Raw genomic sequence first — 57,671 nt, forward strand, 5'->3', positions numbered from 1 at the left:
GTTTACGGTTGCCAAGGATGTAAAACTACAACTGGAGTTTAACCCCGCCAAAGTGCAGGCTTACCGCCTGATAGGTTATGAAAACCGAATGCTGAACAAAGAAGATTTTAATAACGACAAGAAGGATGCCGGCGATATGGGCAGCGGCCATACCGTTACCGCTTTGTATGAGATTGTACCGGTAGGTGTAAAGGATGATTACTCCGGCTCGGTTGACCCTTTGAAATACCAGAAACCAGCTGCTCCCAAAGGAATGATCAATATCGGCAGCGGCGAAATGCTGACCATTAAGTTCAGGTACAAACAACCTAATTCGGGTAAAAGCGCCTTGAGCCAGGCTGTGGTGAATGATGTTCCTGTGGAGTTTGCCAAAACCAGTATTGATATGAAGTTTGCCAGCGCCGTTGCCGAATTTGGTATGCTGCTGCGCGATTCGCCTTATAAGCAACAGGCCAGCTATGCGCACGCTATAAAAACCGCCCGTGCCGGTAAAGGGAATGATGATGAGGGATACCGTGCCGAGTTTATAAAGCTGGCCGAAAGCGCTCGCCTGTTAGCCAAAGAAGAACAGGTTGCAGACGCTAAATAGCACCTTACCTAAACCTGATAGATCCCCGGACGGAATTAGAATGCTTCGAGGGCGCTCTTTACATCCTGCATCAGCCACATAGGGGTTGATGTAGCCCCGGCGATGCCCACCGTGTCGCCGGGCGCGAAGAGTGCTTTATCCAGTTCCTCAACCGAAGAGATGAAATACGTGTCGGGATTATGCCTTTTGCAAACTTCGAACAGCACCTTGCCGTTTGATGATTTTTTGCCCGATACAAATACCACCTTGTTAAACTTCACCGCAAATTCAGGCAGGTCCTTATCCCGGTTTGATACCTGGCGGCAAATGGTGTCATTGGCTTTAACTTCGTAACCACGGTTAAGCAGTTCCTCTTTAATGGCGTAAAATTTATCGGTGCTTTTAGTGGTTTGGCTGTACAGCGTAAATTTGTCGGGCAGTTGGGCATTGTCCAGCTCGGCAATATCCTGAAATACCAATGCTTCGTTATTGGTTTGCCCTTGCAAACCGATCACTTCGGCATGACCATGTTTACCGAATATCAGTATTTGCTCCTTGTTATCAAATGATGTTTTAATGCGGTTTTGCAGCTTTAACACAACCGGGCATGAGGCATCGATCAGGGTGATATTATTTTCCAGGGCGGTGCGATAAGTTTCAGGAGCCTCGCCATGCGCGCGGATCAGCACCTTCTCGTTATGCAGGTCTTTCAGATCGACATGATCTATAATGCGCAGGCCTTTGGCTTTAAGGCGGGCAACTTCCTCGTCGTTATGCACAATATCGCCGAGGCAATACAGGTAGCCATCCTGCTCCAGTATCTCCTCGGCCATATCAATAGCGAAAACCACCCCGAAGCAAAAACCCGAATCCTGGTCAATGGTCACCTTTAAATTATACTCACCCATGATGATACAAATTTACGCTAAATTATATTATAAATAACGATGCCCGGCTGCCCGCGGTTTTCATTCTATAAAGGATAAATATTCAATGCGGCGAAGAATACCATTTGGGTTATCAGCAATGTAGGGCCTACCCAGCATTGCTTTTTAAAACCAAAGTTTTCAAATACCAAAAGCATGAACATGCTCACAAAAAACCAGCATACATAATTGTAAACCGGTATGGCATCAAAACGCCAGTGCCAGTAATCAAATTGTATGGCAACAGGTTCAATCAGTATATCGAGCGCTACCATCAGCAATGCGCCGTACACTATGCGCAGCCACCGGTTTTTCAACCCGGCGCGATGCATCAGCACCCCGGTTGAATACACTAATAAAAACCAGTTAACGCCGATCATCAGCGGTATATTCAGCACTTTTATACCCAGGGTACTGCCGTAAGCATAATAACCAAACAATGCGCCGGTGTGCACGCCTATCCACTCGGCAATATAGCCTGCAAAATATATAATAAGGTAAAAACTCCAGAAGCGGTTATCAACTTCATGGTGGCTAACCACAATAATGCCCAGCATCAGCAACAGGTGAAAGGGTACAATAGCTTCAAACAGGTCACGCGTGGCAGGCAGCGCGAAGCCCACGTAACCAACTATATGAAAAAGTACAATAACAAAAATCAGCAACCTGGGCTTCCTTAAAAACGGGATCATACCTGGCGGCCTTTCCATACGGTATTTTTGGTAAGGTGTTGCTGTACCGCGAAAAAAGCGATCAGCACCATACTTGCCATTTGTAGCGGATGTAAGATTACGTTGAGCAGCGGGTTTTGCCCGGCTGAAAAGGAGATCATAATGCGTGTTAGAATGATGAGGCCAACCATCAGCGCGATAAGCGGCAGGTTCAGGGTAGTAATTACCAGCATAGGCCCGCCGATGAGCAGGGTAATGTAAACGAGGAAACCCGGCACGCTATAATTAAATATAGCCAGAAAGTTCTTGCTGAACCCTTGAATAGCCTCGTTATAACCGGTATACATACGGCAATAAATTAAATCGTTAGCCAGTAATCCCTCGCCGCGATAGCGGGCAGCCTTTACCAGTTTCATGATCTCCACATCCTCCACCACCTTATCGCGTACCTGCTTGTGCCATTGGTTGGCATGGTAGGTCTCGGCATCAAAAAACATAAATTGACCGCTGGCGGCGGCAACAGCGTAATGCCGGGTAAGGTATATAAGCCGTATGGGTAAAAGATTTAATAACAAAAAATGCATTAATGGTACTACCACTTTTTCGCCGAGGGTTACCATACGCTGGTTGGTAAATAAGCTGAGCAAAGCCACTTGCCGCAGGTGCATGCGGTGCACGGCGCTGTTAATCAACCCTCGTTCTATTTCCTCATCAGCATCAACAAACATTAAATAGCGGCCCTTAGCCTGTTTGGCCAGTTGGTGGCAGGCATAATTTTTACCCAGCCAGTCGGAAGGCAGGTTGTCACCTTGTATTACCCTGAAATTGGCATGTGCGGCTGCATATTGCCGGCAAATGGCGTAAGTGTTATCGGTTGAGTTATCGTCAAGGATGATGACTTCGTAATGCTGATAATCCTGACGGCTTATAGAGCGTAACAGGTTTTCAATATTCTGTTCCTCGTTGCGGGCAGGTATCAGGATAGATACCATATCATTGTAAGATTTGCCCACACGCTGCAGCTTAGGGTTCGACATAAAGTTGAACAGCGTAACCACAAAACGCAGCACAATAAAAAACAAGGTTACCGATATGGCAATGATCACTGTTATATAACTATTTGTGTTTGCTGCTGCCTTGCCGCCTCGTAATGCTGTTGGTAGGCCTCAGTTAATTGATGTATATTATTAAAGCTGTTAACAGCGCTTTTGTTTACATAAACGTTGACGCCCGGCTTTTTATGTTCAAAGTATTCAATAAAAGTAGCGGAAAAGATTAGTTGCGTTTTTTGTTGCGTTTTATCTATCACCCGTAATATGCCCTTGTCAAAATCAACCTGCTGCACAAAGTTTGAGTATAGCTTCCCTTGTGGAAATATTACCACCAGGTTTTGCGGGTCATTTAATAACTCAGCCGCGTAGTTGAGCGACTCAATCAGCCCCTTTGAGTTTTTACTGATAGAGAACGCGCCCATGTATTTTAAAAAGAAAACCTTGCTTACGGTTTCTTCGAGTATCATGATGTGGAAGCGTTTTTTAAACAGTTTATAATTAAGGTAGTATAGTATAAAGCCATCCCACCAGCTGAAATGGTTGGGGATTAACAGTACCGACTTGTCCGCATCTACCGCGATATTATTATAATTAAACGAGCGGAAGTTTTTATCGATCAGCCGCAAAATATACCGGTGGAAGAACCAGTGGATGATTTTATTATTTTTCGGGGTGATCATTTCTTTATGTTTAATAATAATTAATGGTCGACATGGATCTGATTGGCCAAAGCCTGCTTGTGGTGAGCATTAATATTTTTTACCAATTGTTCGAAAGGCAATTCGCCGGCCACGCCACAATCAAACAAATGGATAAAGGCCGATGGCTTCAGGCTTTCAAAATAGTCTATCAGTACGCAGGAGTATACAACCTGGCAGGGGCCTTTAATATTTTTTATCAACCGTTCAATACCAATTCCAATCTCAATTTCGGTAGCATGGTTTGATATCAGTTCGCCTTGCGGAAAAACCACCACCAAATTGTCGGGGTCGTTTAGTAAACCTGCCGCGTATTGTAATGATTTGATCATCTCGCGCGAGCCTTTTTCGATGGAGAAGCCGCCGAATAGGTTAAACAACATCCGCTTACGCAGGTGGTCTTCCTGCATCATGATGAATAACTTGCGTTTAAGGTGCCAGTAAGCCAGGTAATTACCAAAAAAACCATCCCACCAGCTAAAATGGTTACACAGCAGCAGTACCGAGTGGCCGGGTTTGGGCTTGAAAGGCATAACAACCACGCGGTTAAAGGCCTTGTGTATGCGGTAGCGCATGTACCGGGCAAACCAGTTGCTGAAAAGGCTTACTCTGCGGGCGGGTATCATACTTTAAATTTAACTAAATATTTATCCAGATCGGCAGTTACCAGCCAGTGCCCAAGGTCAACCTCATGCACCTCGGGGTTATTTAAGGTGTTGATAAAGGGTTGAGCCTCCCGCTTAGGGAACAAGTTATCATGCCTGCCAAAAATTAAACGGCATTTAATATTATGCTGATTAATAAGTTGTGCCACCTTTTGTGTATCGGGTTTTAAGCGTTTTATCAGGTTGAGGGTATAATATACATCAAGGCGTTTTTGTTCGGTATCCATTTCGCTCCAGGCAATTTTATACAGGCTTTCATCAATAAAACCCACGCGTTTAAGTGTTTTTAATAATGATGGCGCTATCCATTTGCTCTTGGTAACGGTACGGAAAAGGTAGCGGCCCAGTGTTTTATGCGTTAATATATGGAAACCCTTATACACAAACAGCCCGTCAGGTGCCATCAATATCACTTCGTCTATCAGGTCAGCATACTCCTCAACCAGTATCAGCGCCAGGTTAGCACCGATGGAGTAGCCCAGTACCGAAAAGCGTTGCCTGCCATGCAGTTTAAACCACTCCTCTACGTAATTGCGCACCAGCGCTTTGGGCATACCCTGAATGATCTGCTGCTCGCTCCAGTCCTTTAGCGCGCTGCCGCCATGAAAAAAATGATCAAAACCGTAAACATGATATTCGGGCAGTACCGATTGCTCCAGCACGTGAAACTGTTTACCCGTCATGCCGTAGCCATGAAAAGCCAGCAGCGGCTTGCTACCCGTACCGTATTCGTGATAGTGTACCTGCCCTAACTGCGGGATGTGTAAATAACCCATTGCGGCAATATTAACAAATACCTGCTAAAAAGTTTGCTGCAGTGTGTAATTGCGTGTGATAGTAAACATGATACTGATCATTATTTTGTAATATATACCCCTCAGTTTAGCAGTGTACAAGGTATTTATAGTATTTTTGAAGCCTCAAAATATTATGGCAAAAAAGGGAATATTATTAGTGAATTTAGGTACGCCTGATAGTCCGTCAACCGCAGATGTGCGCCGCTATCTGGATGAATTTTTGATGGACGCGCGGGTGATAGATGTAAATGCTGCCTTACGTACCTTTTTGGTGAAGGGAGTGATTGTACCGTTCAGGGCGCCTAAATCAGCTAAGTTATATAAGGAGATATGGGACGATAAAACCGGATCGCCATTAAAATACTACAGCATTTTACAGCGCGATGCCTTGCAGCAGCGCCTGGGCGACGGGTATATGGTCGAGCTGGCCATGCGCTACCAAAACCCATCTATTGAATTAGCTCTTGAAAACCTGAAAAATGCCCTTGTTGACAGCGTTCAGGTGATCCCGCTGTTCCCGCAATATGCCTCGGCAAGTACCGGTTCGGTTTACGAAAAGGTAATGCGCCTGATGAAGGATTGGCCTACGCCGCCGCCGGTATCATTCATCAACTCGTTTTATGATGACGATTTGGTGATCAAAACCTTTGCCGATAATGCCCGCAAATACAACCCGGCATCGTACGACCATATCCTGTTCAGCTTTCATGGCCTGCCGCAGCGTCAGTTAATTAAAGCCGATCATACCCACAGCCATTGCCTGAAGGTGAACGATTGCTGCCAGACTATTAACGATAAAAATAAATTTTGCTATTCGGCACAATCATACCACACCGCTAAGTTGATAGCCGCCGAGCTGAATATCGCTAAGGAAGATTATACCGTTTGCTTTCAATCGCGCCTGGGTAATGATCCATGGGTGCAGCCGTACACCAGCGAGATTATCCACAAACTGGCCAAAGAAGGCAAAAAACGTCTGCTGGTTTTTTGCCCGGCTTTTGTTGCTGATTGCCTGGAAACTGTTTACGAAGTTACCGAAGAATACGGCGCCGAGTTTAAAGCCCTTGGCGGCCAGGAAGTACAGCTGGTTGAAAGCCTGAACGATTCGCCGGTGTTTATTGACGCGCTGGAGCGTATGGTGCGCAATAACTAATCAGGCGGTTGCTGAATTTCTAATAAAGCTCACTATCTTTTCGGTAGCGCCTTTTTGTGTATCTACGTATTGTTTTGCCTGTTGGCTGCTTGCGGTATAATATGCTATATCAGTTGTCAGCTTTTCAACAATCGCCCTTAGCTCTGCCTCATTACTGATGCTGAAACCGGCCTCAAGTGATATCAGTGCTTTGGCTTCATTAAACTTATGGTAGTTTGGTCCGAATATTACCGGGATGCCAAAAGCCGCAGCCTCCAGCGTATTGTGTATGCCCACGCCAAAGCCGCCGCCAATATAAGCCATATACCCGTATTTGTATAGCGATGATAGCATACCCATATTATCAATAATCAGGCATTGACGATTATTATCGCCTTCGGTTATTGGTAGCGCCGAATATTTTATGCAACTATCGGGCGGCAATAAATCAGCTAAGTGGTTTATTTTCTCCATACTCAGCTCATGAGGGGCGAAAATAAATTTCCACTCCGGGTATTCACTCACTAATTCAGCAAGCAATTTTTCATCATCGGGCCAGGTGCTGCCACAGATCATGGTTTTGTGACTGCCGATGAATTGCTCAATTTCCGGTAATTGTTTGGGGTTGGAGGCATTAGTCCACACGCGATCTAACCTTGTATCGCCGCTAACGGTAGTATTGTTTATGTTGATGCCTGCCAGTAATTGTCTGGAATGCTCATCCTGCAAAAAGAAATGGCGTACGCATTTTAACATTTTGCGGTGCATGCCGCCATACCACTTAAAAAACACCTGCCCATCCCTGAATATGCCCGATATTATATATAACGGTACCCTGCGCTTATATAGCTGCGCAAAAAAATGGTACCAATACTCGTATTTGGTAAATATAACGATGGATGGGTTGATGGTATTAATAAAGCGCGCCGCGTTACCACGGGTATCCAGCGGCAGGTAGTATACCGCATCGGCCAGGGGCGTATTTTTACGTACCTCGTAACCTGATGGTGAAAAAAAAGTGATCACGATAGGCCGGTCAGGATAAGTTAGCTTCATTTGTTCAAGCACCGGGCGGCCCTGCTCAAACTCACCTAATGATGCAAAATGAAACCAAATACTGTTGTGATAACGTACAAATGATTGCTGCCTGCGCCCTTTTATCCAAAGCTTTGCCTTTGGGTTAAAAAACGAAGCCAGCCAGATTATCAAATAGTATAAACGTATTCCAATATTATAAAGCGCAAACATTTTGGGCGATGAATGTTTATATTCGTCGGGGTTAAAAGTACAAATACTAACGCATCAATTTCAAATAACATACAGGCATGGCAAGAAAGCGCATACTTATTACCGGGGCCGCGGGCTTTTTAGGCTCGCACCTTTGCGACAGGTTTATTAAAGAGGATTACCACGTTATCGGCATGGATAACCTGATCACCGGCGACCTGCGTAACATTGAGCATTTGTTTAAGCTGGAGAACTTCGAGTTCTATCATCATGACGTTTCAAACTTTGTGCACGTACCCGGCGATCTGCATTACATCCTGCATTTCGCTTCTCCTGCCAGCCCGATAGATTATTTGAAGATTCCTATCCAAACGCTTAAGGTAGGCTCATTAGGTACGCATAACCTCTTGGGTTTGGCCAAGGCTAAAGGCGCGCGTATGCTGATTGCCTCCACATCCGAAGTATATGGCGATCCGAACATTAACCCGCAGCCCGAGGAGTATTGGGGTAATGTAAACCCGGTTGGTCCGCGTGGTGTGTATGACGAGGCCAAGCGTTTTCAGGAAGCCATGACCATGGCTTACCATACCTTTCACGGTGTGGAAACCCGCATTGTGCGCATATTTAACACTTATGGTCCGCGTATGCGCCTGAATGATGGGAGGGTATTGCCGGCTTTTATTGGCCAGGCCTTGAGGGGAGAATCGCTAACCATGTTTGGTGATGGTTCGCAAACCCGCTCGTTTTGTTATGTTGACGATTTGATTGAAGGTATTTACCGCCTGCTGTTCAGTGATTACGCGCAGCCGGTTAACATTGGTAACCCTGACGAGATTACGATACGCGAGTTTGGCGAAGAAATAATAAAACTTACCGGAACCGACCAAAAATTAATAAGTTTGCCGCTCCCGGTTGACGACCCTAAACAACGCCGCCCGGATATTACAAAGGCTAAAGAGCTGTTAGGATGGGAGCCTAAAGTATCGCGCAGCGAGGGTTTGAAAATTACGTATGATTATTTCAAATCGTTGCCGGAACATGAGATACAGCACAAGGATTTTTCAAACTACAATAAATAAACCTCTTAACTAATGGCAAAAATATTAGTAACCGGCGGCCTGGGTTATATCGGCTCGCATACGGTTGTTGAACTAGTAAACTCGGGTTACGAACCGATAATAGTTGATGATCTTTCAAACTCTCAGCCTAAGATACTCGATCAGCTTACCAAGATCATCGGCTACAAACCGGTATTTCACCAGGTTGACCTTTGCGATGAAAAGGCCGTGGCTAATCTGGTAGCTACCGAGAATGATATTGCGGGCATCATCCACTTTGCGGCATTTAAAGCCGTAGGGGAGTCGGTTGCACATCCCTTAAAATACTACCGCAATAACTTTTACTCGCTGATAAACCTGCTCAACGGTTACTATGGCAAACCTTTAAACTTTGTATTCTCATCAAGCTGTACCGTATATGGCCAGCCGGAGAAGCTGCCCGTTACCGAGGACGCGCCTATACAACCAGCGCAATCCCCTTATGGTAATACCAAACAGGTGGCTGAAGAAATATTAAAGGACATGGTAGCATCAGGTACTCCTTACAAGGTAATATCCTTGCGCTACTTTAATCCCGTTGGCGCGCACGAAACCGCACTGATAGGCGAGCTGCCGATAGGCGTGCCGCAAAACCTGGTGCCGTTCATTACACAAACCGCCATTGGCAAACGCGAAAAGATCACTGTGTTTGGCGATACCTACAATACGCCTGATGGCAGCTGTATCCGCGACTATATACACGTGGTTGACCTGGCCAAAGCGCACGTATCTGCCTTAAAGCTTGCCGAGCAGGAAAGCTTTAGCGGTTACGACGTATTTAACCTGGGTACAGGCACGGGCAGCTCGGTACTAGAGGTAATCGCCGCGTTTGAGAAAGCTACAGGAGTTAAATTAAACTACCAGATAGGCGCCCCGCGCCCCGGCGATGTTGAGCAGGTATGGGGAGATGTGAGCAAATCAACCGAAAAACTGGGATGGAAAACCGAGCTTGGCTTAGATGAAATGATGTCATCAGCCTGGGCATGGGAAAAATATATCGCCCAAAACCCTATAGGATAAGCAGTCAAACCGCTTTTAATAAACAAGCCCCGGCAGATATAATTATCCACCGGGGCTTTTGTTTTATTGTGATGGCTGGTTCTATTCGTATCGTAATGCCTCAACCGGATCGAGCTTGGATGCTTTTTTTGCCGGGTAATAGCCGGATGTAAGGCCGATGAATGTACAAACAACCAGCGAGACAATCAGCCAGAACCACGGCACAGCAAATGATCCGCTGATGTTAACAGCTATCAGGTTGCCAATGGCCATTCCTAAAACTATGCCGCCTACGCCGCCTATAAGGCAAATTACAATGGCCTCAAGCAAAAATTGCTTCCGGATAACTGATGGCGTTGCGCCTATTGATTTACGCAACCCGATCTCTCGGGTACGTTCTGTTACCGATACCAGCATAATATTCATCAAACCGATAGCTGCACCTAAAAGAGTGATAACACTTACTACCAGGCCTGCCGCGGTAAGCGCAGCCATCTGGCCATTCAGTTGTTCTTGTATGGCATCGCTGCGGTCAACGTCAAAATTCTGAGGTTGGCCAACGCTTAACCCGCGTATGTTACGGAACAGGGCGGTAGCCTCGTCAACCGTGGCATTCAGTGCTTCCGCGCTTTTTACGGCTACGGTTATTTCAAAGGATGGGTTTTTGGTGATGATGATCTGCTTTGCTTTAAATACCGGGATAAGGCAAAATTTATCGCCGCCAAATTGCGAGCCTGAGCCCTTTGAGGCCAGCACTCCAATTATGCGGAACTGATTGCTACCGATAAATACGGATTTATTAAGCGGGTCGTTATTTTTAAAGAGCGTCTTTTTTATTTCGTCCCCAATTATCACCACGTTATCGCCATGTTCAAGTTCTGAGGTAGAGAAGTTGCGGCCGGCCGCCAGCTTATACCCGCTGTTTTGAATATAGTTTTCGTTAGTGCCTGTTACCGATATATTAGGGTTGGTTTTTTCGTTACCATATTTAGCAATTGCCGATCCGCTTACCGATAGATTGATGGAGATAGATGATGGCAAATTAAAGTTACGGCGAAAGCGTTCAGCCTGGTCGTAGCGAATAGAGGGATATGCCTTGCGTGCGCCGCCGGGGCCAAAGTTGAGGTCTTGCCCCATGTTACGTATGGTAAAGGAGTTTGCCCCAAGCCCGGCAAAGGCATCATTAGTAAATTGCTTTATGCCCTCAATAGCGGTAAGTATGCCTACCAATGCCATTATACCTATTGATATAATAAGCGCTGTAAGGGATGTACGCAGTTTATTGCCGCTGATAGACTGCAAGGCAATAGCCAGATTTTCGCGAAGGGTAGTTTTTACCGCCATAATTAAAACTTGGGGTTAAGACTATGCGCCTGCCCGGTTTGTTACATTTGTATAATAATAAATAAGCGAGGCATAAAAAAAGCAGCCTTGCGGGCTGCTTTCATTCTATTAAATATCTTGTTAAACCGAAAATGATGTTCCGCAGCCACAGGTGCTGGCAGCATTAGGGTTGTTAAAGGTAAAGCCACGAGCATTCAAGCCATCCTGAAAATCAATTTGCATACCTGCCAGGTATAGGCCGTGCGCTTTGTGCATAAATACCTTTATGCCGTCAATATAATATTCCTGGTCGCCGTCTTTCTTTTGGTCAAAGCCCAAAACGTAGTTCATGCCCGAGCAGCCGCCACCTTCAACGCCAACGCGTAAGCCAAAATCATCCCCAATCTCCTGCTGATCTTTTAGTTTTAACAGTTCCTTTACAGCGCCCGGTGTAAAGCTTACCGGAGCGGTCTCAACAGCTATACTCATCTTATTTAATTGTTAATTCACAAATATAATGTAAAATACACATTTTTGTTGGCCCCGCCAAGTTTATGACGGGCGCATAACATTTACCGTCTCATGAATTTATATCCCCTGCTTATTGATGTTTTAAAAACTACCCTTGCCGGTGTTGGCATTGTGTGGGTGGCCTTTTATTTATTAAAGCCTTACCTGGACAGGCTTGAACGCAAATTAATTGCGCAGCACGCCAAGCCGGCGGTTGATCCATCGTTGATGCTGAAGTTGCAGGCTTACGAGCGTGTAGTTTTATTTATTGACCGTATTAATCCGTCAAACCTGTTTGTACGCATTGGCGCTGCAACGTTCCAGGCTGATGAACTGCACCGTTTGGTAATAACCGAAATACGCAACGAGTATCAGCATAACATTACGCAGCAGGTGTACGTGAGTGAGCAGGCCTGGGAGATTATGACCAAGCTAAAGGATGATACCATTAATATATTAAACGAGGCGGCGCGCCTGCAAGCTGCAGAGGCCAGGGGCGTTGAACTGGCCAAGATCATCCTGCAGCAATTAAGCCTTATGCAGCCTGACCCCTATACAACCGCCGCTGCAATAATTCGTACCGAAGCCCATAAATTAATGAGTTGATTTTATATCTTTGCCGCCCCGAATTTTTGAACAAAAACCAAGGCTTACGCCGAAAGTTTTCAACGATTAATTGGGGTAGTTCAAGGTTATTTATTGGAGTTCAGTCGTTTATGGAAAATGTTAAAAAAGTCGCTTTTTCCACAAACAAATACTTCAAAAAAGCCTTTTAAAATGAACATCAAAACGATCCGGATTCCCGGATTTTTAAATATTGAAATAGTTAAATATTTAACTTAAAGCTAAATAATTCACTTTGTTAAAATCGCAACGATTTTGTGTGGATAATTACGAATTTTTCAACATTTTGAAGCTAAAATTTCAAAAAGAATAAAATTTAAAAAGATAAAATTTAATTTTTTAATCGGCTTTTTTTTTCAATATTCGATGTTCCGTACTACCCCGGCAGGTTGTTTTGTTCGGGGATTGTAAATCAACAAATTACTGAAATTCTATATATGGAAAAAACTTGTATCAACGTTTGGAATAGCTGTCTTCAGATAATTAAGGACAACATACCAGCCCAAAGTTTCAAAACTTGGTTTGAGCCAATTAAAGCTTTGCGCATGGAAGGCAGTGTTCTGACAATACAGGTGCCCAGCTTATTTTTTTACGAGTGGCTCGAAGAACACTACGTAGGTTTGTTACGTAAAACCATTAAGAAGCAATTGGGCGATGAAGGCCGCCTGGAGTACAACATTGTGGTTGAGCAATCGTCATCAAGCAAGCCTTATACTACCAATATGCCATCAAACGGTAATGGTGCCGAGGCCAAAAACCAATCAATGCCTATTCCTATCGCAATTAATAAGGATATTAAAAACCCTTTTGTGATACCGGGATTGAAAAAGTTGAATGTTGACCCGCAGCTTAACCGCAATTATACCTTTGAAAATTTTGTTGAGGGCGATTGTAACCGCCTTGCCCGTTCGGCAGGCTACGCGGTAGCGGCAAAACCGGGTGGTACCTCATTTAACCCGCTGATGCTTTACGGCGGTGTTGGTTTAGGTAAAACCCACCTGGCGCAGGCCATTGGCAACGAGATCAAAAAATCACTGCCCGATAAGCTGGTGCTTTATGTATCGTGCGAAAAGTTTACCCAACAATTTGTTGACGCGCTTAAGCATAACAACATTAATGATTTTGTGAATTTTTACCAGGCCATTGATGTACTCATTATGGATGATGTGCACAACTTTGCCGGTAAAGAAAAAACACAGGATTTCTTCTTCCACATATTTAACCACCTGCATCAGTCGGGTAAGCAGCTGATCATTACATCAGATAAAGCACCAAAGGATTTGGCAGGTTTAGAAGAGCGTTTGCTGTCGCGTTTTAAATGGGGCCTTTCAGCCGATTTGCAGGTGCCTGACCTGGAAACCCGTATGGCCATCCTTAAAAACAAGATCTACCAGGATGGTATCGATATATCAAACGAGGTACTGGAGTATGTGGCCCATAATATTGATAACAACGTGCGCGAACTGGAAGGCGCCATGGTATCATTACTGGCGCAATCAACGCTTAACCGTAAGGAGATAGACCTGAACCTGGCTAAGCAAATGCTGAAAAACTTTGTGAAGAACTCCTCTAAAGAAATTTCGATGGAGTATATACAAAGCCTGGTTTGCGAGTATTTTGAAGTGCCTATCGAGATGGTGAAATCACAAACCCGTAAGCGCGAAATTGTACAGGCCCGCCAGATATCCATGTACCTGGCTAAAGCACACACCAAAAGTTCATTAAAATCTATCGGCCACTTTTTTGGCGGCCGGGATCACTCAACCGTAATCTACGCATGTCAAACCGTTGAAGACCTTATCGACACCGACAAAAAATTTAAAGGCTACGTTGCCGACATCCAAAAGAAACTTAAAATGAGCTAACCTCTCGTTTCAACAATATAAAAAGGCCGCGTGTAAAACATGCGGCCATTTTTTTAGCGTAATAAATTGGTTAATAAAATGATATATTTACAAAAACCTTTATCTATGTCAATTAAACCAATTAAAGCCTGCCTTGTAGCAATATCTCTTTTTCTGTTTTCTATACCGGTTAAAGCGCAGGTAGCAAAACCGTTCACTTATAGTTACACCAATAATTTCAGCGGCACATTTAATGGCAGCGAAACGCTGGTATATCATTTTACGCCGCTCAGTAAAAATGCTGACGGAAGTACGGTTTATGATTGCCGGCTCGTCGGTGTAAAAAAGCGGGACGAAGGAAATCGCTTTAATTTAAATACGGATAAGATCAGAGAAACAGACTTCAGTAACTCAGGCGTGGTTGAAAAATTGGCGCTGCTAAATACTCCGTTTAAGGTAACGGTGGATAAAAAGGGTATAATAGGAGATATTAACGGTCTTGACGAAATTGCTACAGCGGCCAAAAACAAATGGGTTTTAAAGGAAGGTATCTATAATCAATTTGTAGATAATTATAAGGCCTTGAAAAACGATATACAAATGTTGTTTTTGAAGTTGCCTGATAAAAAAATAACCTATGGATCGGAGTGGATCGTTGGAGATAACCGGTATAAAGTAGTGGCCATAAAAGGCGCTTTGCTGGATATTGTGGTATCGCCGGTTAATACACAGCAACATAAAAGATATAGTCACCAACTTGTATATAACGATGTTACCGGATTGATACAAAAGTCGACGGAAAGTTATTTGTATATCGATTCAAACGCGCGGCCAATATATAAAAATGATGGCGATCGCACCTGTCAAATAACCTACAATACTCAAATTCCGGCATTAGATACCGCCTGGATAAATATGGCGGTACGAATGAGCTATTGGAGCGAAGCTTTAAAAAAAGGTACACGAAATGATTCGGCAAAAACATTTGCCTTATTTAAGATTTATGACCCGTTATTTAAAAATGACGCGTATTACTGTAATGCTAAATTGAGCGCGATACAAAAGCTTGATTTAGAGGAAAGCTATGAGCTTTATGAAAGCGTGCTCATGCGAAGCCCTAATCATCTTATTGACCCGATGGGTGTTCATTTTTATAACAAACTGGGGAATTCTTTAAAGCAATCGCCTGATTCAACTTATGATATCATCAAATACTTTCATGTTAATCCATCGTTTAGTAGTTGGATACAACAATCATTGGCACAAAGCTATCTTGACGATTTTTCGGAAGAGGATTTTCGAAAAGTTATGCGCGAACGTAAGGTAAGTGATGCCGAAACAGCAGAAGCGATCTCTGATCATAAAAAGAAAGTTATAAATGCCCTGCAACTGATCGAAATGATGAACGCCTCGAAGCTTGCCGGCGTTAGCCAAAAAAGCAAGGGACTGTATATTTGGGTTAAAGCGAAAGCTCAGCCGAATAATAAAAAGCAGTTATTGGATGCCACTCGCGCACTTGAAAATATGGATGATGCCACAAGTAAAGCAACCAATAGCGGCAGGTATGCCATGCTTGTTTATAACATGTTATATGCGGGAGGTGAAAAAGGGGCAGCGAATAATTTGCTTAATAAAACCATCACCAAACTTGAAAAATATACGGCTGATACGCTTAACAGCGACAGGTATGCACATCAAAATTTGCTTGCCCATGCATACTACCTGAAATACACGGCAGCCAAACCTGCCGACTCGGTTAAGGCTTTACAATACCTGGCAAAGGCGGCGCAGTACTCGCCAAAAAGTAATAAGGAAAAGGCCTATACCAGTTTTTACGATAGGGTATTCCTTAAATCGCAGGAGAGCTACCGCGAGGAATTTATTGACCGCTTATTTAAAACAGGCGATGAACAACAAGCGCTCGCCATTTTTGCAGAACACGTAAATGTAAACCCGGAGCGATTGGATGAAATGGAGAAGATATATACCGCTAAATTCCCGGATAAGGCATTTAAAACATTTTTTGTAAGCAACGTTGTAAGCTCGTGGCAGCAAGCGCCTGATTTTGTATTGAAGGATATTGAAGGTAAAGAGCATAAACTAAATACCTATCGCGACAAATGGCTGGTACTTGATTTTTGGGGAACCTGGTGCGGCCCGTGTCGCGAAGAGATGCCAAGAGTAAATAAGTTTAATGAGGATATAACAAAAGGCGAGTATGCCGGAGTTAACTTTTTAAGTATAGCTTGTAATGACACGCAGGACAAAGTGAAAGCTTATTTGGCTGAAAATAAATTCACCATTCCGGTACTGATGTCAGATCGGGAAGTGGAGAAAACATACAAGATCAGGGGTTATCCTTCAAAGATATTGATATCGCCGGATGGCAAAATGATTAACATTAATTTCGGGGCCGACTGGCTTGCAATTTTGAAGAAGTTTAACCAGCTTTATGCATCAAACTAATTATATGCGTAAATTTTTTACACTGTGTCTGCTTGTTATTTCGGCAGGCCAGGCTTTTAGTCAGCAGGCAGAAAACGAAGCGGTTAAGAAAACCATTAACACTTTATTCGCCGCTATGAAAAAAGGCGACAGCACGCTGTTGCGCACCGTTTTTCATAAAGATATGGTATTGCAAACGGTAGCCAATAAAAGGGATGGCAGCAAAGTGCTGATGACCGAAAAACCGGCTGAATTTTTAAAGGCCGTAGGTACACCGCATACGGATGTTTGGGACGAGCGCATCACATTTGGCGACATTAAGATTGACGATAACCTGGCCAGCGTATGGACACCGTATAAATTCTATGTGAGCGATAAATTCAGCCATTGCGGTGTTAACTTTTTCCAGTTGATGAAAACCGCTGATGGCTGGAAGGTGATCTATATTGTTGATACCCGCCGCAAGGATAACTGCCCGGAGTAGTTTACTTCAACTCTCCGAGTTTCATTAAGGCGTAAAACAGGGCTGTACAGTGCAGCGCCTGTGTTATTTTACCATCGGCCAATAGTTGTTTAACTTCTGCTATGGTATGCTCGGTAACCACGAGTTGTTCATGCTCGTCCAGATGTTGCTCCTGCACTTTTTTACCGCCACGTGCCAGGTAACAAAACGTTCGATTATTTGATGTGGCCGGGTTAGGGTAGGTGGTGGTTACCAGCTCAATATCATCAAACCGGTAGCCGGTTTCTTCCAGCAATTCGCGGCGCATACCTTCGATCGGCTCCTCGCCCTCGTCAATAACGCCGCCCGGTATTTCCAGCGATACTACGTTGGCTGCATGACGGTATTGTGTCACCAAAAGTACTTTATTATCTTCGGTTATGGCTACGGCATTCGCCCAATCGGGGTATTCAAGCACATAATACTGTTCAACCACGCGGCCATCAGGCATTTCACATTTGTCGCTGCGCAGGGTAGCCCAGGGGCCTTTATGCAAATAGGTTGATTCGCAAACTTTCCAGTTAAGATTGTTCATGTACAAATGATTTTTTTAAGCATTTATCTAATAATGCAGCAAAAGCTATTTGCCATATCGGGAAAATAATGAATATGGCAAGAAAAAATATTTCATAGTGAGTTATCTTAAGCAAATAATAACATATCGCCGAAGGGATACTTGCGCTCAAGCCTAATAGCATCATACACAAGAGTGTTCTTTTGAAATGATAACTGCGGTTTATAATAAAATAATAGGATAAAAAAAGTAACATAGATCCTATTGAGCTTGCTAACATCAACCTTAAAATAAACCAAAGCGAGTCATCTTTTAAGTTTAACATAAAGAAGCAACCAGTATAGATGATTGTAGATGCCCAAATAATTAATCCAGGAGAGCGTATGCTTTTTTCATTTAAGCTCAATACAATGCCATAGCAAAAGCCCGGCATCAAAGCCGCAAAGACTAAAAGTACACTTGCTGCCTTAATAAAAAACAATAATATGCTAATTACAAAAAGAAATAATCCGGAAAAAAGGGAATTCTTGATCAGATCAACTTTTAATAAATACATTGATTATTACAGTAGTGACTAAATGGCTAAAGGTTAAACGATTAGGCTTAATTTATTTTACCAGCTGCCGCTGCTGCCGCCACCGCCAAAACTACCGCCGCCAAAGCCACCGAAACCGCCGCCGCCGGAGCCACCTCCGCCACCTGAAAAACCACCCCAGCCACCGCCGCCACGACCACTGTTACCCAACATATTGCCAGCCAGGAACCACCAAAACGGATCGGCTCCGCCTCGACGATCGATAATACGTCCACCGCCGCCGCCGCCACGCCTGCTGATGATTATTACGATGATAACGGTTACGATTATGCCAATCAAAACACCGGCTCCCGAACCACCTTTATCTCTCTTTTTAGGCTTTGCTTCGGCTTTGTATTCGCCCTTGGTGTACTTGATGATCTGGTCGACACCGGCATTTAAACCGCCATAAAAATCGCCTTCGCGAAAGCGCGGGTTAATATCGTTCTCGCGTATTTGGCGCGTAACGGCATCGGGCAAAGCGCCCTCAACACCGTAACCGGTTTGTATGGTAAGCTTACGGTCTTCTTTGGCAACCAATATTAATACACCGTTGTTTTTGCCCTGGCGGCCAATGCCCCAGGCCCTGCCAAGCTTTATGGCGTATTCCCCGATGTCATATTCGCCAACTGAACGCATGATAACGATGGCGATCTGTGTAGAGGTGGAATCATCAAAGGCTACCAGTTTATCCTCAAGCCGTTGCTTATCACCGGCGCTCAACGTATTGGTATAATCGGTAACTAATGTTGTCGACTTGGGTGGTATTTCCTGTCCGAAACCGGCCATTGCGGCCAGGCTTAAGCAAAAAAGTAATATATATCTTTTAAACATCTTGATAGTTTAATCGCCGTTCATTTGAACAATATCATCAGGCAGTTCGTTATTGTCGCCATCCGTAAACGGAAAGAATTTTTTTAGCTGCTGCCCCGCCATGCTGATGCCGGTAATTATACCCTCGGCAAGGTTACCGTATTTAAATTCGGCCAGCATTTTTTCTTTGGTCGAATCCCAAAAATCAGCCGGAACAACCCGGTTTATACCCGCATCACCAATAATGGCAAACTTACGGTCAACCGTGGCCAGGTAAATAAGCACACCGTTACGCAGCTTGGTTTTATCCATGTTAAGCTGGTAAAAGTATTTGGCGGCACGATCCAGCACATCTTCGCTGCATTTTTTTTCGATACAGATGCGTATCTCGCCAGAGGTTGACCGCTCGGCTTCCTCAATAGCTTTTTGTATGCGCTGCTGTTCCTCGTCGTTAAATAAATTCATTGTTGTGTGATTTCACCGATATGTTAAGATTTTACCGATTAATAAGATTGGATTTCACGGATTGTTATTTATGTGATTTCACCGATTGAGTATGAAAAGAAAAATTCGCTTAATCATATCCTTATATCAGTGAAATCACTCAATAATCAGTGTAATTCTTATATTAAAATTCAACCTTTGGCGCTTTTTCGGCACCGGCTTCGGCAGTAAAGTAGCCTTTTTCGCTAAAGCCAAACATTTTGGCTGTCAGGTTAGCCGGAAAAGCCCTGATTTTACTGTTGTAATCCTGTACAGCCTGGTTAAAGTCTAACCGGGCAACATTGATACGGTTCTCGGTACCTTCTAACTGAGCCGACAGATCTCTGAAGTTTTCATTCGCCTTCAGGTCCGGGTAGTTTTCAGTTACCGAAAGTAAACGGCCTAACGCGGCGCTCAACTCGCCTTGCGCGGCTTGGTATGATTTTATCGATTCGGGGGTGAGTTTAGTAGGGTCTACCTGTACAGATGTTGCTTTGGCGCGTGCTTCGGTAACAGCGGTAAGCGTACCTTTTTCAAAGTTGGCAGCGCCTTTAACGGTATTTACCAGGTTAGGTATCAAATCGGCACGGCGCTGATACTGGCTTTGTACCGCACCCCATTTGCTTTTAACGTTTTCATCCAGTTTAACCATGCTGTTATAGCTGCATGAGCTTAACGACATGGCCGCTACTAAAATAAGTATGGCAGAAAATAGCTTTTTCATTGTGTAGTTTTTGTTGTGAATTTACAAATTAGATAACAAATGGCATACCGATGTTACAAAAGCGCATTTTAATGACAGTTTGGCAAAAAATGCGCTGATATGGCTCCACTGTTTATTAAAGTTGCATATTTTACGTTACATTAGCCAAATATTAGGACAACCTCGATTTAAATGAAAAAACGATTTACCATATTGCTGATGTCGCTATCCCTCGGCGCATTCGCACAAAAAAAAGATGCTTCTTTGGTGCAATACGTTAAGCCCATTATCGGCACCCAACGTATGGGCCATACCTACCCGGGAGCTACCGTGCCGTTTGGCATGGTGCAGCTAAGCCCCGAAACAGATACAGTAAGCTACGAACTGAACGGGAAATATAACCCCGACGTTTATAAATATTGCGCCGGTTACCAGTATGATGATAAAACCATTGTAGGCTTTAGCCATACCCATTTTAGCGGTACCGGCCACTCAGACCTTGGCGACTTTTTAATTATGCCTACAGTTGGCCAGTTAAAATTGAATCCGGGCACGGCTGATAAACCGGGCAGCGGTTATCGCTCAGCATTCTCGCATCAAAATGAAACCGCCGAGGCCAACTACTATAAGGTTAAGCTGGATGCCAGCAATATTACCGCCGAGATGACCACCAGTACACGTGTGGGCTTTCATCAGTACACTTTTCCTAAGTCTGATCAATCGCACATTATACTTGATTTGATGGCAGGCATATACAATTATCCTGATAAGCCGGTATGGACGTACGTTAAGGTGATTAACGATAGCCTGATAGTAGGTTACCGCCAAACCAATGGCTGGGCGCGTACCCGTACGCTGTACTTTGCCATGGCTTTTTCAAAACCGTTTAAACAACATGGCTTTAAAAAGTACGATGCACGCCAGGTATACGGCGGTTTTTGGGGCAAGTTCAATCAAAGCAAAAACTTCCCGGAGATAGCGGGCAAACAAATACGTGCTTATTTCGACTTTGATACCCAGGAGGGCGAAAAGATCAAGATCAAATTCGCATTATCACCGGTGAGCATGGACGGCGCTTTAAACAACATGAAAGCCGAAGTACCGGGCTGGGATTTTGATAAAGTGAAAAAGGATGGCCAGAAACAATGGGAAGATGAGTTGCACCGCATTACCATTGATGGCGACCTGACCACCAAGCAAAACTTTTATACCTCGATGTACCACACCATGATCAACCCGACCATTTATATGGATGCAGATGGCCAGTATAAAGGTTTAGATCAGAATGTGCACAAGGCCGAGGGCTTTACAAATTATACCACCTTCTCGTTGTGGGATACCTACCGGGCACTGCACCCGCTGTTCAATATTATTCACCCGGAACGTAATGCCGATATGGTAAAATCAATGCTGGCCCATTTTGATCAAAGCCCGGAGCGCATGTTGCCGGTATGGTCAAACTCTGCAAACGAGAACTGGTGTATGAGTGGCTACCATTCCGTATCAGTAATTGCTGATGCCGTTGTAAAAGGTAACGCGCCGTTTGATGCTAACAAGGCGCTTGATGCCTGCGTGGCCACCGCCCGCAAACGGAGCTATGAGGGTATTGGCGAGTATATCGATCATGGTTACATCCCTAACGAGCGTTCGGGTATATCGGTTTCATCAACCGTGGAATACGCTTATGATGACTGGGCGATAGCGCAGATGGCGAAAAAGTTAGGCCGTAATGATATTTACGAGGAGTTCATCAAACGCTCGCAAAACTATAAGAATGTGTATGATGCCAGCATTGGTTTTATGCGCCCGAAAAACCTGGACGGAACTTTCCGCAAAGAGTTTGACCCGCTAAGTACGCATAACGCCGGTTTTATTGAGGGTAACTCTTGGAACTACAGCTTATTTGCTCCGCAGGACCCGGAAGGTTTGATAAAACTGATGGGCGGCGAAACCCGTTTTGTGCGCTACCTTGATTCATTATTTACCATGCACCTGCCTGATAAATACTTTGCCGAAACAGAGGATATTACCCGCGACGGTATTATCGGTAATTATGTGCACGGTAACGAGCCATCGCACCACGTAGCTTACCTGTATAACTGGACAAGCAAGCCATGGAAAACCCAGGAACGCGTACGCATGATATTGCCGCTGATGTATAAACCAACGCCTGATGGTTTGGGCGGCAATGATGATACCGGCCAGATGAGCGCCTGGTACATATTTACTACTTTAGGTTTTTACCCGGTTGCGCCGGGTAGCGATCAGTTCTCTATCGGTAGCCCGGCAGTAAATGGCGCTGAAGTGAAAGTGGGAAAAGGCAAAACTTTTAAGATAACAGTAAAAAATCAGGGGCCTAAAAATGTTTATGTGCAAAAAATAGAGCTGAACGGCAAGCCTTACAATAGCCTTTCGCTCTCAAATGCTGATATTATGAATGGTGGAAACATCACCTTTTACATGAGCAGCAAACACAAATAGTAACAAAACGCAGAGGTTTGTGATTATCCTCTGTTAATTGTAACAACAAATTGAACAGCATTGCCGGTGCAGCTTTAGCTTGCAAGGCAATGCTGTTCTGCTTTTGTAAGCAGGTTAATCCTGTTTTTCAATATAGTACGGGCTCGATGCAGTGTAGTGCGTGATAGTAGTTCGCTTACGCCAAGGGTATTGCTTATCTCCTGATGCGAGTAACCTTCAATTGCGTACATGTTAAAAACGGAGCGATAGGTTGCCGGCAGCTCCTGTATCATGTTCATCAGCTCAGCAGTTTCAAGGCGGTTGCTGTTGTAGCTGCTGCCGGTTTTGTAAGCGTCGGTAGCGCTAAAATCATCCACCAAAACAATAGACTTCAGTTTACGGTAGCGCGATATAGCGGCATGTACCATAATGCGGCGGATCCAGCCTTCCAGGCTGCCCTCGCCCCTAAAGTTGTGCATATTTTTAAACAGCTTTATAAAGCCTTCCTGTAAAATATCCTGGGCCTCATCTTTATCCTGCGCGTAGCGCATACATACACTCAGCATTTTAGGGGCCATTAATTTATATAATAGTTCTTGCTCGCGGCGGTTGTTGTTCAGGCATCCATCCCATATCTGGGTTAAGCGATTTTCGGCGGTTTTCATTGTGATCTGTATTTGAACCGTCTATGCCAAAACAGATGCCTTTTTTATAAGTGTCTGTTAGTCAGTGTTTTTATTTTATATTGATTAGTGTTACCGTTCGATAACGGACGTTCGATGTACCCCACCGTACGCTTTTTAATGCCGATTAATTAACTTTGCATCATCCGGGATAAAAACCCGGCATAAAACATGGTGAAAGAAGTTGAAATTGTATGCCCTCCCGGGCAGCATGAGGATGAAACAGTTATAAAAGAGCTGGCATCCGCATCCCTAAAAATTCCTGTTAAAAAAATAAACGGCGTAAAAATAGTTAAGCGTTCTATTGATGCACGCGGCCGGCGTGTGGTTTACCGTATGCAGGTGCAGGTGTTTGTTGATGAGCCTTACCAGGCCGATCATTATACCATTAAATACCCTGATGTAAGTAACGCCAAGCCGGTTATCATTGTAGGTGCTGGCCCGGCGGGATTGTTCGCCGCCTTGCAATGTATAGAATCGGGACTAAAGCCGATCATCATCGAGCGCGGTAAGGATGTAAAGCAGCGCCGCCGCGATCTGGCCAACATCAACAAACAGGGTTTAGTTAACACCGAATCAAACTATTGTTTTGGCGAGGGCGGGGCAGGCACCTATTCCGATGGTAAGCTGTACACCCGCAGTACCAAGCGGGGTAATGTTAACCAGGTACTTAAAGCCTTTGTGGCACACGGGGCCGATGAAGATATTTTGGTAGATGCGCGTCCGCACATCGGTACCAACAAGCTGCCGCAGATCATCACCGCCATGCGCGAAACCATTTTGAACGCCGGCGGCGAGGTGCATTTTAATAAAAAGGTAACCTCGTTATTGGTATCCTTTGGTAAAATAAACGGTGTTGAGTTGGAAAGCGGGGAGAAGATAGAAGCTAAGGCGGTGATACTGGCCACAGGCCACTCGGCACGAGATATTTTTGAGATGCTGCACCGGCAGAACATACTGATTGAGGCCAAGCCTTTTGCGCTGGGCGTACGCATTGAGCATCCGCAGGAAATAATTGACCGGGCGCAATACCACTGCGATAGTCGCGGGCCGTACCTGCCGCCATCATACTACAGTTTGGTTGAGCAGGTGGATAGCCGGGGAGTGTTTTCGTTTTGCATGTGTCCGGGCGGCATTATTGCACCATGCTCAACCGATGTGGACGAGATTGTGGTTAACGGCTGGAGCCCGTCAAAGCGTAATAACCCTTATGCCAACTCGGGCACGGTAGTACAAATAAATCTGCAGGATGTGCAGGGCAGCGATGCCGATCCTTTTAAAATGCTGCGATTTCAGCAGCAGGTGGAGCAGGCGGCATTTCGTGCTGGTGGCGGTAAACTGGTAGCCCCGGCACAGCGCATGGTCGATTTTTTTGAAGGACGCTTATCTGCCGATCTGCCGCAAAACTCCTACCTGCCCGGTACCAAGAGCGTACAGCTGAATGAAGTTTTACCCGGATGGATAAGCGAGCGGCTGCGAAAAGCCATGCCTGTGTTCGGTAAAAAGATGAAGGGCTATTATACTAATGAGGCTATTTTGGTGGGTGTTGAATCGCGCACCTCGTCGCCTGTTAAAATACCGCGGGATAAGGAAACCTTGCAGCACCCGCAGATAGCCGGATTATACCCTTGCGGCGAAGGTGCCGGTTACGCGGGCGGCATTATTTCTGCTGCTATTGATGGCATCAACTGCGCATTGGCGGCAGCGAAAACATTGTAATTATATCAACCTATTTGCCCGTTAACGGTTAAATAGGTATGATCATATCCGAAAAACTTTCGCAGGAACTGGAGAAAATATTGTCGGGCGATGCTTGGTACGGCCCGGCGGTTCACGAAACAATTGACAAGATCAGTTTTGAGATCGCTTATGAGCGGCCTGGAAATGGGGCGCACAGCATAGCTGAAATTGTATTGCACATGCTTGGCTGGACCATAGAGGTTTCTGAACGGTTGAACGACAAAACAGCAACCCTACCCGCCGGTGGCGACTGGCCAGATGCCGGTACGCCCGATGAAGAACGTTGGAAAACGATGGTGAACGATCTGAAACTGGCCAACGTAAACCTCATCGGCCTTATCGAAAAATTTCCGGAATCAAAATGGGGTGAGCTTACTAATGATGACCGTAATGAGCCGGGCTTAGGCGCCGGCGTAAATTATGAGCAATTAATAAACGGCTTAATACAGCATCATGTCTATCACGCAGGGCAGATAGGTATTTTAAACCGGATGCTGGGCGGCGTTGTTTAATATTCGGCTAACTCCCGGCAATTTACCCCTGCTGAGTGCAGCAGGTTTTCAATATATCGTGGCGAAATATTGGTAGATACCACCCGTAAAATATTATCACATTCGTCCAGGTCAAAGTTCCAGTCAATAATGGTTGTTAAATTGGCGAGCAGGTTTTGTACCCGGCTCACTTGCACCTTGCTGGTAACGTTAGTTGCAAATACAAGCACTTCCATATAATTGCAGGGGTTAAAATTAAACAGATGGTGTGTCGGCCTGTGGCGAAGTTCTTTCGGTATTAGTTTTAAACCTATCGTCAAAATTGCTGTCCCGCCTGCCAAACGGGCGCTTTCCCCAGCCGCACATGCGGTTCTCCAGCTCGGTACGGAATTTTTCGCGCTCCTCGGGGCTCATGTTTTTGCAGCGCTCCATCATGCGGCGGCGTGCCCAGGGCGCGTTGCCCGGTCCGCTCTTGCCGCCAAAGCCAAACAGTATCTTGCATAAAATAAATATGCCCATGGCCTGCCAAAAGTTAATGGTGGTAACGTGCAAAATATCCGGCAGCAGGTGGTTCCATAACTGCATCACCACAAAACTTACGGCAGATATGCAGGCTGCAAAAGCAAGCGGAATAAATATAAACCTGCCTTTAAAAAAAAACTGTTTCATTGTTGTATGTCTTTAATATTGTGTAATCTCTTTATATAATTGTTGCAGGCGTTTGCGCAGGTGCAGTACGGCATACCGCTTACGCGATACCAGCGTTTGTTCTTTTTCGCCGGTCATTTCAACTATTTCTGCAAAGGGTATTCCGTCCAGTTCATGCCAGGTAAATACCTGCCGCTGTTCTTCGGGCAGTTCATTAAGCGCTATAAAAAGCTCATCCCAAAAAAGGCCGCGTATGTATTCGCTCTCCGGCGTTTTAGTCTCGGTTAGCAGCAAGTCCTTAAAATAACCCATGTCGTCGGCATCGTCGTCATTACCGGGGGCCAAATCATCAAGCAGGCTCTCTGATTTCTTTTTATGCTTATCGATGATCTTGTTGCGGGCCACCCTGAAAAGCCATGCCCCGGTTTGTTCAATGGGTTCGGCATTAACTACTGCGCTAAGCTGATACCAAACATCCTGCAGTATGTCTTCAGCATCCGCCTCGTTTTTTACCCGCTTACGAATAAAGCCAAACAGCTTGCTGCCATACGACGCCATGGTTTGTATGATGCTGTTCTGTTTTTCGTGGGGCATTATGGTTGTAGCGAGCGTATTCATTATATAATAGTGAAGACGAAGCTGCCTTCAAAACATTTTAAACTTTTTCAATTTTTTCATTTAGATGCGAAGTACCCGCTGTTGTAACATCGCGTTAAATAAAGAAATAAGGTAATATTAATCGCACAAAAAATGCCGGTGTTCAGGCGAACGCCGGCATTATATATATCCTGATTTAACTTTTAAAAGCCTTTTAGCTTGGTATTAGCTTGGCTTAATACTTCTTTCAATTTTTTCAGATCAGATTTCCCTAAGTATGCTTTAGAACGGCTTTCGCCCGATTGCAGTTGCAGCGTAAGAAAGCAATCTACCTTATCGCTTAAAAATTCATTCGTATAACCGGTGGTTACGGTAAAGCCACCTTCAGCCGAAAAGCAGCACACCTTCGGGTCATTAGTTGAGCGTTTATATTGATCTGAAATCAAGTTATCTACCACTTCTTGCAAGCGCACCAGTTCATCCTGGCTGAGTGTAGCGCTATATAGCCGCCTCGAACTGCCGGAGCCTAACCGCGCGGATATGCTGACCGTGTTACCCTCCGCCCCGTTCGACTGCACTATGGCAACAGATAATCCGCGTACTTTGTCGACGTCGTATTTCGTACGTTTTATCTCCACTGACGATGACTCCGCAGGATAAATGTTGCTTACAAGCTGAAAAGTATCGCTTTGTGCAATAGCATTATGTGTAATGAACAGGATTAAGGCGGTATAAAAGGCTTTTCTCATAGTGATAGGCTTCTGATTATCACAAACATAGAATTAACTTTTGGCATTTGAAAGCTTATTAGTTAAATATTTTACAATTGGTTAAATTTTTGATTGGTTGAATGTGACTATGTCTATCGAAACAATACGGCACCGAAGCCCGTTAAATTTAAGTTATGGCAAATAAGAAGACATTGATATTAGGCGCTACCCCCGATCCGGGGCGATACGCTTACCTGGCTGCGAACCGGTTAGTAAGCCACGGGCACAGCATTGTAAATGTGGGATCAAAGCGTGGCGAGGTTGCCGGTGTAGCTATTGAAAAGCCGGAGCAGATTCACCATGATATTGATACCATTACCTTATATGTAGGTACTAATAACCTGCCGCCGTTATATGATTATATATTGGAGACCCATCCGCAGCGCATAATATTTAATCCGGGTACCGAGAATGGCGAGTTGCGTCGCAAAGCTGAAGCGCAGGGTATTGAAACCATATACGCCTGTACGCTGGTGATGTTATCTACAGGACAGTATTAATCCAATTTATTTACTTCATCCATCAGCAATTCAGCTACACATCTAACCGTCTGATGAATAATATCTTCGGCGGTGCCTTTAAATTCCCTGCGATAAGGGATGTGTTTATCCTGTATGATCATATGTACAAATATCGTCCCTACAGGTTTGTCCTGAGTCTCGCTGCCCCCCGCTGTGGTAAGGCCGGTAACGCCTATATGAATATCGGCTTTAATAAGCGCTTTCAGCTTCTCTGCAATTTCACTGGTCACCTCAGCCGACTCGGGCGTATATTTTTTAATAAGGTCCTTCGGCACCTTTAACAGGTACTCTTTTATAGCAGCATCATAACAAACAACACCACCTTTAAGTATTTTGCCTGAATCCGGCGCGAGGGCAAACTCTGAACATAGCCACCCGGCAGTTGCACTTTCGGCAAAAGCGATGGTCAATCCTTTCTCGGCAAGCAGCTTTCCGCATTCGGTAATTTTTGTTTCAGCCATAGTAATAATTTATTTGCCCGTTTCCATGTGGGGGGCATCCACCGGTTTTGATTCCGGCGAGCCCTTTTGTCGTAAAAAAATGGTGAGTATAACTATTGATGCCACCGATAAAAACTCGCTCTGCCAGTTTTGAAAAGTTTCAAACCAAAAAAGCGGCTCGGTAACAAACTGGCCTAAACTTTCAGTTGGTAAACCTTTTAATATCTGCTGTTCATTATTATCCTGCCAGCTACCATACAAATGCAACCCCCAGCTTATAAAAAACAACGTAAAAAAGGCTATGGATAAAGAATGGCTATACAGTCTGAGTATAAAACCACCCTTATTAACGGGTCCGGGCGCGTCGGGCCCCGGCACCGGCTCGCGGTCAACCTCTTCCGGCTCATCAATCTTTTTTGATTCCGCTGATCCACGTTGGCGAAGGCCTACGGTGAGCAATACATAAAGTGCCATCTGTAAAAATTCACTCTGAAAGTTTTCAAAGGTGGCGGATATGAAATGGCCTGATTGCAGGTATTCCGTAAAGGTTTCCGGCTGCCCGCCATCTTCCATTATTTCTTTATTATTTTCTTTCCAGCCGGTAAAGGCTTGTGCTATCAGTGTAAATAAAAATAGCGAAACAAAAACTATGCTCAGGCTATTACGATAAAAAAAGCTGCGCTTTTTCATTACTTAACGGTTATGTGGAATGATAACCGTCTAATTCCTGAAATGTTTAAGTGTGTTTTCTTTCTAAGAAAATATTATCATCTGATTTTAAACCGGCTGTGCCGATAAAATCCTCAACTCTTTAGGGTAATAATTATTTACGCGGTTCGGAAGCAGCTTTGCCCAGCCCAGGGCCAAGCCTTCATAGGTCATCAGGCTCCAGCCTTTTTCGGTTGTGTTTAAAACCAAATTATCTTTACGCAGATAAGCAATTGCTTTATCATAATTAAGTGGTGTTTGCAAAACGGCATCTTTATTAATAATAGTGCTTAGCGCAAGCTCATGGTCAGGCACCAGGTCCCGACCGGCAATTTTGCCAATGCGCACACCGGATTTTTTTATGTACAGATGCTTGTGCAGTATATTCAGGCTTTCGTGATGATGCTTATCAATGGCCAGCCAATCATCAGCAACCTTTAAATAATAGTAATTGTCGGCATCATTAATGTATGCCTTAACCAGCTCAATTTCTTTAGCGGATAATTTTTGTTGGCCGCTATTTTTATGGGCTGAAAGTTCGCCGCTGTCTTTAGTTTTTTTAAGGCATGCTGCAAAAAGGCCTTCACCTAATATTTTACCCGGATAAAAACGATATCCATACGCAGCCTTTTCTTTAGACCGGCTTACGGTGATGTTCCAATCCGGCTGTACAGGAATGTTGATGCTTTCCATTTCAAATTCAGTACAAAGCCAGTCGACCACGTCTTCATTTTCCTGATGCGAGTAAGAGCAGGTAGAATATATTAGGTAACCATCTTCTTTTAATGCAGGGTATATGTCGGCCAATATACGCTGCTGCCGCTGATGGCAAAGTACTACGTTGGCCTGACTCCACTCATCCATTGCCGCCGCATCCTTACGAAACATACCCGAGCCCGAGCAGGGGGCATCAACCAAAATAACATCAAAAAAACCCTTCAGTCTGGTAAAGTCGCGCGGATCGTTATTAGTAACTATGCTGTTTGCCGTTCCCCAGCGGGTAAGGTTATCGGCCAATATAGGTACGCGCGTTTTGATGATCTCGTTAGCAACCAATAAGTCGGTGTTACTAAGGAGCGAATTAAGCAAAGTGCTTTTACCACCCGGCGCTGCGCACAAGTCGAGCACTTTTACAGGTTCGCCATCCGGCTTTATATAATTAAATATATGCCCGATGAACATTGATGATGCCTCCTGAACATAATAAGCGCCGGCATGAAACAGCGGGTCAAATGTGAAAGACGGGCGTTTCTCCAGGTGAAAACCCTCTTTATACCATGGAACCTGAGCTCCTTTTTTAATATCTGATGGTTTAAAAGGGTTCAATCTGATAGACACAGACGCTTCATTTTCGTGAGCTGCAACAAAACTTTGCTCGTCAAAACCGGGCTCAGACTGTAACGAACCAATAAAACCAGGCGGAAAAAGGGCTTTACTCATATATAAACAAAGATACAAAACTATCATTTAACCCGCTTTAATGAGGTTTATAAGTATTGTTTAATTGATGTGTGGATTGTTTTTCAGTTAGTTATGAATTTTTTTTAAAAAGTTTAAAATATTTTTGGTTGATGGCTGTTTTTGTGCCTACATTTGTGACCGCTTTGAAAGCAAGGTGGGTAGTTATTTGAAACAACAGGAGTTTAATTTGAGTTGAGAAAGTAAAAATACTTTTTTGAGAATTAATAAAAACCTGTACCTTTGCGACCCGCCACGGCGGGGCTCTTTAGTCTGCAAAGAAGGAAGAGTGAGCGTTTAAGGCGTCTGTACCGGAATAAAAAAAATAAAAATTTTTATTTTGGAAAAGCGAAAAGGTTTTCTACCTTTGCAGACCCAAAACGAGGGAAACTTCGGAAGCGAATTCTGAAGCAGAAAATAATGAAAAGTTTGCCTGTCGCAATGACAGGATAACATACAGCCAAACCGTGAGGCGAGGCGATAAAGTTCTTTAAGGAAAAGATAATCATGTAGCGTAGCGGGCTACTTTGAAAGGCGAAAGCGGAAAGGTGAAAGGCGAAAGCAACTAACCCCAAGCAGAAACCAAAACAGCAAAGTAGTACTGTCAATGAAAACAACCCGTTCGGGTTGAAAAGAGAACCAATAAAGTTTTCAGGGGGATACTGTAAAAGATACATTATTTACAGATTCTATTGATTGAGTTAATAGAGTCAGGTAAAACAAACAAAACATTATACAATGGAGAGTTTGATCCTGGCTCAGGATGAACGCTAGCGGCAGGCCTAATACATGCAAGTCGGACGGGATTCGGGAGCTTGCTCCCGATGAGAGTGGCGCNACTTTACTAAAGCCCCTTTCAGCAATGAGAGGGGCTTTTTGCGTTTTATGCTCTTTTCAAGTAAAATTGAGTTCATAAGTAATATTTAACTACTGCCAACCAATCTATTTTAAGTTAAAGCTCATTGACCAGCTTTAATTTAAAATTCCAAATACATACAATAGTTTATACATCTAACTTTGGAATGAGCAAATCCGAATAAATGAACTTTTCTATTCCAACTGGAATGATTTTTAACGTTAACAATTGCTTTGAACACCAACTTTATTGCATGAATCTGTTTGCCAAATGCAAGGCTCATCTAAGACATATTCCTTTATGTGTATTGATAAGCAATGCTCATAGTTAAAATTACCCGGAGCATCCTTAATATATTCCGCCTCTGATAGAAATAGCGTTTTTTTTATTAGATGACGAAAAATAGTAAACTTCAACGTCCACGCCTTTGCTACCTTTAATTTTATAGTTTTTAGGCAAGCTTATAGTGATAACCCATCTCAACTATGTTGGTTAACTAACGAGTCAATAAAACCTTGGCAGAATGAATGTATTGGGATGTTAAGTTTTTGTTATGATTACAATTACGGGTTGTAATTAATATAAGAACTGATGAAATTGTTAATAAGGAAAGGCACTTCATATCCAAATTATGGATTTATGTTTGCGATTAAAAGGATGGTAAACTATTACTTGATCCTATACAGTTCCCAATCAGGTGTTTCATAAACCTTTTGCACCAGCATCCCAGGGTCGTTACTGCGCATAAAGTTAAAATAGGTATTATTAAGTTGGGTATAGCCCTTTGCCCGGTTTGAAGTGCTTGCGACTAATATATAGCTTACATAGCCCCTCGGCGTTTCAATGGCAGTTAAAAACTTGTCCTGATAAGGCATTACCAGTTTTTGTATATTGTTTACAAAGGCAACTATAGGGTATGCTATCGCGTCGTCAGTCATGATAAGCGTATTGTCGGGCAAGGCATTAATGTAATTCGCTATATCCTGGTTCTGCTCCTGATCACTATTTTCAGTAGGCTTGCTGAGCATAGCCATAAAGTTCTGTTCGTCGGCGATAGGCGAACGGTTTAAAAAGTAAAAGCCGGTAAATATCTGTATGGCCATGCCCGCTCCCATCAAAATCTTAAGCATTTTCTTATCCTTGAATGATTCCAGCCGGAATATGATACACAGCAACGCCAATACAAGAAATATAAGGTAGAACTCATGCGCGATATAAATCTTATCGTACTTTAACCTTAAAAATTCAATGAAGGCAAATGGGGTAAGCAGTGTTAATGCCTGGTAGGTATTCTGCCTGTACATATAAAGTGCCAGCAAAATAAGCGGACTATACATGATCATTTTTAGCGATAGCAGAACTGCTGAATCGGGTATTTTATAGGTGTTGCTGCTTGTTATCTCGTCAAAATTTATCTTATCTACCAATACGTTCCAGGTGGCGTAAGGGCTTTCAATAAAGTAATTCAGATCATTGGCATGCGTTAGGTTCAACAATTTATAACATACTATTGATGCTATTGGGAGGATAAAGATGATGATATAAAGCGCAAAGGTTTTTGATATAAGCTTACGCCGCAGCGAGGGGTTATTAAAGCTTAAAAACAAGCGGAATATTGATTCTTTCTCGCCCAGATTCAAACTCTTCAGCGTGATAGACAATACCAGTGGTATAAAGAACAGCGTAAGCCATATAAACCGGTAATCGCAAAAAGTAAGTGTTACCAAACACATACTTGCTAAGGATACGTGATAGGTAGTATTTGATCGGTAGAACTTGAGGATATTTAAGAAGAATAAGTAAAAGAAAGTCAGTACGAGGTAGATACCCTTTCCGGCGGTAGCGGTATACAACATTCCGGGATGAAAGAGGAACAATACTACAAGCAACACCAGGTAAAAATTATCTTTCACCGTTTTTAATAACGTGGCCGATATCAGGTAAAATAAAATTGCCGTGCCTATGGCCGACGCAATTACTGGGGCCAACAGGTAGTTTATACTCGTAAAAATAAAGGTTGAGTAAAACGGAATAATGGGTGCTGTTAAGCCCATTACTTTAAGCCTGTTACCCAAGCCCTCGAAAACTATTTTCGATTTTTCGATATAGAATAAAGCCTCGGCATTGTAATAGCCGAGCTTATTAAAATACACGCCTAATACCAGGTAGTAAGCACCCAGCAAAACAGTTATCAGTAAAAGTAAGGTCGATCTCTTTATCATTTTACAATGTTAACCGGGCTGCTCATTTTACTTAAACCATGATTGGTTTTTTCCCAGTAAAAAGGATTAACTATTAACTGGTACAAACCTTTATAAGCCGCTACCGAATGCAGCATCCAATACACCGGGTTTGCTACGGCAAATAATATCAACTCGTAAAACCTGCGCTTAAATACGGCCATCATATTTACGTAGATCATCAGGATGTTGCCTACCATAAGGTTGAATATAGACATAAACAACACCCAATCCGGAAACAGTGTACGGATCGTTGATAGGTCAAACAGTATGTAATTTAAAAATATGATGAGCAATAACGGGTAAACCAAAAAGGTTATGGGCGTTGCGCCGATAAAAAAGCTGAACCCTAAAAACCCTTTTAAGCCGATCTTGCGATAGAGCGCTATCGGGTCGCGCATGTGTACGAGGTAGGTTTGCATGTAGCCCTTTATCCAGCGCGAGCGCTGGCGTATCCAGTTAAACGGCTCGTTGTTAGCTTCCTCGTATGTAGTTGAGTTTACTACCGCTATCTTATATCCCTTGGCATAGGCACGCACCCCTAAGTCGGCATCCTCGGTTACGTTAAACGGATCCCAGGCGCCTAATTCTATCAGGTTTTCCATTTTAAAGTGATTGCTGGTACCACCCAGCGGAATCGGAATATCAAGCGTATCTAAACCTGGCAGCATGTAATCAAACCAATATGAATACTCCAGCGTGAACATGCGTGTCAAAAAGTTCTCATTACGGTTAAAGTAATTAAGCGAACATTGCACACAGATAAAATGCTCCGGCAGTTTAGTAAAAAGGGCTACAACTTTTTTTAATTGATCCGTATCCGGAATATCCTCAGCATCATAAATGGTCAGGAATTTACCGCGCGAAAAATGCAGGCCGTAGTTACACGCTTTTGGCTTGGTCTTCGGCATATGGAATGGTACCACAATTACCTCGAACGTAGCTGGGAAATCCAGGTTACGTACCGCGTTCAAGGTTTTGTCATCGTCCTCTTCAATCAACAATTTAATATCCAGCTGTTCGCGCGGGTAATCAATACTCTGCAGGTTCCAAATCAGCTTTTTAATTAGCTTATCCTCTTTATAAACCGGAAGGTGTATGGTGTAAACCGGCAATTCATCCGTCACTACATCTCGTACTTCCTGGTTTGTTACCGCCTGGTGCAGTTCAAACCTTGAGCCCACCAACGCCAAAAAGAGCTTGAACGATATGGCGATCAGAAAGAAGAAACTCAATATTACGTTGATGGTGATAGAGGTATTTTTAAAGTTAAGCACAAGGCCTACGCAAATGATGCCCACCAATCCAAATAAAAAAATAAGCTGCTTGGATGTAAAAGTAACCCTTGCTGAATTAGCGGGGTCGCGGTGCATCAGTTCAAAAACGGCCGACTTAACATATTTTTCGCCCAGCAACCTATGGCTCATCCAGGTAATTTCCAGGTCTGACGCTACGATTATCTCGGGTTCCATATCGTAAGTGAACCGTACAAAATCAATAAATAGCTGATCGGTAGGGTCGGCCATTAAGGTTATGAGTTTGCCGTCCTGCACGCGCAAGGGTAACGCAACATGATCATTGGCCAGCTTGAGTTCTATTTTGCTTAGTATCTCGGCATCGTGCTTTTCTTCACGTACCTCGTTCAGAATGATTCCGGCGTTTACAAGCGAACGCTCGTAATTTTTACGGGAAATATAACCAAAGTTGAGTGCTACTTTTATAAAAGCCTGCCCCAATGTTGCCGAAAGCTTCTCAATGCTTTCACGGTCGGCCCGGGTTATAAAACCATCGGTAATCAGTAGCTCGGCAACAGAGGTTATCATTGTATGTATAGAAAAAGTTTGCCCGGTTACAGGATAAGCGTAACCGGGCTTAAAGCTTTATAATTATTCGTTAAACAGATCCTGAGAGCTTTGTACCCGTGAACGCACGTAAAGAAATGATACCAGGATAAGTACCAGTATACCTAACAAAATGTACAGGTTGTAACTTTCCCAAAACTGCGCCAGTCCGCTTTTGGTATCTACATACTCCAGGTTCTCACTTGACTTATTGATGTTGAACAGGTATTTGTTAGCGTTAACATCGGCAATACAAACGTTGCTTGAAAGGGTTGATAATTGCTCGGTAATAGAGCGTGATACAGCCAGGAATGCCTCTGCCGGATGTTTCCCCGTAGCGGTAAGCACTAAGGTTGCGTTGTTGCTGCGGCCGTAAAAAATTTGTGCCAAACCGTTTGATACACTGTCAGACAATGAATAAACTACCTTGTTGTTTTCAGCATTGTACAAGCGGAATTTTTGGTTGAACTTGATCGGTGCATCCGGAAAATCATCCATCAGTTTATCATCCTTTGAAAGCAGCGCTACCACGTTGTATTTCTTCAGATCGCCTGCCTCAACAGCGTCAGAGTAAACTATCTCAGGAAAGTTGTTTGCGTTGATGTTGTTGTTCAACTCATAGATGATCTCACCAAGAGCGGCGGCCGCATACTTTGCATAGTTTTTACTTACGATCAGGCGGGTTGAACCGCTGTTAAACGCTTCCGGATATTGATAGAAACTAAGGTCGTTTGTGATGAACGGATTTTTTGAGGCCAGGTACGATTTATCAACGTCAATTTCGCAAAAGAAGTTGGTAAAGCTATTGGCACAATTACCGCTGCTCGGATAAAACCTGAACTCAGCTTCAAGCGTATTGTATTTGTGGTGCTGATAGCGGTTAATGGTTACAGCGGTGTTTAATTTACCCGATGCATCCAGTTTTTCGCTGCTAATCAATAACCCGTTCAAATAGATGTTGAAAAAGCCACGGTCGCCCGGGTTCAGGCTGCTGTAAATGCCGGCAAAACGTATCTCAACCTCTTTAGGTGTAAAGCTAAAATCGCTGTTCTTAAAGTTGTATACGGTTTTCAGTGAACCTATGCCCGACATGAAGTTGCTTGCGCCCCCCAATTGCTTTAACGATAGCTTCGACCGGCTTTCGTCGACGTTTTGAAAGAAGCTGTTTTGGGCATCATTTATCAGCAGGTAGTCGCCGTACGTGGAGTTAAGCACATTCATATTACCCAGGGCGGTAATCGCTTTTTCGTAACCGGTATCATCGCCGCCCGATACAAAAAGTATCTCATTAGGTACAACGCTTGTTGATACCGTTTTAACCGGTACGTTTTTACCGCGTACATCAACCATGGTAGTTAATGTATCGGTAAGGCTGGTTATGCTTTTGTGCAGGTAAAGCATGCCCTGGCTGCCTTGCGGATTCACCTTTACCAAGCGACGTTGTGCTTCCGGCAATTGCGAAACCTCGCCAACCATAATGTAATTCTTTACACTGTCGGGTAATTTGCCTGCTTCATAAACATGAATTTCTTTTGAGGAAGTACGCTTTAAGCGCGCGTAAGCCCATGCCACGGCTTTCAAGTCATGCAGTGATGGATTGTTCGGGAAAACAATAGCACGTTTTGAATCAAAGCAGTTGCTGATGTTTACGTTGTTGAAAAAGTTTTTATTGCTCTTGATGAGCGACAGGTAAGAGTTTCCTTTTACCTTGATCCACATAGCCGGATTATCCAGGTCGCGACATTTATCGTTACTGATGGTAGCGACGGTCTTGATCTGTAATTTTAGATATTTTTCGGGCGACAAATCACTCCGCGACAGGTTGATAACCACTTTCTGTATGGAGTCACGTGTCAATCTCGAACTAATGATCGGCTGATCATTTATCAGGATATTGATAAAAGAGTTCTCTTTGATCAGCGCCTGCGATGGTTCAAAATACAACACCAGTTTGCTGCCGTTCATCTCAACCAGCGGACTTATCCGCAAAAAGTAGGATGTTGCGCCGTTCATGCCGTAAATGGCATTATCCGGATGCCCCATTGATTTGAATGACACAATACTCTGTGCCCTTACAGCGGTTGATAGTACAAGTAAAAAGGCTAAGAAGGTTAAAACTCTCTTCATCGGGTTGTATTGTATATTAGTTAATAGCGTAAAATTCTATTCTGAAATAGTTGCCGTTATCATCACTGCGATAATAAATCTCGCCGCCCATTTCCTGCGTCATCAGCTTGGCGATGGAAAGGCCCAGGCCCAGCCTGCTTTCATGCACCGCGCCCACATCATTAAGGGTTTTCAGTTTGTTGAACATCATATCCAGCTCCTGCTGGCCTATGGCAATGCCCTCGTCAATAATCTCGAACACGAATTTTTGGCGTTGCAGGCTGGTGACTATCTTAATGTTGTTATTAGTTTGCGAAAACTTAATAGCGTTTGATAACAGGTTTTGAAAAACCTGGCCGGTAAACACGCGGTCGAGCCTTACATTTAGCGGTAACTTCAAAATATTATCAATCAGGTGTATATTTTTCATGTGGGCAGTTTCCTGCAGGCCTTTAAAAACATACTGCACTTCCTGGTTTGCGTCAAATATCTCCAGGTTGAATTTGATCTCCGGCGACGATATCTCTTTTACGTCCATCAGCTTGTTCAGCATGTACTGCATCTTCTCGGCCGACTCAGTGATGTATCCAACAAATTCTTTCTGGTCATTGCTTAGGCGGTAATCTTCCTCTTTCACCATGTTGTTACTCATAATGATGGAACCGATCAGGTTTTTAAGGTCGTGGCCAGCAATATTTATAAAGCTGTTCTTCTGTTCATCAAGCTTGCGCAGCTGTGCGTACTGCATATCAATAATATTGTTCTTTTCATTGATATCCTGGTATTGGGCTTTAAGCTGATCGTTTGATTTTTCGATCAATATCTGCGCTTGTACCTCGCGTACAAGCACTTTGTACCGCGCGTGCGGAATAATGGTTGAAATAACTACAATAACGAAAAAGAACTGGCCGCCGTTATTTACCAGCAGGTCGATAGTATACTCGCTGAAGCCGTTAAAAAATATCGCTAAAAACAAAAAGGCAGCCAGCGCCTGGATAATAGAGTTAAGCGCTTCCCAAAATACCTGCAGGTTAAAAAACAGGATAATGGCGGCGTAAAGCAAAAAATAAATGTTTATGGATTCAATATTAACGAGGTTACATAATAGCGCGGTTGTTATCGAGAGGATAAAAAGAACCGCGTGCAGCAGTATACGGTAGTTTTTTTTATGTGCCTGAAAGTAGTTGTAAAGCATGTAGATCACAAAAACCGAGGTTAGGCGCACAATCAGAAAACTTACCCAGAACTGGTTTGCGTATATAAAGTCGACGATGCTAAAAAGCGGGTATAAAAAAATAACCGTCCACACGATTATATTGGTTTGATACCAGGCCTTTTTTAAAACCTCTTTGGAGAACTCCTCTTTGGTGATCTTTAAAAACATTACGCTTAGTTGAATAATTAGGGGGTAACAGGTTTAGTGTTTATAATAAACGTGTTAGTATGATTACCGGTTTATTGGCCAGGGCTCACAGTTGCACAATAACAAAAAGTACTCCAAATAGGTGAATGAGTATGCGCTTGAAACCGTAATGCGGCAGGTATATCATGCTTATAACCGATTAGTGTTGTAAGGCTTTGCCCTATTTATTACATAAATAAATACATGTGTTTAGCTAAAAAGCAATGTTTAATGCTTGTTTAAGAACTTGTGTTAAACTAAACCGCACTTGGTTTGTATATATAACAAGTGTTATTTATAAGATATTTATTTTATCAACAAATAATAAGTTAACGGCTTATAACATAACTGGGGTGGGATTATATAAATAATCGGGGTAATTTTTCCATGTTTTGCGGAAAAATTTGCCTGCTGTTAACATTTGTTAGCATCTGCCAGTAGCGTTTTTTGCTAAAAATGATGTTAGTCACACCACTTAAAAACATGCTGTTTAGTTAGTTAATTTAGCTAACTTTACGCCCTAATTGTTAATTATGAGATTTTTTGAAGAAAAGAGAAGTGAAGTAATGAAGCATATTGAAAAATACATGCTCGAAAAGATGCATGATTTTTTAAAGCCGATAGATACTATCTGGCAACCTGCTGATTTATTACCTGATTCTTCACGAGATACTTTTTTTAATGAGATAAAAGAACTTCAGGAAAGCGCCCAGGGTTTATCTTATGACCTTATTGCGGTATTGATAGGCGACACCATTACCGAGGAGGCGCTTCCTACTTACGAATCGTGGTTGACCATGGTCGACGGCGTATCGAAAGATGAAGAGGGTGGCTGGATGAAATGGACCCGCTACTGGACCGCTGAGGAAAACCGTCACGGCGATTTGCTGAATAAATATCTTTACCTCTCCGGTCGGGTGAATATGCGTATGATGGAGGTATCAACGCAATACCTGATAGCTGACGGGTTTGACATAGGTACCGGTACCGATCCGTACCGCAACTTTATTTATACATCCTTCCAGGAATTAGCTACCAACGTTTCGCACCGCCGTGTGGCATCGCAGGCTAAAAAACAAGGCGATACCCTGCTTTCAAAAATGTGTGGCGTTATTGCGGCTGATGAGGCGCGCCATGCCAAAGCATACAAATACTTTATCGAAAAGATATTCGAGGTAGACGCGAGTGAAGCTATGCTGGCCTTTGAGGATATGATGCGCAAAAAGATTGTTATGCCGGCGCACTTCTTACGCGAGGTTGGGCTTAAAATAGGCCAAACCTTCGGCCACTTTACCGATGCTGCCCAGCGTTTGGGTATATATACCGCTGTTGATTATGTGGATATCCTGAAGGAATTGATTGAGGATTGGCATATTGAAAGCGTTACCGATTTAAGTGCCGAAGCAGAAAAAGCCCGCGATTACATTATGAAATTGCCTGAGCGCTTACTGCGCGTGGCCGAGCGTATGAAAAACCCGATGCTCGAATATAAATTTACCTGGATAAACGGCTAAATCTGTGGTGCGGTAGCGCCAAGGTGCTTAACAAAAAGCTCGTCTAGAACGGACTCAAGGGTAAGCGCGTTTACATCGTCAACGTAATGTTCTGATTTTGCTACTTCCAGCGTTTGGCTGCCTGTGGGTGTTAGCTTAAATAAAAATCCGTCGTATAAACCGGGTTTTTGTATCACAATGCTCTGCCCGTCCTTCAATATATCAAAATCAATCTCAACCTTTCGGTGATCGGCAAACTGCCTGTTCAGGTTTGCCTTTAAATATTGGTACAAGTCATCAATCAATACCGGCTTTGCTGTGTTTATAATTTTCATAACCTGCTTTTGTGGGTTAGTTTTGTTGATAATACAACTTTACACAGGTTTATAATGTTTTACACAAATCATCAGCTTATATGAATTACAAATTATTGGGCCGTTCGGGCTTAAAGGTTTCTGAACTATGTTTAGGCACCATGGGTTTTGGTACGGAGGCCGGCTGGGGGGCCGATCAGCAAACAAGCTTCGCCATTATGGATACGTTTGCCAACGCCGGTGGCAACTTTATTGATACCGCCAATATTTATAAGCTGGGCACCAGCGAAAAGATAATTGGCGAATACATCAGCAACCATGACCGCGATTATTTTGTGCTGGCTACCAAGTATACGCTGCTTGATAACCGCACAAACCCCAATGCATCGGGCAATAACCGCAAAAACATGATGCGCAGTGTAGAGGAAAGCCTGAAGCGTTTGAAAACGGATTTTATTGATGTGCTTTATCTGCATATATGGGATAATATTACACCGGTTGACGAGGTGCTGCGCGGGTTGGATGATCTGATCAGGCAAGGAAAGGTTAACTACGCAGCCATAAGCGATACCCCGGCCTGGGTAGTTGCCAAAGGAAATACCCTGGCTGAACTGATGGGCTGGAGCCAGTTCATCGCATTGCAAATTGAGTATAGCCTGTTACAGCGCACCCCGGAGCGCGAGCTCACTCCAATGGCTGCCCATTTCGGGATGACTGTTACGCCATGGGCTCCCCTGGCCGGTGGTGCTCTTACCGGCAAATACCTGCGCGGCGAGCAAGGCCGCATAAAACCGGAAAGCAAACGCCTCGACGAAAATAGTGTGCGTATCACCAAAAAAGTAATTGAAATAGCCAACGAATTAGGTGTATCACCCGGCAATGTAGCCTTACAGTGGACACGCCAGCAAGGGTTTTCATCTATCCCGATTGTAGGTGCTACCAAGGTTGAGCAGTTGCAGGAGAATTTGAAGGTGACCGACCTTATACTATCCGATGCGCATTTGAAAGCGCTTGATGAAGTAAGCGCCGTGCCGCTTGGATTCCCGGGCGACTTTTTTAACGAAGAGGCTGTAAAGGTTAACTCCTTCGGCGGATTTTATGATCGGGTTGAAAAAAGGTGATAAGTATGCGCTGCGGTAAACTGTAAAATAAGGTAACAGCAAGTTAATAAAATGTCAGTAAACTATTTTTTGAAAAAATAAGCCGCTGAAATTCATCGGCTTAAGGCTAATTTAATATGTTAGCATATTATTTCGCATTTAGGTGCGTTATAGTGATATGTAAGTTCAATTCTTACATATGTGATAAGGTTTAGGTTGAGAGTCCCCGGGCAGCGAGTGCAAGGGGGCTCTTATTTTTTTGGTATACTTGAAACCTTATTTTTACCTTGATAGCAATGACTGATCTGAAAGCTAAACTGCATTCGCTTTGTTTAAATTACGTACAGCAAAAAATTGATAATGCCGGCGAGGCCATCGCCGAAGCGCAGCAAGCCGCGAATAATGAAACCAAAAGCAGTGCGGGAGATAAGTATGAAACCGGCCGTGCTATGGCGCAGCAGGAAGCCGACCGAAACATGGCCCAGCTTAACGAGGCCAACAAACTCAAAGTAGTTCTAAATCATATTGCTGTTACACCAAACTCAACCGGCGTAGCTGATGCCGGCAGCATTGTAACTACGGATAACGGAAATTTTTATATTGCCATAAGTGCGGGCGTTTTGCAGGTTGATGATGGCAGCAGTTATATAGCCGTTTCTGCAGCATCGCCCATAGGCACCCAATTAAAAGGCAAGCGCGAAAGCGATGAGTTCATCCTTAACGGTAAAAAATACCGGTTAACGGGAGTTTATTGATCGGCCTTATATTTTGGTAGATATACCGTTACTTCGGTGCCAACCCCTGGTTCGCTGTGTATGGTTAAGCGGCCTTTATTAACTTCGGTAAATTGTTTAATCAGTAACAACCCGATACCGGCGCCTTGCTCATGGTTAGTGCCGTAATTGCTGATGCTTTTGCCTACTACTTTAAAAAGCTTTCCCATTTTTTCGAGGCTGATGCCTACGCCGGTATCTTTAATGTGGATGGCCTGATAGTCGGCATCATCACTATAATAAATACTTACTGTGCCGCCCTGAGATGTAAACTTAATGGCGTTGCCTAAAAGGTTCTGGATGATTATCTTTAAATGGTCGGCATCAGCAAATACAGGTTTGGCCGCATCATATTCATGTATCAGCGCCACCTTTTTGCTGTTTGCCAGGTACGCCGAAACCCCGGTAATTTCCGTTATGATTTTTGTAGCATCAAGGTCGGCAGGCTGCGTATTATTACCCTCAAGCTGACTGTTTGCCCATAATAGCAGATTATTTACCATGGCCGATATTTGCCCTACCTGTTTGTAAAAATTTTCTAAAATAAAATCACGTTCGTTATCCGTCAGGTCATCATTACGAATAAGTTCAATGGTCTGCATTATAGATGCGAAAGGGCCGCGCAGATCATGGCTAATTACCGAGAACAATTGGTTTTTGATATGGTTCAGCGCGTCCAGCTTCTCGTTTTGTATACTGATCTCCTCTTTTTGACTGGCAATGGATTTGTTGCGGCGTTCGAGCTTGGTATTGAGGTTGGTTTTTTGGATGTTGCTGCGGCTCATAATAAACGCGAAAATGCTTATGCACACCGCTATTACGCCAATGGCTACCATCAGCAGCAAGTTAAAACGTGTTTTTTGCTGCTCTACCTCGTTCTGTTTTTCAAGCGTAAGATTTTCCGTTCGCTGCTGCTGCAGGTGCAGGTAATTGATGTTCCGTTCTTTCGAGTCGTTTAGCAGGCTGTCGTTGTACGCCGTCATCAGCGCGGTGTATTTATAAGCCCGCTCAAAATTACCGGTAGCAGCGTAAGCCTTACCCAATATTTTAAGCGCACGCACCTGATCCCATAAACTGTTTACCTGGCTGGCCAGTTTAAAACTGGTTAAAGCGTTCTGTACCGCTTGCTGATATTTTTTTAATTCATACTGGGCCTGCGCCATCCCCGAGTAGGCAAACGCGTTCTCCCATTTATCCTGGTACCGGCCGCGCAATACTTTGTTATGGTATACAATGGCGGTATCGTACTGCTTAAAATGATAATAGGTTTCGCCCATGCGGTTATAGCTCATGGCCACAATCTGCAGGTCTTTTGTAGCTATACCCATTGCGCGCGCCTGTTTAAGATACTGAAATGCCCTGGCAGAGTCACGTAGCTCATCATAGCTCAAACCAATATCAAACAACATGCGGCTTATTTTAAATTGATTGCCGAGTTGCCGGTAAATAGCAAGCGCTTTTAAAAATTCGCGGATGGCGTCCTTGAATTCGTCCTGGCCAAGGTATATCAACCCCCGTAGCTGATGGGCGTCACCAATACCTTTTTTATAGTTTATGCGACTGCTGATATCCAGGAGCTTGGTAACTGCCTCTAATGATAGGAAATAGGAACCCTTAACATAGTAAGTGCCGCCTATACTTGCCCATGCGTTTGCCTCGCCCAAATCATACTTTGTATTTTGCGCAACCTTAAGGGCTTCTTTGGAGTACATCAGCGCGGTATCGGTATTCTCGGTACGCAGGGCTAATGACAGGGATGTTAACAGATTGATGTTTGCCGTATCGCTGTAAAAATTCTTTTTGACCTTAGCTTTCTGGTATTGCTGCCGCAAGCTATCTGCCTGCCCGGAAAATCCCTGTTGGCTAAAAACGGTAAGTAATAAAATAAGCAGGGAGTATCCTTTTTTCATGCAATAGGTTACAGCGGTACGCCAAATGTTGCAATAACTGCTTAAAAAATCAAATAATTATGTTTTTAGCCACAAAACAGCAAAGGCGGCTTGTGTGGAAGCCGCCCTGCATGAGGAGTTGGTATGAGATCAGTTATTTTTTGAATATCACTTTTGCCGATACATTGTAAAAGCGTGTGCTGTCGGAATCAGGTTCGTAGCGGGTAGCAAATTTGATGGTTTGTGTTTTACCTTCAAGCGCTTCCTGCTGGGTAATAGCTTGCTCGGCAGTATCGAACTCCTTGTAAAATGTAAACTTGCGTGCAAATTTCACATTAACAACCGTTTTGCCGCCTATTGTAGTATCGGCAACTGTTTTTTCAAACTGGTTAAGGTTGTATGATTTCCAGTTTTTCACAGTAGTTCCCCATTGCGTTACGGTGATATAATCCAGGCCCTGCAATGCAGTACCGGTATAATCTTCGGTAAACATAATGTACCACGATTTACTGTAACGCTCCTTGTTGATAAGCAACTGAACCTGCTCATTAAAAACAAGGTTAAGTTTGCTGCCCTCAACACTGGTTTTAATTACCTGTGCCGCTGGTTGGTTAATAACCGGCGTAATGGTTAATGCTGCCAGGAGTTTCTTATCATCTTCAGTAGCCGGTTTGGTAACTGTTTGCTCATTTGGTATGGTCGACTCAGGCAAAACATCATTGAGTTTTTTGCAGCTTGCAAAAGCAATGATTATTATGGCGCTTAGTAATATTCGTTTCATACCACAGATTATCCAAAGATAAGTCCAATGCCAAAAAAACGCGTAAATTAACCATAGCGGAAATGGTAGTTATTAAAATCGTTATTTTTAATATTTGAGAAAATATATTGCTTTTTATTTCCTTAAAATAGAAATTATATCATTTTATATAACCAATGCGAAATGTTTTAGATGAATTGTGAAAAAAATGTACAACAATATGTTTTAAAAAAGGCGTAACCTTTATTTATGGTTTTCGTATGGTGAAATTGTTTTAACAAAAAACGGGTAAATATTTCTCCGATGTGGAATTTGCTGGGGAAATATTTGCCCGTTATTCCTTTTGCCACAATTTACATATATTGGCAGTACCAATTTTGCCAAATGATTAAAAGAATTTTCCTTCCGCTTGCTCTCCTTTTTTTCACCACTACGCTTTTTGCTAAGGTTGAGCTCCCTGCATGTTTTACTGATGATATGGTTTTGCAGCAAAAAACGCTGGTAAACCTTTGGGGCAAAGCCACGCCCGGCGCTAATGTTATTATCGGTACTTCATGGAACAAAAAAGAATATACTGCCAGGGCGGATGCTTCCGGAAAATGGCAGGTAAAGGTAACCACACCGTCTTATGGCGGGCCATATAATGTTACGTTTAACGATGGCGAAAAGCTTCAGCTAAATAATGTATTGATAGGAGAGGTGTGGGTTTGTTCAGGCCAATCAAACATGGAGATGACACCCACAGCCATGTACGGTGACGTATTAAATTATGAGCAGGAAAGAGCGAAAGCTGATTATCCGCAGATCCGTATGCTAAAGATAGAGAACATCACCCGGATCGAGCCTCAAACAGAAGTTAAAACCCGCGGCAATTGGCAAATATGCTCTCCGCAGACATTCCTTAAATTTTCGGCTGTGGCTTATTTTTTCGCCCGCGATATCTATCAGCATACCCACATTCCGATAGGCATAATTAATACCACCTGGGGTGGCACTATTGCCGAGGCCTGGACAAGTGGCGACGCGCTTAAAACAATGCCTGCCTTCGCTCCAGCAGTAACCGCGATGGAAAACAGTCCGGCAGAACAGGAAGTTTTGGCTCATTACAATGCGGAACTTAAAGCCTGGCTGGCGCTGATTGATAAAAAAGATCCCTCATACACAAACGGAAAATTGCCCTGGACAGGGAGCCGCTTTGACGATGACCAGTGGAAGACGATAAAAGTACCCGGCTACTGGGAAAAGAACGGCATGCCGAATTTTGACGGCATAGTAGGGTTTCGTAAAATGATTAACGTACCTGCTGCATGGGCCGGTAAAGAACTGGTAATAAACCTGGGCACTATTGATGATATGGATGTTACCTGGTTTAACGGCGTTGAGGTTGGGCATAATGAACTTTACAATGCAGGCCGGGTGTACACCATTCCGGGCAAGCTGGTTAAAGTGGGCGAAAACTTAGTTGCCGTAAGAGTATTTGATACCGGCGGCGATGGCGGTATCAATGCTGCCGAAGTTACCCTGGCTCCGGTGGGTAAACCAGCCGAAGCCCTTAATTTAGGTGGCGAATGGAAGTATAACATCATCAATAAATTGAGCGATATGCCGCCAATGCCTTACCGTGCCGATGGGCCAAACCGCCCTACGGTATTGTATAACGCTATGGTAAACCCGATTATTAATTACACCATAAAAGGCGCCATATGGTACCAGGGTGAAAGTAATGCCGACCGGGCTTACCAGTACCGCACGCTGTTTCCGTTGCTGATTAATAACTGGCGCGGTAAATGGGGGCAGGGCAACTTCCCGTTTTATTTTGTGCAACTGGCAGCTTTTATGCCTAAAGATAAAATGCCGGTTGAATCGGCCTGGGCCGAGTTGCGCGAAGCACAGCTGATGACGTTGAAGCAACCCAATACCGGGATGGCTGTAACTATTGATATAGGCGATGCTGCTAACATACACCCCGCTAACAAGCAAGAGGTAGGGCGCAGGTTAGCGCTTATTGCGCGGGCAAAAAACTATGGCGAAAAAGTAACTTATTCGGGCCCGGTATATTCATCAGCAAAAGTAAAAGGCAATGCCATGGAACTGACTTTTAGTAATGCTACCGGTTTAAAAGCCAAGGGCGATAAACCAACAGGCTTCGCCATAGCCGGTGCCGATAAAAAATTCTATTGGGCCGATGCCAGAATTGAGGGCAATAAAGTAATTGTGAGCAGCGCCGATGTTGCCGCGCCGGTAGCGGTGCGGTACGGTTGGGCCAATAACCCGGACTGTAATTTATATAATGCCGATGATCTGCCAGCCTCTCCATTCCGTACGGACGACTGGCAGGGTATCACCTTCGGTAAAAAATAAATGCTTAAATACAGCAGGTTTTAAAACCTGCTGTACCGCATTACCCTAACCAGCTGGCGGTGCCTTTTGGCAGCGTAATAATCATTAGTTACCAGTATGGCATGTATAACACCCGGTATCCAGAAGAACAGGGTAAGGATTATACTGAGTATAAAAGCGCCTAATCGGCCGGTGGTAAACACGGCAAGCGGCGGAAATATGATGCAAAGAAAGTAACGCATGGTGTTTAAGTTTTATAATAATATGACGGTGCTGCCGCCATAATGTTACACCGCTTAATTGAATTGCAGCAAAAATGCTGAACCCTTGCCTTCAACCGATTGTACCTTAATACTGCCCTTGTGCAGCAACATAATTTGCTTACAAAGGCTAAGCCCTATGCCGCTGCCCGTTTTTCGCGTGCTGAAAAACGGGATGAATATTTTATCCAGCAGTTCGGGTGGCATGCCTATTCCGTTATCAGATATTTTTAGCACGATCTTATTATTGGCTGTAGTCTCGGCAGATAGCGTGATCACCGGCTCTTTCTGATCCTTAACCGCTTCAATGGCGTTTACCAGCAGATTGATCAGCACCTGTTCTATCAGGTTTACATCCACCTCAATGGCTAATGACAGATCGCGCAGAATAATATCCAGCTCAATGTTTTTTTTCTCCAGCGATGGCTGCATCAGGTTGTTCAGGTTCTCAAACAGGTCGCACACCAATACTTTTTCCAGGTCGAGCCGGGTAATTTTGTTGAGGTTACGGTAACTCTCGGTAAACTTCAATAAGCCCTCACTCCGTTTTTTTATCGTGTCGATACCCAGCTCCAAGTCCTCTAACTGGCTGCTTACCGGGCTGCCTGCTATCTCCGGGCTTTTCAGGCGGTTCTTCAGGGTATCGGCCAATGATGATATGGGCGCAACCGAATTCATGATCTCGTGCGTCATTACGCTCAGCAGCTTTTGCCAGGCCTTTGATTCCGTTTCGTCCAGGGCCTCGCTTACATTCTGAAAGGCAAGTAGTTTATAAAGCTTGCCCTCGCTGCGCAGCAAGCTCGCGGTAACCAAAATTTTAATCAGCTGCTGGTTACGGCTGATAGTGACAATGTTACTGTCACCCGGCTTTAGTTTAATAATATCTTTATAAAGCGCTTCTTCTCGCTTTTCTAAGGAGTGTACGGATTTAAGGTAGGGTATGCCCAGCAAATTTTTAAAAGCCTCGTTTATCCAGCCGGTTTCACCGGTTTCTTCTTCGTACGACAGAATACCCGTATCAACCAGTTCCAGTATCTTTTGCAGGTAATAGTACTGGGTTTCGCGTTCGCGGCTGATTACTTTGAACGTGGTGTTAATATCATTAAAGCCTTTGCGCAAGGGTTTCAACTCGTCGGGTGCGCGGTGCACATCAAAGTGGCGCGAAAAATCACGATAGTGTATCGACTCAACAAATTGATTTACCTCCTGCTGCGCTTTTTGCTGGAAAGATATCATGCTGAAAACACAATAGATCACCGCTGGTCCGGTAATTATCAGGTACGGGTACTGGCCTTTAACCAGCACAAACGCCGTTGCTGTAACTGCGGCAAACAGGTACAATACCCGCAGCACCAGGCGCCATTCGTAGCGGTTAAATATCATACTTGCTCAATCTGCGGTACAGGGCGGTACGGGTTAAACCCAACTCCTTGGCTGCACGGGTTATGTTGCCGCTGTGTTTTTCAATTACCCGGAGTATGGCATTTTTTTCCATAGCGCTTAGCGGAATGTTATCATCGCCTTCGGTAGTCTGCTGAACAGGCGCCTCCAGTGATGAAAACAACAGGTCATCAGCACTCAGCGTATCATTATCAGCCATAATAACCGCGCGCTCTATGGAGTACTGCAACTCGCGCACGTTTCCCGGAAAGTTGTACGATTTCAGTTTTTGTAAAGCTGCGGCCTCAAAGTCCATTGCAGGCTTAAGGTATTTGGATGCATACATTTTGGCAAAGTGCCGGGCAAGTACCACAATATCATTATTGCGTTTACGCAATGGCGGCATGGTGATCTCTACTGTGTTTATACGGTAAATCAAATCCTTACGGAAGCGGTTCTCATTAGCCAGTTCCTGCAGCGGTACGTTAGTGGCGCAAATTAACCTGATGTCAATATCAATAGGTTTGTTGGTACCCAGCCTGGTTACCTGCCGGTTTTGCAGCACGGTTAACAGTTTGGCCTGTTGTTGCAGGGTAATATTGCCAATTTCGTCTAAAAACAAAGTGCCGCCGTGCGCATCCTCAAAGCGTCCCGGGCGATCTTCGCGGGCATCAGTAAATGCGCCCTTTTTATGGCCAAACAGTTCGCTCTCAAAAAGCGTATCGGTAAGTGCCCCCACATCTACCTTAACAAAAGGCTTGTTCGCCCTTAACGAGCGCTCATGAATGGCCTTTGCCATTAAGTCCTTACCTGTTCCGTTTTCGCCCAGTATCAATATATTGGCATCGGTTGGGGCTATTTTATTTACCTTATGGAAAATGTCTTGCATAATTTCCGAATCGCCCAGTATATCTGTCGATCCGGCTTTGCTTTTTACAGGCTTATTGGTTTTGTCGCCTTCTTTCTTGTCCAGCAGGTCAGTGATGGTGTCGATCAGCTTTTCGTTATGCCAGGGCTTTACAATAAAATCATTGGCGCCTTCCTTTAAGGATCGTACCGCCAGATCGATATCGCCATACGCCGTAATCATGATAACGCATACGTTGGGCTTCCATTCCTTTACCTTGCGCAGCCAGTAAATACCCTCATTGCCGGTATTGATGGCACTGTTAAAGTTCATATCTAACAATACCAGGTCAACCTGGTTGCGCTGCAAAAGCCAGTTCAGGTTTTCGGGGTTTTTCTCGGTAATAATCTCGTGTACCTCGGTTTTAAGCAATAGCTTTACCGCGGTAAGCACATCCGGATCATCATCAACGATAAGGATGGTTGCCTTTTTTAATATCATTTGTGCCAATGCTGAATATGATGTTAAGGTAAATAAAATATCGATCGCTTAAAATGCCGTTAATCAATTAGCATTGTATTTCGCCGTTTTTTAAGCTAAATTATATGCTCAGAACGGGCAACAAACCAACCATAAATTCAACTTATTGATAAACAGAATATTGCTGTTTTTAGCCTTTGCGCGCACTGTATCAATAACGTACACCTGATGTAACAATAGCGTACGCAGCTATTAGCTATATTTAGCTTAAGTTGTTGTAATTCAGATTTTTAATTTGTGGCACATGTTTTTGTTAGGTAGTGTAAATTCATTTATATCACAGTGGACAGAAAAATTGAGAAAAAGAAGTGGAATGCTAAGCGTATAACTACCATAGCCGGTATAGCAGGCATAGTGCTGCTGGTTAGCGGTAGCATCTATTTTACATCGGGCAAAAGCAAGCTTAATGTTGATACCGAGCGTATCACTGTAAGCGAGATAAAGAAGGGCCCTTTCCAGGAATTTATACCGGTTAACGGCGTGGTAATGCCTAAAACCACGATATACCTTGATGCGGTTGAAGGCGGCCGTGTAGAGAAGCTTTTTGTTGAAGACGGTACCACCATGAAAGCCGGCCAGCCGATTTTAAAGCTAACCAATACCGATCTTGAACTTAGCCTGGCCAATGAGGAAACCTCGGTATTCAACGTGCTTACCCAAATGCAAATATCACGCGATAACGCCCAACAGAATACAATCGGCAAACTGAATCAGATGGCCGAAGTTGAAAGCGCGCTAAAAGAAGCCGAGCGTGTATTTAAACTGAATAAACACCTTTACGAGCAAAAAGCCATTGGCTTGCAGGAGTTTAAAAAATCGGAGAACGAATACCTGTATGCCGTTAACCGTAAAAAGCTGACCACCAAAATTCTGAACCAGGACAGCAGCTCAACCAAACAGCAGTTAACGCAGATGGGTGAATCATACGACCACATGAAGAGCACGCTGGCGCTGATGCGTAAAAAGGTAGGCGACCTGATCGTTCGTGCACCGGTTGACGGGCAGCTCACCTCGATGGATGCCGAAATAGGGCAGACCAAAAATAAAGGGCAACGTTTGGGGCAAATCGACGTCTTATCCGGGTATAAGGTTCGGGTTGACGTGGATGAGCACTACATTTCGCGCGTGTACAATGGCCTGATGGGAGAGTTCACACTGGATAAAACCTATAAACTGCGTATTAAAAAAGTGTTTACGCAGGTTACCAATGGCCGCTTCCAGGTTGATATGGAGTTTATTGGCGCCATACCTAAAGAGATGCGCCGCGGCCAAACCTTGCAAATACGCCTGGCCCTGAGCGATGAAACACAGGCGCTGCTGGTACCTAAGGGTGGCTTTTACCAGCAAACCGGCGGCAACTGGATATTTAAGCTGAGCGAGGGTGGCAAAACGGCTTACCGCGTGGATGTGCAGCTCGGCCGCCAAAACCCGGATTATTACGAAGTACTGCAAGGCCTGCAGCCAGGCGATAAGGTGGTAACATCAAGCTATGACACTTACGGCGATATGCAGGAACTGGTATTGAAGAACTAACAAAAAATATTATAAACTGAACAATCACAATTAATAACCACCACGTGGTTAAGGAGGAAAAAATGATAAAGATAACTGATCTCGAAAAGTTTTACCGTACTGAAGAAGTTGAAACGGTTGCGCTTAACAAGCTGTCGCTCGAAGTAAAAAAGGGTGAGTTTGTAGCCATCATGGGTCCGTCGGGCTGCGGCAAGTCAACCCTGCTGAACATCATCGGCATGCTGGATGACCCGGATGGCGGCAGCTACGTTTTTAACGGAACCGAGATTGCCCATTACAGCGAGCGTAAACGTGCCGATCTGCGTAAGCATAACATCGGTTTCGTTTTCCAGAGCTTTAACCTGATTGATGAATTAACGGTATTTGAAAACGTAGAACTTCCGTTGATCTACACGGGCGTAGCCGCGGCCGACCGCGCCAAGCGGGTTGAAGAAGTGCTGGACAAAATGCAGATTATGCACCGCCGTAACCACTACCCGCAACAGTTATCTGGCGGTCAGCAACAGCGTGTGGCCATTGCCCGCGCGGTGGTTAACAAACCTAAACTGATACTGGCGGATGAGCCTACCGGTAACCTCGACTCAAGCAACGGTAACGAGGTAATGGAGCTGTTAACTGATTTGAACGAACAAGGTACCACCATTGTAATGGTAACCCACTCCGAGCACGATGCGCGCTACAGCCACCGCATTATCCGCCTGCTGGATGGCCATACCGTAATGGAAAACATCATGATATAACACGCAACCAAAAGCTCAAAACAATCACCTTTAAATCACAATAAACATGTTCAAAAACTACCTTAAAATAGCCTGGCGAAACCTTGTGCGCAACAAGGGGTTCGCTTTTACCAATTTGTTGGGCCTCACCATAGGTATAACCTGTGCCATGTTTATTTTTTTATGGGTGAAGGATGAGGTATCATTCGATAAATTTAATACCGGCTACAGCAATATTTACCAGGCCGTGGCCACGCGCGATTTCAAGAACAACGTTTTCACTGATGAAAATATGGTTTTCCCGCTGGCTACTGCGCTTAAAACAGGTTACCCTAATATTGAGCAGGCGGCGGTTACTACCCAAACCCAAAGCAACCTCTTTAACCTGAACAACGCCAAGCTAAAGCGTGATGTATTATATGTGAACGAGGATTTTTTAAATGTATTTACGTGGAAGTTTGTAAAAGGTAATGCCGCGCAGGCACTTAAGGATCCCTCATCAATCATTATCACGCAATCATTCGCCAAGGCATTTTTTGGCGATGCTGACGCGATCAACAAAACATTGAAAATGAACAACGATCAGTCGGTAAAGGTAAGCGCGGTTGTAGCAGATCCTCCAGGCAATTCAACCGTACGTTTTGATGCTTTGATACCGATCAACTATTCTTCGCCGCAGGCCAAGCAGGATATGAATGAATGGGTAAATTCATCGTGGCGTGTATATATTAAAGTAAAAGAGGGCACTACCGAAGCTGAAGTTAGCCGCATTATAAATGGGGTGATGAAAAAGCATAATCCTAATGAAAAGGTAAGCACCTACTTCGCGTATCCTATGAGCAAATGGCACCTGTACCACGATTTTAAGGACGGTAAAAACGTAGGTGGCATGATAGAATATGTACGCCTGTTTTCCATCATCGCGCTGGTTATTTTGCTTATTGCTTGCGTAAACTTCATGAATCTGAGCACCGCCCGTAGCGAGAAACGGGCGAAGGAAGTAGGCATCCGTAAAACCTTAGGGTCTGATAAAAAACAACTTGTAATTCAGTTTTTTGCTGAATCGATGATATTGTCGTTGATCGCTTTTGTGCTTTCGGTAATCCTGGTGATAGCGCTGATGCCGATGTTTAACCAGCTTGTAGATAAGCAGCTTTTATTAAATATCGGCGAACCGCAGCTCTGGCTGGGCGCTTTAATTATTATTTTATTCACCGGTATTACCGCAGGTAGTTACCCGGCGCTTTACCTGTCATCATTTAACCCGGTTAAGGTATTAAAAGGCAGTATACAGGTAGGCAAGGGGGCGGTAACGCCGCGCAGGGTACTGGTGGTAGGGCAGTTTGTAATGTCGATACTGTTGATATCATCAACCATTATTATTTACCAGCAAATACAGCACGTTAAGAACCGCGACGCCGGTTACAACGCTAACAACCTGATCATGTTGCCGAGCACCGGCTCAACAAACCGCAACTATGATGTAATTAAGAACGAGCTGATGCAAACCGGCATGATAAAGGCCGTTAACCGTACGTTTTCGCCTGTTACAAATATTTGGTGGTTATCTGGCGGACCTGACTATGCAGGCAAACCGGCGGGCGAGCAGATCATTTTTTCAGGCATGTACACTGATGTTAATTTCAGTAAAACGCTTGGGGTTAAAGTACTCCAGGGCCGTGATTTTGATGGTACGCCGGCCGACTCATCAAACATGCTGCTAAACAAATCGGCTGTAGCAGCAATGGGCCTTAAAAATCCGGTAGGGATGAAAATGAACTATGGCCCTAACGTATACACCGTTATCGGTATTACCGATGATATTGTGATGACCTCGCCTTATGAAAGCGTAAGGCCGATGATGACTTATTATCGCAGCGGCAATAACAATAATTTGAATATGATTAACATCAGGCTAAATGATGGCGTACAGCCTAAAAAGGCGTTGGCTTCCATCAAGTCTGTTTATAATAAATATAGTCCTGACGACTTATTTGAGTACCAGTTTGCCGACCAGGAGTACGGAGCCAAGTTTTATACCGAGGAACTCATTAGCCGCATTACCAACATATTTGCCGGGCTGGCCATATTTATTTGCTGCCTTGGTTTAGCCGGACTGGCATCATTCACTATCGAAAAACGTTTCCGTGAGATTGGTATACGCAAGGTGCTGGGCGCATCGGTAAAACAGGTGATCATGCTGATATCAACCGAGTTTTTAAAACTGGTTGGGTTGGCTTTCATAATCGCCGTGCCCGTAACCTGGTACCTGATGCACAACTGGCTGCAAAAGTATGCTTATCATGTTGATATGAGCATATGGGTATTTGGCTTTGTAGGCCTGTGCATACTGCTGCTCACATTGGTGGTAGTATCATTAAACACCTTAAAGGCGGCAACAAGCAACCCTGTTAAAAGCCTGCGAAGCGAGTAAGATATCAAACCATAAAATCACAATTGTAAAAAGCCATGTTAAAAAATTACCTGAAAATAGCCTGGAGAAACCTGCTAAAAAATAAAGGCTTCACCTTTATAAACATTGCCGGCCTAACCATTGGTATGGCAAGTGCCGCGCTTATTTTGCTATGGGTGCAAAATGAGTTAAGCTACGATCGTTTTCATGATAAAAAGGATCGCCTGTATACCATGTATAACCGCGCGGTTTTTGATGGTAAACTTTGGTGCTGGAACACCACACCTAAAATAATGGCTAAAACCCTGAAGGCTGATTATCCGCAGGTTGAAGAGTCAACCCATACAACCGAGTGCACATTTTTATTCACCGTGGGCGATAAGAAACTGATGGAGAGGGGTTACTTTACCGATCAGGGGTTTTTAAACATGTTCAGCTTTCCGTTGGTAAAGGGTGAGCGCAGTAAGGCGCTGGTTGATAATTCATCCATTGTACTTACAGAAAAAGCCGCTAAGAAATTATTTGGAAGCACTGATGCTGCCATGGGCAAAACCGTTAAGATTGATAGTAACGCGTATTTTACCATTACCGCTGTTATGCAGGATCTGCCGAATAACACCCGCTTCCGGTTTGAGTATTTGCTGCCCTGGTCATACTCAAAGAAGATAGGCTGGGACGATGAATATTGGGGCAATAACTCCGTACAAACCTATGCTTTGTTAAAACCCGGCGTAAAATATGAGGCAGCAAACGCGCGTATAAAAAACATCACCAAATCGCACTCCGACCAAAAAGATACCGAAGTGTTTTTACACCCTGTTGAAAAATGGCGTTTATACTCAAAGTTTGAAAACGGCGTAAATACCGGCGGCAAAATAAGTACGGTGAGGCTGTTTGCGGCTATTGCCGGTTTAATATTAATTATAGCCTGTATTAATTTCATGAACCTGAGTACCGCCCGCAGCGAAAAACGGGCTAAAGAGGTAGGCATACGCAAAGTTGCCGGTGCGCCGAGGGAATTTTTGATAGGCCAATTCCTGTCAGAATCCATATTTATCGCCTTGTTCGCCGGCGTGCTGGCGCTCATTATCGTTCAGTTAAGTCTTTCGGGCTTTAACCAGTTAACGGGTAAGGAGCTTTTTGTGCCCTACACCAGCGTTGATTTCTGGATCATATTTATCGGTTTCATTATGCTTACCGGTATTATAGCGGGCAGCTATCCGGCTTTCTATCTATCCTCATTCCAGCCAATTAAAGTGCTTAAGGGTACTTTCAAGGCCGCCAATGCGTTGGTTGCGCCGCGTAAAGTTTTGGTAGTGATACAGTTTACCGTTGCTATTTTGCTAATCATCTGTACCATTATTATAAAAAGCCAGCTGCAGCATGGCCAGAGCCGCGATACCGGTTACAAGCGCGATAACCTGGTGTACAGCTACTTGAGCGGTGATATGGGTAAGCACTATAACGCCATCCGTAACGATATGATGGCCAGCGGCGCCATAACCGGCGTAACCAAAACCAGCGCGCCAATTACCGAGGGCTGGAGTGACAGCTGGGGCTATAGCTGGCCGGGTAAGGACCCGAACGCAAGGCTGGATTTCAATGTATTTAACGTTGATGCTGATTTTACCAAAACTATGGGCCTTAAAATTATAGAGGGCCGCGACATAGATGTGAAGAAATACCCGACGGACTCGTTGGCGATGTTGCTTAACGAAGCGGCCGTTAAAATAATGGGCTTTAAAAACCCGGTAGGGCAAATAATCAATAACGGAGATACCAAATGGCATGTGGTAGGCGTGATAAAAGATTTCATCCTGCAATCGCCTTATGAGCCGGTACACCCTATGGTTATACAAGGGCCAAGCTCATGGTTCAGTATTGTGCACTACAAACTTAATCCGGCACGCAGCACCGCTGCCAACCTGAAAACGATTGAGCAGATATTTAAGAAATATAATCCCGATTATCCGTTCGAGTACACCTTTGTGGATGAGGACTACGCCAAAAAATTCGCGGAAGAGCAGCGCGTGGGTACGCTGGCTACCTTATTTGCCGGGTTAACGGTATTTATATCATGCCTGGGTTTGTTTGGCCTGGCCACCTATATGGCGCAAAACCGTATCAAGGAGATCGGTGTCCGCAAGGTACTGGGCGCCTCGGTAGCACGTATTACGCGTTT

The 57,671-nt window shown here is 44.0% G+C and carries 52 protein-coding genes (2 of these 52 cut by a window edge); 20 read left to right on the top strand and 32 right to left on the bottom strand.

Going from position 1 to position 57,671, the window contains the following annotated elements:
• On the top strand, nucleotides 1-589 hold the final stretch of the coding sequence (locus tag ABD960_RS00230) for a vWA domain-containing protein (RefSeq protein WP_345328744.1). 1,283 nt of this gene lie to the left of the window's left edge; only the last 589 of its 1,872 coding nucleotides appear in the window; the start codon falls outside the window, past its left edge; its stop codon occupies nucleotides 587-589.
• Nucleotides 590-624: 35 nt separating this feature from the next.
• Here the strand turns inward: ABD960_RS00230 and ABD960_RS00235 are convergent, their stop codons facing one another.
• The 6 genes from ABD960_RS00235 to ABD960_RS00260 all read right to left on the bottom strand — a co-directional run bounded on the left by ABD960_RS00235 (nucleotide 625) and on the right by ABD960_RS00260 (nucleotide 5,356).
• Nucleotides 625-1,476 (bottom strand): 4-hydroxy-3-methylbut-2-enyl diphosphate reductase, encoded by an 852-nt coding sequence (locus ABD960_RS00235; RefSeq protein ID WP_345328746.1) that lies wholly within the window; start codon nucleotides 1,474-1,476, stop codon nucleotides 625-627.
• Nucleotides 1,477-1,541: 65 nt separating this feature from the next.
• Nucleotides 1,542-2,204: a carotenoid biosynthesis protein gene (locus ABD960_RS00240; RefSeq protein WP_345328748.1), complete on the bottom strand. Its 663-nt coding sequence runs from the start codon at nucleotides 2,202-2,204 to the stop codon at nucleotides 1,542-1,544.
• On the bottom strand, nucleotides 2,183-3,271 hold the full coding sequence (locus ABD960_RS00245; protein WP_345328750.1) for a glycosyltransferase family 2 protein: 1,089 nt from the start codon (nucleotides 3,269-3,271) through the stop codon (nucleotides 2,183-2,185). Before ABD960_RS00245 ends, ABD960_RS00240 begins: the two co-directional genes overlap by 22 nt.
• A 2-nt stretch (nucleotides 3,272-3,273) precedes the next feature.
• On the bottom strand, nucleotides 3,274-3,897 hold the full coding sequence (locus ABD960_RS00250; RefSeq protein WP_345328752.1) for a lysophospholipid acyltransferase family protein: 624 nt from the start codon (nucleotides 3,895-3,897) through the stop codon (nucleotides 3,274-3,276).
• A gap of 20 nt (nucleotides 3,898-3,917) precedes the next feature.
• Entirely contained in the window at nucleotides 3,918-4,541 is a 624-nt protein-coding gene (locus ABD960_RS00255) for a lysophospholipid acyltransferase family protein (protein WP_345328754.1), read from the bottom strand.
• Complete coding sequence (locus tag ABD960_RS00260; RefSeq protein WP_345328756.1) at nucleotides 4,538-5,356, bottom strand: alpha/beta fold hydrolase; 819 nt, start codon at nucleotides 5,354-5,356, stop codon at nucleotides 4,538-4,540. The genes ABD960_RS00255 and ABD960_RS00260 overlap by 4 nt, the downstream gene beginning before the upstream one ends.
• Before the next feature lie 154 nt (nucleotides 5,357-5,510).
• Between ABD960_RS00260 and hemH the strand changes: the two genes are divergently transcribed.
• Nucleotides 5,511-6,530 (top strand): ferrochelatase, encoded by a 1,020-nt coding sequence (hemH, locus tag ABD960_RS00265; protein ID WP_345328758.1) that lies wholly within the window; start codon nucleotides 5,511-5,513, stop codon nucleotides 6,528-6,530.
• Here hemH and ABD960_RS00270 read toward each other — a convergent pair whose 3' ends face one another.
• Complete coding sequence (locus ABD960_RS00270) at nucleotides 6,531-7,718, bottom strand: 3-deoxy-D-manno-octulosonic acid transferase (RefSeq protein WP_345328760.1); 1,188 nt, start codon at nucleotides 7,716-7,718, stop codon at nucleotides 6,531-6,533.
• A gap of 116 nt (nucleotides 7,719-7,834) precedes the next feature.
• Here ABD960_RS00270 and ABD960_RS00275 point away from each other — a divergent pair, with 116 nt between their 5' ends.
• Together ABD960_RS00275 and galE are read left to right on the top strand one after the other, a co-directional pair.
• Nucleotides 7,835-8,815 (top strand): UDP-glucuronic acid decarboxylase family protein, encoded by a 981-nt coding sequence (locus ABD960_RS00275; RefSeq protein WP_345328762.1) that lies wholly within the window; start codon nucleotides 7,835-7,837, stop codon nucleotides 8,813-8,815.
• A gap of 12 nt (nucleotides 8,816-8,827) precedes the next feature.
• On the top strand, nucleotides 8,828-9,853 hold the full coding sequence (gene galE / locus ABD960_RS00280) for a UDP-glucose 4-epimerase GalE (RefSeq protein ID WP_345328764.1): 1,026 nt from the start codon (nucleotides 8,828-8,830) through the stop codon (nucleotides 9,851-9,853).
• 81 nt (nucleotides 9,854-9,934) lie between these two features.
• On the opposite strand, the gene ABD960_RS00285 is transcribed toward galE, so the two are convergent.
• On the bottom strand, nucleotides 9,935-11,176 hold the full coding sequence (locus ABD960_RS00285) for an ABC transporter permease (RefSeq protein ID WP_345328766.1): 1,242 nt from the start codon (nucleotides 11,174-11,176) through the stop codon (nucleotides 9,935-9,937).
• A gap of 120 nt (nucleotides 11,177-11,296) precedes the next feature.
• Nucleotides 11,297-11,644, bottom strand: coding sequence for a HesB/IscA family protein (locus ABD960_RS00290; protein ID WP_345328768.1), 348 nt, complete (start codon nucleotides 11,642-11,644; stop codon nucleotides 11,297-11,299).
• A 93-nt stretch (nucleotides 11,645-11,737) separates the two neighbouring features.
• On the opposite strand from ABD960_RS00290, the gene ABD960_RS00295 reads away from it, so the two are divergent.
• The 4 genes from ABD960_RS00295 to ABD960_RS00310 all read left to right on the top strand — a co-directional run bounded on the left by ABD960_RS00295 (nucleotide 11,738) and on the right by ABD960_RS00310 (nucleotide 17,062).
• Entirely contained in the window at nucleotides 11,738-12,271 is a 534-nt protein-coding gene (locus tag ABD960_RS00295; protein ID WP_345328770.1) for a DUF7935 family protein, read from the top strand.
• Between the two features lie 455 nt (nucleotides 12,272-12,726).
• The gene (gene dnaA / locus ABD960_RS00300; protein WP_232179121.1) at nucleotides 12,727-14,154 is read left to right on the top strand and encodes a chromosomal replication initiator protein DnaA; all 1,428 of its coding nucleotides are present in this window, start codon (nucleotides 12,727-12,729) and stop codon (nucleotides 14,152-14,154) included.
• A 105-nt stretch (nucleotides 14,155-14,259) separates the two neighbouring features.
• Nucleotides 14,260-16,599: a DUF6263 family protein gene (locus ABD960_RS00305; protein ID WP_345328775.1), complete on the top strand. Its 2,340-nt coding sequence runs from the start codon at nucleotides 14,260-14,262 to the stop codon at nucleotides 16,597-16,599.
• A 4-nt stretch (nucleotides 16,600-16,603) separates the two neighbouring features.
• Nucleotides 16,604-17,062 carry a nuclear transport factor 2 family protein gene (locus ABD960_RS00310; RefSeq protein WP_345328777.1) on the top strand — a complete coding sequence of 153 codons (459 nt, stop codon included), beginning with the start codon at nucleotides 16,604-16,606 and terminating at the stop codon, nucleotides 17,060-17,062.
• 1 nt (nucleotide 17,063) lies between these two features.
• Here the strand turns inward: ABD960_RS00310 and ABD960_RS00315 are convergent, their stop codons facing one another.
• The 5 genes from ABD960_RS00315 to ABD960_RS00335 all read right to left on the bottom strand — a co-directional run bounded on the left by ABD960_RS00315 (nucleotide 17,064) and on the right by ABD960_RS00335 (nucleotide 20,188).
• A complete protein-coding gene (locus ABD960_RS00315) occupies nucleotides 17,064-17,615 on the bottom strand; it encodes an NUDIX hydrolase (protein WP_345328779.1) in 552 nt (183 codons plus the stop codon).
• A complete protein-coding gene (locus ABD960_RS00320) occupies nucleotides 17,602-18,150 on the bottom strand; it encodes a hypothetical protein (RefSeq protein WP_345328781.1) in 549 nt (182 codons plus the stop codon). The genes ABD960_RS00315 and ABD960_RS00320 overlap by 14 nt, the downstream gene beginning before the upstream one ends.
• 57 nt (nucleotides 18,151-18,207) lie before the next feature.
• Nucleotides 18,208-19,002, bottom strand: a complete 795-nt coding sequence (locus ABD960_RS00325; protein WP_345328783.1) for a TPM domain-containing protein — start codon at nucleotides 19,000-19,002, stop codon at nucleotides 18,208-18,210.
• 9 nt (nucleotides 19,003-19,011) lie between these two features.
• The gene (locus ABD960_RS00330) at nucleotides 19,012-19,446 is read right to left on the bottom strand and encodes a TPM domain-containing protein (protein WP_345328785.1); all 435 of its coding nucleotides are present in this window, start codon (nucleotides 19,444-19,446) and stop codon (nucleotides 19,012-19,014) included.
• Nucleotides 19,447-19,609: 163 nt separating this feature from the next.
• Nucleotides 19,610-20,188 carry a LemA family protein gene (locus ABD960_RS00335; protein ID WP_345328787.1) on the bottom strand — a complete coding sequence of 193 codons (579 nt, stop codon included), beginning with the start codon at nucleotides 20,186-20,188 and terminating at the stop codon, nucleotides 19,610-19,612.
• Nucleotides 20,189-20,359: 171 nt separating this feature from the next.
• Here ABD960_RS00335 and ABD960_RS00340 point away from each other — a divergent pair, with 171 nt between their 5' ends.
• A complete protein-coding gene (locus ABD960_RS00340; protein WP_345328789.1) occupies nucleotides 20,360-22,648 on the top strand; it encodes a GH92 family glycosyl hydrolase in 2,289 nt (762 codons plus the stop codon).
• 74 nt (nucleotides 22,649-22,722) lie between these two features.
• Here ABD960_RS00340 and ABD960_RS00345 read toward each other — a convergent pair whose 3' ends face one another.
• Nucleotides 22,723-23,292 (bottom strand): RNA polymerase sigma factor, encoded by a 570-nt coding sequence (locus ABD960_RS00345; protein ID WP_345328791.1) that lies wholly within the window; start codon nucleotides 23,290-23,292, stop codon nucleotides 22,723-22,725.
• 189 nt (nucleotides 23,293-23,481) lie between these two features.
• Between ABD960_RS00345 and ABD960_RS00350 the strand changes: the two genes are divergently transcribed.
• Together ABD960_RS00350 and ABD960_RS00355 are read left to right on the top strand one after the other, a co-directional pair.
• Nucleotides 23,482-25,029 (top strand): NAD(P)/FAD-dependent oxidoreductase, encoded by a 1,548-nt coding sequence (locus ABD960_RS00350; protein WP_345328792.1) that lies wholly within the window; start codon nucleotides 23,482-23,484, stop codon nucleotides 25,027-25,029.
• A 38-nt stretch (nucleotides 25,030-25,067) separates the two neighbouring features.
• Entirely contained in the window at nucleotides 25,068-25,562 is a 495-nt protein-coding gene (locus ABD960_RS00355) for a DinB family protein (RefSeq protein ID WP_345328794.1), read from the top strand.
• Here ABD960_RS00355 and ABD960_RS00360 read toward each other — a convergent pair.
• The 4 genes from ABD960_RS00360 to ABD960_RS00375 all read right to left on the bottom strand — a co-directional run bounded on the left by ABD960_RS00360 (nucleotide 25,559) and on the right by ABD960_RS00375 (nucleotide 27,535).
• Complete coding sequence (locus ABD960_RS00360) at nucleotides 25,559-25,777, bottom strand: hypothetical protein (RefSeq protein WP_345328796.1); 219 nt, start codon at nucleotides 25,775-25,777, stop codon at nucleotides 25,559-25,561. The two genes, ABD960_RS00355 and ABD960_RS00360, sit on opposite strands and share 4 nt — an antisense overlap.
• Nucleotides 25,778-25,796: 19 nt before the next feature.
• Nucleotides 25,797-26,210: a hypothetical protein gene (locus ABD960_RS00365; protein ID WP_345328798.1), complete on the bottom strand. Its 414-nt coding sequence runs from the start codon at nucleotides 26,208-26,210 to the stop codon at nucleotides 25,797-25,799.
• Nucleotides 26,211-26,222: 12 nt separating this feature from the next.
• A complete protein-coding gene (locus tag ABD960_RS00370; protein WP_345328800.1) occupies nucleotides 26,223-26,807 on the bottom strand; it encodes an RNA polymerase sigma factor in 585 nt (194 codons plus the stop codon).
• A 182-nt stretch (nucleotides 26,808-26,989) separates the two neighbouring features.
• A complete protein-coding gene (locus ABD960_RS00375) occupies nucleotides 26,990-27,535 on the bottom strand; it encodes a hypothetical protein (RefSeq protein ID WP_345328802.1) in 546 nt (181 codons plus the stop codon).
• Between the two features lie 155 nt (nucleotides 27,536-27,690).
• On the opposite strand from ABD960_RS00375, the gene ABD960_RS00380 reads away from it, so the two are divergent.
• Complete coding sequence (locus ABD960_RS00380) at nucleotides 27,691-28,056, top strand: CoA-binding protein (RefSeq protein ID WP_345328804.1); 366 nt, start codon at nucleotides 27,691-27,693, stop codon at nucleotides 28,054-28,056.
• Here the strand turns inward: ABD960_RS00380 and ABD960_RS00385 are convergent.
• The 7 genes from ABD960_RS00385 to ABD960_RS00415 form a co-directional block, all read right to left on the bottom strand.
• Nucleotides 28,053-28,538 carry a CinA family protein gene (locus ABD960_RS00385; RefSeq protein ID WP_345328805.1) on the bottom strand — a complete coding sequence of 162 codons (486 nt, stop codon included), beginning with the start codon at nucleotides 28,536-28,538 and terminating at the stop codon, nucleotides 28,053-28,055. The two genes, ABD960_RS00380 and ABD960_RS00385, sit on opposite strands and share 4 nt — an antisense overlap.
• Nucleotides 28,539-28,547: 9 nt before the next feature.
• Entirely contained in the window at nucleotides 28,548-29,207 is a 660-nt protein-coding gene (locus tag ABD960_RS00390; protein ID WP_345328807.1) for a DUF6766 family protein, read from the bottom strand.
• A gap of 87 nt (nucleotides 29,208-29,294) precedes the next feature.
• On the bottom strand, nucleotides 29,295-30,665 hold the full coding sequence (locus ABD960_RS00395) for a methyltransferase RsmF C-terminal domain-like protein (protein ID WP_345328809.1): 1,371 nt from the start codon (nucleotides 30,663-30,665) through the stop codon (nucleotides 29,295-29,297).
• Nucleotides 30,666-32,207: 1,542 nt separating this feature from the next.
• On the bottom strand, nucleotides 32,208-33,761 hold the full coding sequence (locus tag ABD960_RS00400; RefSeq protein ID WP_345328810.1) for a hypothetical protein: 1,554 nt from the start codon (nucleotides 33,759-33,761) through the stop codon (nucleotides 32,208-32,210).
• The gene (locus ABD960_RS00405) at nucleotides 33,758-35,602 is read right to left on the bottom strand and encodes a glycosyltransferase (RefSeq protein ID WP_345328812.1); all 1,845 of its coding nucleotides are present in this window, start codon (nucleotides 35,600-35,602) and stop codon (nucleotides 33,758-33,760) included. Before ABD960_RS00405 ends, ABD960_RS00400 begins: the two co-directional genes overlap by 4 nt.
• Nucleotides 35,603-35,665: 63 nt before the next feature.
• Nucleotides 35,666-37,747 (bottom strand): cellulose biosynthesis cyclic di-GMP-binding regulatory protein BcsB, encoded by a 2,082-nt coding sequence (locus tag ABD960_RS00410; protein WP_345328813.1) that lies wholly within the window; start codon nucleotides 37,745-37,747, stop codon nucleotides 35,666-35,668.
• A 16-nt stretch (nucleotides 37,748-37,763) separates the two neighbouring features.
• Complete coding sequence (locus ABD960_RS00415) at nucleotides 37,764-39,110, bottom strand: sensor histidine kinase (protein ID WP_345328815.1); 1,347 nt, start codon at nucleotides 39,108-39,110, stop codon at nucleotides 37,764-37,766.
• A gap of 551 nt (nucleotides 39,111-39,661) precedes the next feature.
• On the opposite strand from ABD960_RS00415, the gene ABD960_RS00420 reads away from it, so the two are divergent.
• Entirely contained in the window at nucleotides 39,662-40,642 is a 981-nt protein-coding gene (locus tag ABD960_RS00420; protein WP_345328816.1) for an acyl-ACP desaturase, read from the top strand.
• Here ABD960_RS00420 and ABD960_RS00425 read toward each other — a convergent pair.
• Nucleotides 40,639-40,956 carry a hypothetical protein gene (locus ABD960_RS00425; RefSeq protein WP_345328818.1) on the bottom strand — a complete coding sequence of 106 codons (318 nt, stop codon included), beginning with the start codon at nucleotides 40,954-40,956 and terminating at the stop codon, nucleotides 40,639-40,641. The genes ABD960_RS00420 and ABD960_RS00425 overlap by 4 nt on opposite strands.
• Nucleotides 40,957-41,036: 80 nt before the next feature.
• On the opposite strand from ABD960_RS00425, the gene ABD960_RS00430 reads away from it, so the two are divergent.
• Complete coding sequence (locus ABD960_RS00430; protein WP_345328820.1) at nucleotides 41,037-42,056, top strand: aldo/keto reductase; 1,020 nt, start codon at nucleotides 41,037-41,039, stop codon at nucleotides 42,054-42,056.
• Between the two features lie 275 nt (nucleotides 42,057-42,331).
• Nucleotides 42,332-42,790, top strand: a complete 459-nt coding sequence (locus tag ABD960_RS00435; protein ID WP_345328822.1) for a 3-oxoacyl-ACP synthase — start codon at nucleotides 42,332-42,334, stop codon at nucleotides 42,788-42,790.
• Here ABD960_RS00435 and ABD960_RS00440 read toward each other — a convergent pair.
• Both ABD960_RS00440 and ABD960_RS00445 read right to left on the bottom strand, forming a co-directional pair.
• A complete protein-coding gene (locus tag ABD960_RS00440; RefSeq protein ID WP_345328823.1) occupies nucleotides 42,784-44,718 on the bottom strand; it encodes a tetratricopeptide repeat-containing sensor histidine kinase in 1,935 nt (644 codons plus the stop codon). The two genes, ABD960_RS00435 and ABD960_RS00440, sit on opposite strands and share 7 nt — an antisense overlap.
• 133 nt (nucleotides 44,719-44,851) lie before the next feature.
• Nucleotides 44,852-45,478, bottom strand: a complete 627-nt coding sequence (locus ABD960_RS00445; RefSeq protein WP_345328825.1) for a hypothetical protein — start codon at nucleotides 45,476-45,478, stop codon at nucleotides 44,852-44,854.
• A gap of 363 nt (nucleotides 45,479-45,841) precedes the next feature.
• Between ABD960_RS00445 and ABD960_RS00450 the strand changes: the two genes are divergently transcribed.
• Nucleotides 45,842-47,818, top strand: coding sequence for a sialate O-acetylesterase (locus ABD960_RS00450; RefSeq protein WP_345328827.1), 1,977 nt, complete (start codon nucleotides 45,842-45,844; stop codon nucleotides 47,816-47,818).
• A gap of 20 nt (nucleotides 47,819-47,838) precedes the next feature.
• On the opposite strand, the gene ABD960_RS00455 is transcribed toward ABD960_RS00450, so the two are convergent.
• The 3 genes from ABD960_RS00455 to ABD960_RS00465 are packed head-to-tail and all read right to left on the bottom strand — an operon-like array spanning nucleotide 47,839 to nucleotide 50,785.
• A complete protein-coding gene (locus ABD960_RS00455) occupies nucleotides 47,839-48,039 on the bottom strand; it encodes a YqaE/Pmp3 family membrane protein (RefSeq protein WP_345328829.1) in 201 nt (66 codons plus the stop codon).
• Nucleotides 48,040-48,093: 54 nt separating this feature from the next.
• Nucleotides 48,094-49,440, bottom strand: a complete 1,347-nt coding sequence (locus tag ABD960_RS00460) for a sensor histidine kinase (protein ID WP_345328830.1) — start codon at nucleotides 49,438-49,440, stop codon at nucleotides 48,094-48,096.
• The gene (locus tag ABD960_RS00465; protein ID WP_345328832.1) at nucleotides 49,430-50,785 is read right to left on the bottom strand and encodes a sigma-54-dependent transcriptional regulator; all 1,356 of its coding nucleotides are present in this window, start codon (nucleotides 50,783-50,785) and stop codon (nucleotides 49,430-49,432) included. The genes ABD960_RS00460 and ABD960_RS00465 overlap by 11 nt, the downstream gene beginning before the upstream one ends.
• A 321-nt stretch (nucleotides 50,786-51,106) precedes the next feature.
• On the opposite strand from ABD960_RS00465, the gene ABD960_RS00470 reads away from it, so the two are divergent.
• The 4 genes from ABD960_RS00470 to ABD960_RS00485 form a co-directional block, all read left to right on the top strand.
• Nucleotides 51,107-52,357, top strand: a complete 1,251-nt coding sequence (locus ABD960_RS00470) for an efflux RND transporter periplasmic adaptor subunit (RefSeq protein WP_345328834.1) — start codon at nucleotides 51,107-51,109, stop codon at nucleotides 52,355-52,357.
• 62 nt (nucleotides 52,358-52,419) lie between these two features.
• Entirely contained in the window at nucleotides 52,420-53,097 is a 678-nt protein-coding gene (locus ABD960_RS00475) for an ABC transporter ATP-binding protein (RefSeq protein WP_232179162.1), read from the top strand.
• Nucleotides 53,098-53,143: 46 nt separating this feature from the next.
• A complete protein-coding gene (locus ABD960_RS00480; protein WP_345328837.1) occupies nucleotides 53,144-55,510 on the top strand; it encodes an ABC transporter permease in 2,367 nt (788 codons plus the stop codon).
• 35 nt (nucleotides 55,511-55,545) lie between these two features.
• A protein-coding gene (locus ABD960_RS00485) for an ABC transporter permease (RefSeq protein WP_345328839.1) crosses the window boundary here: on the top strand, nucleotides 55,546-57,671 show its 5' portion. 232 nt of this gene lie beyond the right edge of the window; the window shows 2,126 of its 2,358 coding nt (coding positions 1-2,126); its start codon is at nucleotides 55,546-55,548; the stop codon falls past the right edge of the window.

The sequence above is a fragment of the Mucilaginibacter defluvii genome (genome assembly GCF_039543225.1).
In the GTDB taxonomy this organism is placed as follows: Bacteria; Bacteroidota; Bacteroidia; order Sphingobacteriales; family Sphingobacteriaceae; genus Mucilaginibacter; species Mucilaginibacter defluvii.

Bases quoted from the DNA above. Each gene is read 5' to 3' on its own strand.
- ABD960_RS00235 (WP_345328746.1), bottom strand. From the start codon at position 1,476: ATGGGTGAGTATAATTTAAAGGTGACCATTGACCAGGATTCGGGTTTT.
- ABD960_RS00240 (WP_345328748.1), bottom strand. From the start codon at position 2,204: ATGGAAAGGCCGCCAGGTATGATCCCGTTTTTAAGGAAGCCCAGGTTG.
- ABD960_RS00250 (WP_345328752.1), bottom strand. From the start codon at position 3,897: ATGATCACCCCGAAAAATAATAAAATCATCCACTGGTTCTTCCACCGG.
- ABD960_RS00255 (WP_345328754.1), bottom strand. From the start codon at position 4,541: ATGATACCCGCCCGCAGAGTAAGCCTTTTCAGCAACTGGTTTGCCCGG.
- ABD960_RS00260 (WP_345328756.1), bottom strand. From the start codon at position 5,356: ATGGGTTATTTACACATCCCGCAGTTAGGGCAGGTACACTATCACGAA.
- hemH (WP_345328758.1), top strand. From the start codon at position 5,511: ATGGCAAAAAAGGGAATATTATTAGTGAATTTAGGTACGCCTGATAGT.
- ABD960_RS00275 (WP_345328762.1), top strand. From the start codon at position 7,835: ATGGCAAGAAAGCGCATACTTATTACCGGGGCCGCGGGCTTTTTAGGC.
- galE (WP_345328764.1), top strand. From the start codon at position 8,828: ATGGCAAAAATATTAGTAACCGGCGGCCTGGGTTATATCGGCTCGCAT.
- ABD960_RS00285 (WP_345328766.1), bottom strand. From the start codon at position 11,176: ATGGCGGTAAAAACTACCCTTCGCGAAAATCTGGCTATTGCCTTGCAG.
- ABD960_RS00290 (WP_345328768.1), bottom strand. From the start codon at position 11,644: ATGAGTATAGCTGTTGAGACCGCTCCGGTAAGCTTTACACCGGGCGCT.
- ABD960_RS00295 (WP_345328770.1), top strand. From the start codon at position 11,738: ATGAATTTATATCCCCTGCTTATTGATGTTTTAAAAACTACCCTTGCC.
- dnaA (WP_232179121.1), top strand. From the start codon at position 12,727: ATGGAAAAAACTTGTATCAACGTTTGGAATAGCTGTCTTCAGATAATT.
- ABD960_RS00305 (WP_345328775.1), top strand. From the start codon at position 14,260: ATGTCAATTAAACCAATTAAAGCCTGCCTTGTAGCAATATCTCTTTTT.
- ABD960_RS00310 (WP_345328777.1), top strand. From the start codon at position 16,604: ATGCGTAAATTTTTTACACTGTGTCTGCTTGTTATTTCGGCAGGCCAG.
- ABD960_RS00315 (WP_345328779.1), bottom strand. From the start codon at position 17,615: ATGAACAATCTTAACTGGAAAGTTTGCGAATCAACCTATTTGCATAAA.
- ABD960_RS00320 (WP_345328781.1), bottom strand. From the start codon at position 18,150: ATGTATTTATTAAAAGTTGATCTGATCAAGAATTCCCTTTTTTCCGGA.
- ABD960_RS00325 (WP_345328783.1), bottom strand. From the start codon at position 19,002: ATGTTTAAAAGATATATATTACTTTTTTGCTTAAGCCTGGCCGCAATG.
- ABD960_RS00330 (WP_345328785.1), bottom strand. From the start codon at position 19,446: ATGAATTTATTTAACGACGAGGAACAGCAGCGCATACAAAAAGCTATT.
- ABD960_RS00335 (WP_345328787.1), bottom strand. From the start codon at position 20,188: ATGAAAAAGCTATTTTCTGCCATACTTATTTTAGTAGCGGCCATGTCG.
- ABD960_RS00340 (WP_345328789.1), top strand. From the start codon at position 20,360: ATGAAAAAACGATTTACCATATTGCTGATGTCGCTATCCCTCGGCGCA.
- ABD960_RS00345 (WP_345328791.1), bottom strand. From the start codon at position 23,292: ATGAAAACCGCCGAAAATCGCTTAACCCAGATATGGGATGGATGCCTG.
- ABD960_RS00350 (WP_345328792.1), top strand. From the start codon at position 23,482: ATGGTGAAAGAAGTTGAAATTGTATGCCCTCCCGGGCAGCATGAGGAT.
- ABD960_RS00355 (WP_345328794.1), top strand. From the start codon at position 25,068: ATGATCATATCCGAAAAACTTTCGCAGGAACTGGAGAAAATATTGTCG.
- ABD960_RS00360 (WP_345328796.1), bottom strand. From the start codon at position 25,777: ATGGAAGTGCTTGTATTTGCAACTAACGTTACCAGCAAGGTGCAAGTG.
- ABD960_RS00365 (WP_345328798.1), bottom strand. From the start codon at position 26,210: ATGAAACAGTTTTTTTTTAAAGGCAGGTTTATATTTATTCCGCTTGCT.
- ABD960_RS00370 (WP_345328800.1), bottom strand. From the start codon at position 26,807: ATGAATACGCTCGCTACAACCATAATGCCCCACGAAAAACAGAACAGC.
- ABD960_RS00375 (WP_345328802.1), bottom strand. From the start codon at position 27,535: ATGAGAAAAGCCTTTTATACCGCCTTAATCCTGTTCATTACACATAAT.
- ABD960_RS00380 (WP_345328804.1), top strand. From the start codon at position 27,691: ATGGCAAATAAGAAGACATTGATATTAGGCGCTACCCCCGATCCGGGG.
- ABD960_RS00385 (WP_345328805.1), bottom strand. From the start codon at position 28,538: ATGGCTGAAACAAAAATTACCGAATGCGGAAAGCTGCTTGCCGAGAAA.
- ABD960_RS00390 (WP_345328807.1), bottom strand. From the start codon at position 29,207: ATGAAAAAGCGCAGCTTTTTTTATCGTAATAGCCTGAGCATAGTTTTT.
- ABD960_RS00395 (WP_345328809.1), bottom strand. From the start codon at position 30,665: ATGAGTAAAGCCCTTTTTCCGCCTGGTTTTATTGGTTCGTTACAGTCT.
- ABD960_RS00400 (WP_345328810.1), bottom strand. From the start codon at position 33,761: ATGATAAAGAGATCGACCTTACTTTTACTGATAACTGTTTTGCTGGGT.
- ABD960_RS00405 (WP_345328812.1), bottom strand. From the start codon at position 35,602: ATGATAACCTCTGTTGCCGAGCTACTGATTACCGATGGTTTTATAACC.
- ABD960_RS00410 (WP_345328813.1), bottom strand. From the start codon at position 37,747: ATGAAGAGAGTTTTAACCTTCTTAGCCTTTTTACTTGTACTATCAACC.
- ABD960_RS00415 (WP_345328815.1), bottom strand. From the start codon at position 39,110: ATGTTTTTAAAGATCACCAAAGAGGAGTTCTCCAAAGAGGTTTTAAAA.
- ABD960_RS00420 (WP_345328816.1), top strand. From the start codon at position 39,662: ATGAGATTTTTTGAAGAAAAGAGAAGTGAAGTAATGAAGCATATTGAA.
- ABD960_RS00425 (WP_345328818.1), bottom strand. From the start codon at position 40,956: ATGAAAATTATAAACACAGCAAAGCCGGTATTGATTGATGACTTGTAC.
- ABD960_RS00430 (WP_345328820.1), top strand. From the start codon at position 41,037: ATGAATTACAAATTATTGGGCCGTTCGGGCTTAAAGGTTTCTGAACTA.
- ABD960_RS00435 (WP_345328822.1), top strand. From the start codon at position 42,332: ATGACTGATCTGAAAGCTAAACTGCATTCGCTTTGTTTAAATTACGTA.
- ABD960_RS00440 (WP_345328823.1), bottom strand. From the start codon at position 44,718: ATGAAAAAAGGATACTCCCTGCTTATTTTATTACTTACCGTTTTTAGC.
- ABD960_RS00445 (WP_345328825.1), bottom strand. From the start codon at position 45,478: ATGAAACGAATATTACTAAGCGCCATAATAATCATTGCTTTTGCAAGC.
- ABD960_RS00450 (WP_345328827.1), top strand. From the start codon at position 45,842: ATGATTAAAAGAATTTTCCTTCCGCTTGCTCTCCTTTTTTTCACCACT.
- ABD960_RS00455 (WP_345328829.1), bottom strand. From the start codon at position 48,039: ATGCGTTACTTTCTTTGCATCATATTTCCGCCGCTTGCCGTGTTTACC.
- ABD960_RS00460 (WP_345328830.1), bottom strand. From the start codon at position 49,440: ATGATATTTAACCGCTACGAATGGCGCCTGGTGCTGCGGGTATTGTAC.
- ABD960_RS00465 (WP_345328832.1), bottom strand. From the start codon at position 50,785: ATGATATTAAAAAAGGCAACCATCCTTATCGTTGATGATGATCCGGAT.
- ABD960_RS00475 (WP_232179162.1), top strand. From the start codon at position 52,420: ATGATAAAGATAACTGATCTCGAAAAGTTTTACCGTACTGAAGAAGTT.
- ABD960_RS00480 (WP_345328837.1), top strand. From the start codon at position 53,144: ATGTTCAAAAACTACCTTAAAATAGCCTGGCGAAACCTTGTGCGCAAC.